Source organism: Achromobacter sp. UBA5777, assembly GCF_002418565.1.
In the GTDB taxonomy this organism is placed as follows: domain Bacteria; phylum Pseudomonadota; class Gammaproteobacteria; order Burkholderiales; family Burkholderiaceae_B; genus Achromobacter; species Achromobacter animicus.
The window spans coordinates 1-57,671 of the sequence record NZ_DIEJ01000313.1 but is presented as its reverse complement, the minus strand read 5'-3'; the positions used below and the strand labels follow the sequence as shown (position 1 = coordinate 57,671).

Here is a 57,671-nt window from a genome sequence, read left to right as displayed (position 1 = left end):
AGGCGCGCACGTGAGGCGCGAGCGGCGCGAATTCCGGGCGCACGGTCCAGTCGATGCGAAAGCCCGTGGAGAAGATCAGGAAGTCCAGCACGAACACGCCCTTGGGCGTGGTGACGTGAATCTCGTCATCGATCAGCGCCAGGTCCAGCACGCCACAGCCCAGGTTGAAGAAGGCATTCGGGTGGCGCGACACGCGCAGCGTGCTGCCCCGCGGGGGCGGCACCTGCGCGGCGTTGATGTAGTGGCGGATCTTCCACTTCCATTCGTCGGGCAGGGTCAGGTGGCCGTGGGTCAGGCCGGGATTGCCCGCGCCCTTGCCCTTGTTGATGCGGGGGATGTCGTTGCGGCGGATCAGCAGGTCAACACTGGCCGCGCCGGCTTCCAGCGCGGTCGCCGCGCTGTCCATGGCGGATGCGCCCGCGCCCACGACGCCGACGCGCTTGCCGGCCAGCGTGTTGTAGTCCATTACGTCGGACGAATGCGCCCAGCGGTCGCGCGGCAGTTTCTTTGCAAAGTCAGGCACATAGGCGCCGCCCAGGCCGTCGCGGCCAGTGGCCAGCACGACGCGGCGGGCCAGGACGGTGCTGCGTCCGGCGGGGGATTGGATGTCCAGTTCCACCAGCTTGTCGGCGCGCGGCTGCACGGACAGGATGCGGTGTTCGTTGCGCACGTCCAGGTTCAGCACGCGGCGGTACCAGCGCAGGTAGTCCATCCATTGCAGGCGCGGGATCTTGTCCAGCGCTTCCCACGCGTCCAAACCGAATTGCGCTTCGAACCAGGCGCGGAAGGTCAGCGCGGGCAGGCCCAGCGCGGGACCGGTCAGTTGCTTGGGCGAGCGCAGCGTCTCCATGCGGGCCGTCGTGGCCCACGGGCCTTCGAAGCCGTCGGGCGCCTGGTCAAAGATCGGCGCGTCGATGCCCAGATGCTTCAACGACGCGGCCGCCGCAAGACCGCCCATGCCGCCGCCGATGATGGCCACGTCCAGCACCTGCTGGCCATCGACCAGCCGGGGCGTCACCCAGTTCTTGGCCGGCAGTTCCAGCCAGGACAGGTCTTGCCGAAGGCGCGCCTCCAGGGCGGGCAGGCCTTGCGGCGGGGTGGCAATGGGCAGATTCATGATGCGGGTGTTTCCATAACAGGGGCGTCATCGCCGTAGATCGACTGCAACAGCGCCGAATGCTCGCAGGCGTCATGCAGCACGAAGCCCGGCAGCAGGGCTGCGGCGGCTTCGGCCAGCGCGTCCGCCATGGCCTGGCAGGCCGGCGTCAGCGTTTGCGACTGCGGGGTGATGACCCCAAAAAAGAAGGGGATGTCCAGGTCGATGGGCCGGATCGCCACGCCCGCCACCGGCGAGCCGTAGGCGGTCACGGGTTCCAGCACCGACACGCCAAGCCCGGCGCGGACGGCGGCCAGGGCGTTGACGGACGAATTGGTTTCGATGGTGCCGAGCGCCTGTACGTTGTGCGAGAGGGCCGCGTCCAGGCGGCGGCGCAGGCGATAGGGATTGGACATGGTGATGAGACGGCGGCCGGCAAGGGCCGACACCGGCACCACGGCATGCTGCGCCACAGGATCGCCTTCGGGCAGGGCGACGACGCAAGGGGCCTGGGCAATCCAGTGCACGGTCAGGCCGCGGTGTTCCAGCGGCAGGCTGGTCACGCCCAGTTGCGCGGCGCCCGACAGCACGGCGTGCACCACGCGTTCCGGCGAGGCGCTGCGCAACTGCACGCGTGCGGCGCCAAGGCGGTCTTCGATGCGTTTGAGGGCAGCGGGCACCAGACCGGCGGCGAGGGCGGACGTGGCGGTCACCAGGAGCGGCTGCGCCTGGCCGCGCGCGATCTCATCGGCACGGCCGCGGATCTGCTGCAGGCTGGTCAGCGCACGTTCAACGTCGTCATATAGCAGGAACCCCTGCTCGGTCGGCGTCACGCGGGGGCCGCTGCGTGCGAACAGGGGATAGCCGATTTCGGCCTCCAGTTCCTGCAACAACCGGCTGATAGCCGGCTGCGAGCGTCCCAGCAGCCGTCCGGCCGCGGTGACGCTGCCGGTGGACATGACGGCCGCGAAGGCCTCGAGTTGACGGAGTTCCATTGGTCTTGATTTATGCCAAGGACGAATTCTGGCCGCTCGAGTATGCACCCTACAAATACTAAAAAGGCATAAGTAAATTCCCTAAATGCGAATGACCTCGCATTTTTAATTACCGCGAGTTATTTCAAGGACTTAGGGTAAATCCGGGGGCGAGCCCCGTCAGGCGCGGCAGAGAAGGCGCACCCGCCGAAGGACGATTCAGCGGCTGCGCAGGCGCGATTCCGCGAAGGAAAAGGGGTAGGCCGGAGAAGCGCTAGGACCCGTCGGGTCCGGCTTGTGCACGGTGAATCGGTGCATGGGAGGCCAGGAGCGCGCGCCCTTTTTCCGTCAGCACCAAAACGGCTTCGCCCTTCACGGTGCTTTGTTCCTGCGACATGTCGATCAGGCCATTCGCCGTGGCGTCTTCCCAGGCCGACAGCCTGGGGCAGTGAGTACGCCACGCTTCCATGGTCTCTGCGTAGGTGCGAGGGCGCGCCGCAATCCACAGCAGGAATTGCACGAGGTTGCCCTCTTGCGACGCGCCGGTTTCCAGTACTGCTTGCGGATGGTCAGACATGGGACATCTCCGTTCTGGGCCAGGATGCGCCTTGACGATACTCCCGCGCCCGTCTGCGCTCCAGCGCTATCTGGGAGCCATCCCCTTGCGCAACCGGTTGGAGGGCTCCAGAAGCGCGTCCTTCATGTCGTCGCGCTCCAGCACGCAGGGTTCGCGGTGCAGGTCGCGTATGAAATCGTCGTAGAGCTCGCCGGTGATGCCGGCCGGGCGCTTGAAGTCACCAGATAGCTGATAAGCACGCAGCAGGATCGAACGCAGCCGCTTGACCTCCCAAAGCAGGGTGATCACATCGGGGTTCCAGGGCTGACGCTCGCGGATAAAGCGCAGGTCGGCGTGGGAGAGTGGGTTTTTGAACGGCATGGCGGAAAATACTGTTTATTTATCCAGTATAGTCCGCCCGGATGAAAGGCAGGCGTCGGTGTTTTCAGCAATGGCGCCCTGCGTATGGTTGCCCGGTAACGCCGCAATACCGAATGTGAGAATTGTTGAGCCTTTGGATGACCGTCGTCCGTACCATTCCGTGAAAGCAAAATGAAAGGGATTGGAGCGATGCTGTGCGGCCAATGCGCGGCCATCACCGTGGATGAGGCGGGGGCGCCGGGGCATGAAAATCTGATCAGCCTGGGCTATGTCCGGTCATTGCCATTGGCGCAACGCGGCGTCACGCACGAGGCATTCACTTGCGGCGAATGCGGCGCCAATTGGGATTACCTGCACGACCGGCGCAACCCGGCATCGGGTTGGGCGCGCTGTGATCGCACCATGCCCGCCCCGCAACGGTCCATCGATCCGCCGGCCGTGGACGCGGCGTGAAAAATGGCCTGCCGGTCGACCCGGCAGGCCGCGCTAGCCTCAGTAGCCAGCCGTCTCGCGTTACACCACGCGCGTATGCACCTGGCCTTCGCGGAACCACGAATCCAGGTTCGCGCGCATCAGGTCCGCCATCGCGCGGCGCGTTTCGTGGGTGCCGCTGGCAATGTGCGGCAGCATCACCACGTTGTCCATGGCGTTCAGTTCCGGGGGCGTGGCGGGTTCGTGTTCGAACACGTCCAGGCCGGCGCCGGCAATCCGTTTGTTCTGCAGCGCCGTCACTAGCGCGGCTTCGTCGACCACCGTGCCGCGCGCAATATTGATCAGCCAGCCGTCCGGACCCAGGGCGTCCAGCACCTGTGCGTTCACCATGTGCCGCGTCGCGCCGCCGCCCGGCACGGCCAGCACCAGAAAGTCGCACTGCGCAGCCAGCTCGACGATGTCCGGGCAATAGCGGTAGCCCTCGGGCGCGTCGGGGCGGGGCTTGCGGTTGGTGTACAGGATCTCCATGTCAAAGGCCTGCGCGCGGCGGGCGATCTGCAGGCCGATGTTGCCCAGGCCGACGATGCCGCAGCGTTTGCCGGTCATGCGCGAACCCAAGCCGAACCCTTCAGTGGGCCAGCGGCCGGCGCGCACGAAGCGGTCGGCTTCCGCGATGCGGCGCGAGACGGCCAGCATCAGGGCCAGCGCGGTATCGGCCACGCAGGCGTCCAACACGCCCGGCGTGTTGGTGACCACGACGTTGCGCGCCTTGGCCGCCGCGATGTCGATGGTGTCGTACCCCACGCCAAAACTGAAGATGCCTTCCAACGCAGGCAGGGCGTCGATCAATTCCTTTGTCGCGCCGAAGCGGCCGCTGGTGGCGATGCCGCGGATGGCGGCGCCATGTTCGCGCAGCAGCGCCGCCGGATCCTGCGCCTCCCAGAGGCGATGGACGCGGTAGCGCGATTCCAGGTCGGCCACCAGTTCAGGCAGCAGGGGACCGACCATCAGCAGATCGGCGGCGGAGGCGGGAAGGGATGCAGTCATGGATACGGCTTATGTAGGTAAGAAGGAAAGGCCCGCCGAGGCGGGCCGGGACCGGAATCAGTTGGTCTGGATGTTGCGGGACTTGATTATCTGCCCATAGCGTTCGCGCTCGCTAGCGGCCAGATCCTGCAGCTCCTTGGGTGTCGATCCGTGGGCTACGGCGCCCTGCGATTCGAGCTTGGCCTTGACCGCGGGATCGGCCGCCACGGCGCGGATCGCCTCGGACAGCTTGTCGATCACGGCCTGCGGCGTGCCGGCCGGCGCCAGCACCGCCGTCCACGAGCCGCTCTGCGCGTTCTTGACGCCGGCTTCGTCGATGGTGGGCACGTCCGGCATGGCGGGTGAGCGTGTCGCGCCCGTCACGGCCAACGCGCGTAGCTTGCCGGCCGTGACGTATGGCATGGTCTCCAGGACGGACGCGAACAACATGTCGACGCGCCCGGCCATCAGATCGGTCATCGCCGGGCCGCCGCCCTTGTAGGGCACGTGCACCAGATCCACGCCGGTGGCTTCCTGGAAGATCTCGCCGGACAGGTGGGGCGCGCCGCCCGTGCCCGAGCTGGCAAAGGTGTGCTTGCCGGGCTGGGATTTGGTCAACGTCACCAGTTCCGCGACGTTCTTGGCCGGCAGGCTGGCGGGCACCACCAGCACGAACGGCAGGTCCGAAAACAGCGACACGGGCGCAAACGCCTTGACCGGATCCGAATGCAGCTTGTAGATCCAGGGGTTGATCGCCAGCATGCCCGAGTTTGCGAACAGCAGCGTGTAGCCATCGGGCTGCGAACGGGCCACGAGGTCGGCGGCGATCTGGCCGCCGGCGCCCGGGCGGTTGTCCACCACCACCGACGACGAGAATTTTTCACCCAGGGCCGCTGCCAGCAGGCGCGCCGAGATGTCGGTGCCGCCGCCGGGCGAGAAGGGGACGATCAGATTGATCGGGCGTTCCGGATAACCTGCGGCGCTGGCCGCGTGCGGCAACGCGGCGGTGGCAGCCAGGGCCAGCGCCGCGGCGAGGAGCCGGACGCGAATCCGGGCGGGGTTCTTTGTCTCCATGGATTTTCTCTTTTATGGCGTTGATGACGGCTAGGCCGCAAAAAAAATGGTGCTGCGGGTAAGGCTCCTGATGCTTCGCGGGCCGGCATCCAAGCCCTGCGGCCGAGTATAGGGATGCCTGTCCATGGATAGCCGTTCGAGCTATAAATAGCATCAATCAATTCAAGGATTGAATCGATGGAATTTCGTCAGCTCGAGTGCTTCATTGCGGTTGCCGAAGAATTGCACTTCGGCCGCGCCGCTGAACGCCTGTGCATGACGCAACCGCCGCTGTCGCGCCAGATTCAGTTGCTGGAACAGGACCTGGGCGTGACCCTGTTTGAACGCAACAGCCGGCAGGTGGTGCTCAGCGCCGCCGGCCGGCGCTTTCTACGCGACGCGCGCCATTTGCTTGAGTTTTCGGCGCAGGCCGCGGCGACCGCGCGCCGCACGTCCGGCGGCGAAGCCGGCCACATCAGGCTGGGCTTCACGGCCGTGGCCTCGTATCGCCTGATGCCGTCGCTTATCGTGCAGGCGCGCAAGCTGCTGCCGGGCGTGGAGATCCAGTTGCGAGAAACCGTGACGACCGAGCTGAGTCGCCTGCTCCTGGCCCACGAACTGGACGCCATCCTGGCGCGCAGCGTGCCGCAACAGGCAGGCATCGAGTCGCGCCTGCTTGAGCGTGAACCGCTGGTGCTGGCGCTGCCCGCCGACTCGCCCTTGTGCGAGCACGCCATCGTGCCGCTGCGGTTGCTGCAGGGGCAGCCATTCGTGCTGTATTCGCCCCGCGAAGGCAAATATTTCTACGACCGTATCGTGGGCGCATTCGGCTTGGCGGATGTTCAGCCGCAGTACGTGCAGCGCGCCGGGCAGACGCACACGTTGCTTGCGCTGGTGCGGGCCGGGCTGGGTGCGGGCCTGGTGCCGGATTCCGCGCGCGAGCTGCGGTTTGACGGCGTGGTGTTCCGGCCGATCGGCCAGCGCGATCTGTATGCAGACATGTACCTGGCCTGGCACACGCAGCACGACAACCCGGCGTTGGACGCTTTTCTACAGCGCGTGGCCAAGCGGAACAGCCCGGAAACTGCCGGAAGCCGAGGACAGGTGTGAGCCAGCCTTCTATCTAGCGGCGCTTGGGGCGGTTCGGCGCGGACAACGGCGCGCCGACGTGGCTGGCCAACCAGTGTTCGATCTTGTCGTCCCGGCGGGCGGCCCAGTCCTTGCCGATTTCCAGAATGAGCAGGTTGCGCGTGTCGGCATAATCCTGGCCCGGCGCCTTCTGGAACATCTCGCGCCAGATTTCGGAGGCGACCAGTTCCGTCGTCACCAGCACGCCGATTCCCTTCGCGTCGATCCACAAAGGCGCGGCGCGCTCATCCACGTGCGTCTTGATGTTTTCCAGGATTTTTTGCGCGAGCGCGGCATTGTCTTTGGATGCTGCGATCAGGACCAGATACTGCCGATGGTCGCTGGACGGCTCGTCGGAATCGCCAAACGGATTTTCCATGATGCTTTCCTTTCGGGTGAATGTTGCCCGACAGACTGTAATTCATCGGGCAAGCGGGGCGGCGTGATGGGCCTGGAAATCCGTCCTTATCACCCCGTCCGGGCCGGCGCGGCCGCTTTGGTCCTCCAGCTGCTGCGCCTGGGTCGAGCACGCGCTAAGCACCAGTCTGCACTCGGAACCCGTCTGGTCGCGGCATAACCCCAGACTGTAATCGCCGGTCCGCTGCCGGTCCCACGCCTTGTCGCCGATCGCGACGGTGTGCTGCGCGCCGTTCGCGGCCACCGCCACGCATTGATTCCTGAAGCTGGCAAACACCGCGCAGGTGGCTCGCGGCTCATCTTCCCGGCAAGCAGTGAGCGCGCTGCGGCGGGCCGCGGCGTCGGTGCCATACAGGATCGAGGCGTAGTACCGATAGGTTGAAGAGACGATCAATGCGCCGTACAGGTCGGGCGGAACCGGCTGGGCGAGGGCCGCCGCGGACCAGGTAAGAGACACGAGCAATCCCGATGCAAGGCGTGGCGCCATGGAAATCCCCTGGGGTTCACGAGGACGGTAGCGGAGCCGATTCCGCCTTGCCAGCGTCAATAAGACCGGCACCCTGAGACCAGCACCCATGACAAGGCAGATCTATCAAGTTGAAACATCCATGGACCATCCAAGTGGATGGTTTATGATTCGATCCATGCCGCCTCGCACCTTTCAACTCGCCTCCACCCCCAAGCCGGCCGACGAGAAGATCACGATCAACCTGGGATACGTCGACCTGGGCCAGATCGATCTGCTTGTCCAGGAAGGGTTCTATGCCAACCGTACGGACCTCATCCGCACGGCCATTCGCAATCAACTCGCCACCCACGGCGACGCCGTGCGCCAGGCGGTCAGCCGCAAGACGCTGGTGCTCGGCATCCAGCACTACACCGCCCAGGATCTGCTTGCGGTCCAGACTGCGGGCGAAATGCTTCAGATCCGGGTGTTGGGTCTGGCAACCATCGCCTCCGATGTCACGCCCGAGCTCGCGCTTGCCACCATCGAATCCCTGACGGTACTGGGGGCGCTGCACGCCAGCCCCGCCGTCAAAGCCGCCCTGCGTCAGCGCATCCGCTGACCCTCGCGGCGCAAACAAAGGTCACGCCATGCACCCTGATTTTCAGCACCTCATGCACCGGGCTACCCAGCTCACCCAGGCCGGCGATCTGACGGCAGCAACCGCCGCCATCCAGGCCGCCCTGCGAAACGGCCTGGCTGCCGCGCCTGCCCGGCAGGACGATGCCGACGTCATCGACGTCGAGGCTTGGGAAGTTCCGGATTCCGCCCAAGCCTCCAGCGCGGCGCCGCACGTTTCCGGCGACGCTGCCCAGTCCGCCCCAAAACCTGCCGCCGCGGGCGATACGTTCACCGCGGGGGTATTCCGCAATTCGTCCGGCCAGCGCGCCTACAAGCTGTATGTGCCGCCCAATCCGGATGGCACGCCGCGTCCGCTGGTGGTCATGCTGCATGGCTGCACGCAGGACGGCGACGATTTCGCGGCGGGCACCGCCATGAATGCAGCTGCGCGCGAGCAGGGTTTTCATGTGCTGTATCCCGTGCAATCGCGCGACGCCAATCCGCAGAAGTGCTGGAACTGGTTCAAGCACAACCATCAACAGCCAGGCCGGGGCGAGCCGTCCATCCTTGCGGGCATGACGCGCGAGGTGATCGCCGCCCACAACATTGATCCCACGCGCGTGTATGTCGCGGGACTGTCGGCGGGCGGGGCGATGGCAGCGATTCTGGCGGGCGCTTATCCCGAACTGTATGCGGCGGCAGGCGTGCATTCGGGGCTGGCTGCTGGCGCGGCGACGGACCTGCCGTCGGCGCTGTCCGCCATGAAAGGCGTGGGCCTGAAACCCGCCGCACCGGCCGGCAACGGCGTGCCGGTCATCGTGTTCCATGGCGATCGCGACGCCACCGTCAATCCCGCCAATGCCGGCACCGTGATCGCGGCCAGCGTCGGGCCCAACGCGCGTGTCGAAACCGTCCGCGTGGCGGGCGCGGGCAGCAAGCGCGACAGCACCCGGCATGTATACCGCGATGCAGCGGGCAATATCGTCGCCGAACGCTGGGATGTCCACGGCGCCGGACATGCCTGGGCAGGCGGCTCGGAGCAAGGGTCCTACACGGATCGGACCGGTCCGGATGCGACGGCCGAGATGCTGCGATTCTTCTTCGCGCGCACGTCGCGCCCTCAGTGATTCGCTAACGTTCCAGCGTAGTCAATGGCGGCTTGGATCGCGGCCAATGTAGTATCGGCCGTGATTCCCCTTGCATGTGACCTCCTTGCATGCGACCACCCCTCAACGCGCCGCTAGCCGGCGAATGGAGCACTGTGAAAATCGTCAGAATCATCGAAAACATGCGTCAAGGCGACCAGGAACAGACCCGCGCGCATGAATCCCCGACCGAGGGCGACCTGCTCGCCGCCCTGGACAGGCTGGATGGCGCGGTCTTCAGTTCGACCGCCTTCGTGATTGACGACGACACGGTCATGTCGATCGGCGGTGGCGGCGACGGCGCGTATGTTGTGTTCATCTCATCCGGCGGCGACACGCGGATCCACACGCTGATCGACCCCGCCAAATCCGAAGATCACGACCAGGACCTGGTGGCGGGTGGTCAATCAGGCAGTTATCCGCAGTACCAGTGCGTGGACCGTTCCAAGGCGGCGTCCGCGCTGTTGTACTTTCACGCGCACGGCGCCGCGTCGCCGGATTTGAATTGGGCTAGCGAATAGTCACCGGCTTGCCGTAGAACACCCGCGCGCACAGCAGACCGGCGACTGCGGCGGGCAGGGCGCCCATGAACAGCGGAAATCCCAGCGCTGCCAACGACCTGTCGCGGCTGCCGAACGTCAGCAAAAAGATAAAGGCGTACGCCGCGCCAATGAGCCCCATGCGCAGGACGGCCAGCCAGGACGGCGCGACCGGCTTGAGCGCGCCCGCCGTCATCCCGCAAAAGAGCGCCGGCAAGCCGCCAAACAGATACGCCCACGGCAGCCCATAGAGACCGAACAGGAGCAGTTCGGGATCCTTGGCGCCGATGGACATGGTCACGGCGATAAGCAACATTGCGACGGCCGGTCCCATGAATGCAAAGATCGCAGCGCCCGACAGCATGTCGCGCGACATGGCGCGGCCGGAGTCCTCGGGTCTGCGCTGCATGCGGCGGTAGACGGCGGCGACCAGCGTAGACGAGAGAAGCAGGGCGCCAAAGAAATAGATCATCAGGTCAGTTCCGGTTGTCAGGGTGTAGAGGTTTGCGGATGGCCGGCTTGCTGCTTGCCTACGCGTGTTCAGCAGGCGTGCGCGTGGCCGCTCGCATCGTGCGGATATCGCGCCGCAACTGCGTCAAGGCATTTTTTTCTTGCCCAGCAACGTCAGCGTCAGGCTGCGGCCAGTGCGCATGAAAGGATAGAGCGCCTTGGACAGGCACGCGTTGCTGAAGATGGTGGCATTGATGCGGTTGAACACATCGCTGCCGGTGCTGAGCAAAGCCAGCCGGTGGATGGCGTCCGCGCCCCAGTAGTCGCGGCCGTCCAGGTGCAACAGCATGCCCTGGTTCAGGTCATAGCCTTGCGCGCGATGGTGCGCGGCCAGGTCGGGATGGTCGCGCATGTTCAGCATGGCGATGGGCCCAGCGGCCTTGCGCAGCCGCATCATCCGCACGTAATTCGAGCAGAAGGGGCAATCGCCGTCATAGAGAAGGTAGTTTTCGTCGGACTGCATCGTCGGGATCCGTCGGGGTTTGCAGAAACATACCGCAAAAATCCGTTCGGGCGGTCCGCGGGGCGCCTTCAGCCGCCCCGATGTCCGTGATAGCGCGGCGCCGCCACGGCGCGCGTGTTCTCCTTGTGCTGGGAACCGACCAGCGCCTTGCGCCGGGCTTCCTCGTGCTGGTGATCGGACTTCGCGCGTTCTTTTTCCGCATGCGGAGGCGTATGCGTGTCGGGGGCGGCGGCCGGGACCGCGTGATGGGGATCGGGGCGGGAAGATGTGGGCGTCATGATGCGTACCTGCAAAGGCAACGCGGCATATGCCGCGTTTTCACGTTACGCCCGCGCCGCGCGATTCTCCAGGCTTCAATTGCAACAGCGTGCCCGCGGCTCAGGCGCGCGGCCGGCGGGCCGGCGATTCGCGGTCCTGCGACCGCCATCCCGCGCGCAATTCGGCAATCCGGCGCAACGCATGCTGCGACATCTTCCACCACCCGAATGGCCGCGGGTCCGCCAGCATGCTCATGGCGCGGGCGTAGTCCAAAGTCAGGCCCGGGGTCCAGGCCATCGTGAGGGCGCGCTTGCGGATTTGCGCGGCCACCCAGAGTTCGGGCGTCAGCAACAGCCGGATCAGCACCCGCCAGCCGGCCTCGCCGCCATGAAGGCGTCCTACGACGCCGTCCAGCGCGGCGTCCAGCGCCCGCGACACGGTGCTTGAGCAGTTGCGGTGGGTGAGGTTGTAGGTGGCGTTCTTGCGGTACTCCTGCCAGAACGCCGCCAGCTTGTCCGCATCGTAGTTCCGGATCCGCACGCGTACGTTCGACGGGCACCAGGCGTTTGACTCCGTCGCGTAATCGGGTTGGTAGACCCCCGGAATGTCGTTGTCGGCCGTGGCGCGAAGCAGCGCGCCGAAATCGTCGGGCGACCGGTCGATTTCCTCCTTCGGATACAGGCTGATGTAGATGCCTTCGGGCGACTCCAGCGCCGCGTGGCCGGTGGAGATGACGCCGTTGACGTCGACCGCCGCGATATAGCGGTCCACCAGCGGATAGCTGCGGGTCTGCGCCTTGGCCGAGCCCGATGGCGTCCAGACGTGGACGGTCAGCGCATGCTCGGAATCGGCAGGCGGGCCGTCCCAGATTTGCGGCTTTGCCTGCTCCGGCGCGGCAGGCGCAAAGCCCATCGACTGCGTGGCGGCGAAGGCGGGGTTCGAGGCCAGATGCCGGACGCGACGCGCCAGCCACAGCAGCTTCGCGCCCGCAATGCCGAGGAACAGCCCAAGGCAATACGGCACGGTGCCCACGTAATTCGTGGGATAGGGCTGGAAGAAAAAGATCGCCAGCAAAATTTCCGCCACGCCACCGGCGAACGCGTAGCGCCAGCGCTCGTAGCGCACGACGTACCCGGCGATGCACTGCAGCAACCCATCCACCAGGAACAGCGCGCCGAAGATCATCGACAGGACAAAGTGTCCGTGATGATGCCCCGCCAGAATCAGCCCGCCTGCCACGAGAACGAACAACCCTTTCGCATAGCGCAGCACGCGCTGGCCCCCGACACCGCTGGAAGCGATCAGCAGCGTGCCCAGACCTTCGATGATGAAGAGGACAGCAAAGGCGTTGAGCGGAAAGTAGAGGGCGTCGTCCAGGGCATCGATGAACACGACGATACCGGCCACGAGGAACACCGCGCCCGCGATGGCCAGCGCGCGCCAACGCTGGCGCAGGTAGGGGACTCCCAATAGAAGCAAGACCAGCTGCGCCATGGTGGCAAACCCCGCAAAGTCGATAACGTGTACACGAACATAAGAGCAGCCGGGTGGGCGCGTCAACGCGTGGGATGAATCGGCAGGCGGCCCGGAGCCCGATTCGCCGCCCGCAAATTGGGGCCTGATCAAGTGTCATAAATATCCACCCGGACCTATGGTTAACACCTAGTCAAAACATGCCGACGGCGTATAATCTCGCTTTGCGCCCGGAGTTACCCATGCGTCTCGTTCAAAAAGCGCTCACCTTCGACGATGTGTTGTTGGTGCCTGCGTATTCCGAGGTGTTGCCGCGCGACACCTCCCTGGCCACGCGCCTGACTCGCAATATCAGCCTGAACATCCCCCTCGTGTCCGCCGCCATGGACACCGTCACCGAATCGCGTCTGGCCATCGCCATGGCGCAAGAAGGCGGCATCGGGATCATCCACAAGAATCTCTCCGCCGACGCCCAAGCGCGTGAAGTGGCTCGCGTCAAGCGCCACGAGTTCGGCATCGTGATCGATCCGGTCACCGTCACCCCCCAGATGAAAGTGCGCGACGCCATTGCGTTGCAGCGCCAGCATGGCATCTCGGGCCTGCCGGTCGTCGAAGGCCGCAAGCTGGTCGGCATCGTCACCAACCGCGATCTGCGCTTCGAAGAAAACCTGGATCAGCCCCTGCGCAACATCATGACGCCGCAGGAACGCCTGGTCACCATGAAGGAAGGCGCCACGCTCGACGAAGCGCAGGCCCTGATGCACAAGCACCGTCTGGAACGCGTGCTGATCGTGAACGACGGCTTTGAACTGCGTGGTCTTGCCACCGTCAAGGACATCGTCAAGAACACCGAACACCCGATGGCCAGCAAGGACGCCCAAGGCCAGCTGCGCGTTGGCGCGGCGGTGGGCGTGGGCGGCAATACCGAAGAACGCGTGGAAAAGCTGGTCGCCGCTGGCGTCGACGTGCTCATCGTCGATACCGCGCACGGCCACTCCAAGGGCGTGCTCGAAGGCGTGCGCTGGGTCAAGCAGAACTACCCCAAGGTTGAAGTCATCGGCGGCAACATCGCCACCGCAGCCGCCGCGCGCGCGCTGGTCGAGCACGGCGCCGACGGCGTCAAGGTCGGCATCGGCCCGGGCTCCATCTGCACCACGCGTATCGTGGCCGGCGTCGGCGTGCCGCAAATCCACGCCATCTCCGAAGTCGCCAAGGCGCTGGAAGGCACGGGCGTTCCGCTCATCGCCGACGGCGGCATCCGCTACTCGGGCGACGTCGCCAAGGCGCTGGCCGCTGGCGCGTTCGCATGCATGATGGGCGGCATGTTCGCCGGCACCGAAGAAGCCCCCGGCGAAGTCGTGCTGTTCCAGGGCCGGTCGTACAAGTCGTACCGCGGCATGGGCAGCCTGGGCGCCATGACGGAAGGCTCGGCCGACCGCTACTTCCAGGACCCGGCCAACAACGCCGACAAGCTGGTCCCCGAAGGCATCGAAGGCCGCGTCCCCTACAAGGGCAGCGTGCTCGCCATCATTTACCAACTGGTCGGCGGCATCCGCGCCTCCATGGGCTACTGCGGCGCCGCCACCATCGACGACATGCGCACCAAGACCGAGTTCGTGGAGATCACCTCCGCGGGCGTGCGCGAGTCCCACGTGCACGACGTGCAGATCACCAAGGAAGCGCCCAACTACCGCGCCGACTGATCCGCACAGTCAACTACAATGTCATGCATCACGCACCGGCAGATCCGCAAAGAACAGCGGGTCTGCCGGTGCGGTTTTATTTCCAACGGGTAGAGTCTCCATGCACCAGCGCATTCTTATCCTCGACTACGGTTCGCAAGTCACCCAGCTGATCGCCCGCCGCGTCCGCGAAGCCGGCGTCTATTCCGAAGTCCACCCTGGCGACGTCGACGACGCCTTCGTGCGCGAACAGCAGGCGCAGGGTCTGAAGGGCATCATCCTGTCCGGCAGCCACGCTTCGGCCTACGAAGAGGGCTCCATGCGCGTGCCGCACGCCGTGTTCGAGCTGGGCGTTCCCGTGCTGGGCATCTGCTACGGCATGCAGTCCATGGCGCAGCAACTGGGCGGCGTGGTCAGCTTCTCCGACCACCGCGAATTCGGCTACGCCGAAGTCCGCGCTCACGGCCACACCAAGCTGCTGGAAGGGCTGGAAGACTTCAGCACGCCCGAAGGCCACGGCATGCTCAAGGTCTGGATGAGCCACGGCGACAAGGTCACCGAACTGCCCCCCGGCTTCAAGCTGATGGCCTCCACGCCGTCCTGCCCCATCGCCGGCATGGCCGACGAAGACCGCCGCTTCTACGCCGTCCAGTTCCACCCCGAAGTCACGCACACCGTCCAGGGCAAGGCCATGCTGGCCCGCTTCGTGAACGAAATCTGCGAATGCACGGGCGACTGGAACATGCCCGACTACGTCTCCGAAGCCGTCGCCCGCATCCGCGAGCAGGTCGGCACCGACGAAGTCATCCTGGGCCTGTCCGGCGGCGTGGACTCCTCGGTTGCCGCCGCACTGATCCACAAGGCCATCGGCGACCAGCTCACCTGCGTCTTCGTCGACCACGGCCTCTTGCGTCTGGACGAAGGCAAACAGGTCATGCAGACCTTCGCCGAAAACATGGGCGTGAAGATCATTCACGTCGACGCCACCGCGCAATTCATGGGCAAACTGGCCGGCGTCGCCGACCCCGAAGCCAAGCGCAAGATCATCGGCCGCGAATTCGTGGAAGTCTTCCAGGAACAGGCCGGCAAGCAAAAGAGCGCCAAGTGGCTGGCTCAGGGCACGATCTACCCCGACGTCATCGAATCCGCCGGCGCCAAGACGGGCAAGGCCACGTCGATCAAGTCGCACCACAACGTGGGCGGCCTGCCGGACACGCTGAATCTGCAACTGCTGGAACCCCTGCGCGAACTCTTCAAGGACGAAGTCCGCGAACTGGGCGTTGCACTGGGTCTGCCGCCGCAGATGGTGTATCGCCATCCGTTCCCGGGTCCGGGTCTGGGTGTGCGGATTCTGGGTGAAGTGAAGCATGAATATGCTGAACTGCTGCGCCGTGCCGATGCGATCTTCATTGAAGAGCTGCGTAATACCAAGGACGAGGCCAGTGGCCTGACCTGGTATGAGCTGACGTCGCAGGCGTTTGCCGTGTTCCTGCCGGTGAAGTCGGTGGGGGTGATGGGCGACGGGCGTACGTATGAGTATGTCGTGGCGCTGCGCGCGGTGCAGACGTTTGACTTCATGACGGCTGATTGGGCGCCGCTGCCGCATCCGTTGTTGGCTCGCGTGTCTTCGCGGATTATCAATGAGGTGCGCGGGATCAATCGGGTCGTGTACGACGTGTCGAGCAAGCCGCCGGCGACGATTGAGTGGGAGTGATCCTGCGGTAGGCGTAGCTTGGCCACTAACGGCTAGATTGCTGAAAAGCCCGCGTGACCGCGGGCTTTTTTTCGTGTGCTGGATTTGGCACTGGCAAGAAATTTCAAGCGAACATGCATGATGAAAAAAACAAATAAAGAAAAATTTCGGCGCGCAAAAATTGCGCTCTTGAAGCGAGATCGCCACCAGTCCCTCGCGCAGATTCTTTCAACTGACAGAGACGCGTTTTCCGGAATTCGACTGCTTTTCGCGTCGGATTCTACCGGCGCTCCCATACAAAAGGCGCTTGAGCAAGCGGCGTGTGTAAATTCGCTTTTTTGCGGGAAAGGAATGCTCGCCTTCTCCGAAGAAATTCACGCGCAAATGAGCTTGGGGCGTGCAGATCTTCAATTTGGGGTAAGGGCGATTCTGGACACAAACTTGTTTTCAGACCTACCAAAGTTTTTCACGGGTGATGAAATAAGTACTAGACGGTCCGTCGAGATGGCGCTGCGATTCGTGCAAACCACTCTGGGCGGCCATATTGACTGGACGTTTGCTTCTCTTGAGAACTTGCGGGAGGTGACCAAGGCGAATAATCCGTGGCCGTTCGTGAAAGTGGCCGCTGCACATCACTTTGCTAAGCGGGGGCTTAGCTCGGTTGATGAAGCGGGTTTACTGAAGTACATCCCTGCCGCAGAGGACCAATGGCTCGCGTGGTTGGCGAGCGGTGATTGCTGGAGACAGATCACGAGGCGTGACGTTTGTTACGCCGTTACGCTATTTTCGATTCTGGAGTGCTGGAAGGGCCGTGCTGTGAACGACGCAATGTCGAACCTTGTCGAATTCTGCCTTGACTCGTTTGACACGCTTCCACTCAAAGAAATTTATTTTGGGTGGAAGGCGATCATGGGCATTCATGAACCCGTTGGTCGGCTGGCAGTCTTTGGAGAGCGGGCGATTAGCCATCCGACGAAAGACTCGCTGAAACGTATATCCGCGTTGGCATGGGATTTGTTCATCTTCCGCTGGTGCGAGACACTCATGACTGAGTTAAAGGGATCGAAGTTCTATATCCCAGCCGTAACCACTTTGGATAGTGCTTTACTTGAAACAATTAAAGCCTGTCCGTTGAGGGCGGTGCTCATAGACGACGTTAGTGAGGTCGTTGAGGCAATTTTCGACGACGAGTTAGATTTTCAACAATGCCTGAGCCATTCGATATCCGAAGCGACCCAAATCAGAATTAACGATCCTGAACGTAATCCCTCAGTAGATCAGATTTCAAGGTACGGATTGGCGCAGACTATCTATTCTCTTGAGGCAGAAGTGGCGGATAGGGTCAAAGCCGCCCAGAAATCGGGGAAAACGTTCTGACTGTTTTTCTTAATCGATGATTTGAGGTATCAGCCGGGCAACTGGAACTTCTTGTGTCCTCCTATACGAAGTGGCTATTGCATCTCGTCAACGACAACATTTGTGTGATTCTGAACGGCATGATAGGAGCGTGCCAGGCACACGGCCGTTCGCTTTTTAATGATGCCAGACCATTGATATACTGCGCGATCTCATTTAGGTGACAACCAACAGGAGATATCGGATGCGCTTAAAGGCCCTTGCACTTGGTTTGATGACTGTTAGTGGTACGTCGGTGGCTGCACGGGACAGCACGCAAACCTTACAGCAGGCCTTGAAGCAAGTACCGCAGGTGGTGTTGAGCGCCCCTGAAGCGATACAGATATCTTTCCTTGACGTGCAAGGCTGGCGGGGCCTTGAGAAAGCCGGACCCACCGCCGACGCCATGCGTCGGTTGTCCATTGCCCAGGCAATCACTCCGCTTCAATCCATTGGTCACGGTCTGGACAAGTGGTCCGATAGCGCGCATATCCCGTTCGACGAGTTGTCCTATTTCGCCGGATTTGGCCAGTCGCCCAGCAATGTCACCTACTGGGGGCTGAAGGACAAACAAGCCGCGGCGAAGTTTGTGGATCGACTGAAGCAGGCTGAGTTCAAACCGGTGGAAAGCGATGTGGCTGGCCTGTTGGCAAACGGCGAGCCCAACAAGCCCGACCTGACCAAAGCCACCGGGCAACAGCCATGGCGGGGTACGATGGGCATGCCTACGTTTGTCTTGCCGCTTGATACGGCGTTGGTGCAGGCGGCAGGGCCGACGGGAATGAAGACGCTGTCCCAGACTGCGCCGTCCGTTGCGGACAGCGAGATCGTGGCGGCTGCGGTGGCCGGGTTGAAGGAAGCCGTGCCTTCGGAAGGCGGCAGGATCGTGCAAGCGGCCGTCATTTCGCCGGTGTTTGGTCTGCAAGGGGTCGATCCGGCCAAGGTGTTGTCGGGATCGCCCGGCGATCTGGATAGCTCGAAGCAGAAGCTTCAGGCGGCCGCGGCGTCCAGCGGGCGCGGCATTCCGCCTTACTTTGGGGGCATCATTGCCGATGTGCAGGTCAAGGATGCGCCGGCGGTTGTGATTGCTTTGTCGTACGCAGATTGCGCCGCCGCTCAGCAGGCGGTCGATGGTGTTGGCGCTGCGTGGAAGCAGGGCATGGCAGCGGCGGTGCAGGCCGATGTGAAGGGACGTACCGTCCAGGCTGGCAAGCTGTGCGCGGCGGTCGTCAGCTTGACTGCGCCGAAGGCGGAGAATGTGGGCAATCCGATTCTTAGCCAGATCAGGAACCGCTATATGCAGCGTGACGCTTCGGTTCTCCAGATCGGTTCTTCGCAGCAGTAACTGACCGGCTTCCGAATCTGCGACTTGATGTGCAGGTTTGGCAGCCGCTGCACCGAACATAGTGGGCAGGCGGCACGCCGTGTTGCCTGCACTCGCACTGCGCTTTTAGCAGCGATGCCAGCGGCCAGCTTAGCTCCCGAAGACGCGGGGCGCAATGAATGGCATGCGCCGGTTCCGCTGTTAATGGGCGGAGCAAAGACCCTCGATGACTCGACGTGCGTGAGTGATGAACGCCTCGGTTTCGTTCGCATGCCGCTGCGCCAAATCGTCCGGCGCTTGCCCAAGATAAATCGCCCGCGCGTGGTTGAGGATCGGCCGAAATTGCGGTTCGATCCGCGCCAGCAGCCACGCCGCCGCGTCCGCCTTTGAAGCGATTTCTCCCGTCACAGCCGTGTACCAGATGCGCGCCAGCGCCAGGATGATATTTCGCTCGTCGTCCGCCCAATCCTCTGGTTGGTTCCACTGCGCAACGGTGTCGAGCAATGCGCGCATCAGATCTTGGCGCGGAACGGCGTCATAAAGCTGGTCGGCGGGCGGGCCGAAGACCGGAATGCTGTGGCCCAACACCTTTGTCAGCACGATGGCGAGGTCGTGGTCTTGCATGGGCGGCTCCACGATGCCCGCCAGTAAGTCTTTGCGCAGCCATTCGCCAAACTGAAGCTCTCGGCGGGCCGGGTGGCGCCAAGGCACGACTTGCTGAAGCGTCATCACGGTGACTTCAAGTGCGCGCAAACTGGGCGACTGGCCCGGTGGCGCGGAGACCGTCAGCAGTTCGGTCGCCAACGCACGGAGCGTGGCCGCGTCGGGCGGCTCGGTCACGGTGACGAGCAGGTCGATATCGCTGTGTGGTTGCAGCCCGCCGTCGACGGCGGAGCCGAACAGATGGATGGCGGCAAGGCGGGTTCCGAGATGGCGGTCGATGACGCGTCTGGCGTCATCGATCTGAGTCGCGATGGCGATGGGCGGGGCTTGGGTCATGCAAGGATAATAGCCAAGCGTCGGGGCCATAGGCCAGCCGGATGGTTCCGGCGTGCGATCCGCATCCATAACAGTTTTCATCTAAGTTTCATGACCAACTATCCCCAACTCTTCAGTCTTCAAGGAAAAATCGCCGTCGTGCTGGGCGCGGCTTCCGGCATCGGTCAGGCGTCGGCGCACGCGCTGGGCGCGATGGGCGCCTATGTGATGTGCGCGGACCGCGACGAGGAGGGCGCGCAAACGACGGCGCAGCAGATCATCGACGGCGGCGGTGCGGCCAACTGGATGCAGGCCGATGCCGCCAGTGGCGAGTCCATCGCGCAGTTGGCCGCCAGCGTTTTGGATGAGCAAAAAAGGATCGACATCGCGGTGGCAACGCCGGCGCTGAACATCCGCAAGCTCATCGTGGACTACACGGAAGAAGAGTTCGAGCAGGTGGTGAACCTGAACCTGCGCGGCGCGTTTCACTTCATGCGGCACTTCGGCCGGCCAATGATGAAGCAGGGCGCGGGCAGCATGATCCTGTGCTCGTCGATGCGCGCCGTGACGATCGAGCCCGGTCTGGGCATCTATGCGGCGACAAAGGCGGGCATCGAGCAGATGGTCAAGGCGTTCGCGGCTGAGGTCGGCAGCTACGGCGTACGCGTCAACGCGGTGATGCCGAGCATCATCGAGACCCGTCTGACCGAGCCGCTAAAGGAACGTCCCGAGATCTACAACACCTACGCCGGCCACACTGTGCTGAACCGCTGGGGACAGCCGTCCGAGGTGGGCGCTGCGGTGGCGTTTCTAGCGTCGGATGCCGCGAGCTATATCTCGGGCAGCAGCCTGGCGGTGGATGCGGGCTGGACCGCCATAGACGGGCCGCCGACGGGTTTGACGCAGACGCGGCCGTCTGAGTAGGCTGCCGTGCGCGGATCGGTCAAGACAACCCGGCCGGGCTTGCAAGCACAGGGCATCGCTGGCTCGCTTGCGTAGCGTTGCCGCGGGTTCGATGATCCCCAGCGCACGGTGCACTATCAGTTCGGCAAGCCGGAGGCCCAGGCTTCATGGCGTCATTCAGATCGTCATTTTGCCTCGAGTACGCGTCATTCGGTGCGCGGCGGCATGTTCCTTTGATTGCTGTCTCGTGCTGATGTTCGCGCATTGCGAAGCGAAGGCCTTGCAGTGATCGACGTGCGCAGCAAGCCTGAGCGGCCCGGTGAGGGCACGATCGATTCGCGACGTCCGTAAACAACGGAGCCGTTCCCCACAAGCTGATGATTCTGAACTGCAGATCGTGCGTCCTCTTGTTCCAAGGGAACGATGTGCCGCGGTGACCAAGAAGAGGTCACCGCCGAGAGAACTGCCTGCGCCTTTTTTTTTGCAATGAGGCGATTGGGGGAAGGGGCATTGCCCGTATGTAAACGTGGACGAGTTCGCGTTATACGGGACCGGAGCAGGCGCTCAACCTGCGCAGTTGCGCGGGCGGACTCGCCTTAGGACTTCTCCACAAACCAGAGCCTGATTTTGCCTCCAAAGGGCTTGAAGTTGATGTCGCTGATCGATTTCCACGACAGCTCGGCGGTATAGGGGCCTGGATCGTCCGGCACGCCATCGGTACAGGTGTTCCGCGTCTTGTCCTTGACCTTGACCGCGCTGTTCAGGATTAACAGCCTCTGACCGGAATTCGGTGGCCCGTCCGCACCTAGGACGGTGAAGATATGCCCACTGCCGTACGGATTCGCGTCGATCCGTGTTGCAGAGGCGAGCACCACGTCCTTGACTACTGCACCTAGTAGGAAATTAGCCGGCACGAGCGCCGCGGACGTAATGCCGGAACGTCTGCCCGCTTCGCTGCCCACATCCGGAATCGTCACGTCCTTGAATGTGAGCTTGTAAATACCTTTGGTGTAGGCATCGAATCCCTGCTTGATGTGATCATGCGAGACATCATTGGTGCCCGAAACCTTCTTGATTTCCTCGCGGATGCCTAGCTCGACGCTCCTGAGTTCAGCAGCCGTATTGACCTTGAACAATGGATCCCTTTTGAAGGCGAGGGCCACGCCCAATGCGTAGGACTGGCATGTATTGCCAGTCGCCTGACCGGTTGGCGACAGCACGAAACCGGGGTCGGCATATGCGGAAGCGCAGATCATATTTATTGCCAGCGCCGCCCAACGAAGTCTTGAGGCATTCATCAAGTTTTCTCCTTGAGATTCGAGGAAAGTTGGCACGTTTTCCTTCGACTTCAAATTGTGTTAACTGGGGTATGGTGTTGGTATCGTGCAAGGCCTTCGGTTGACCCAATTTCCCGGAGTGCAGGGCAGGTTTAGGGGCAGGCGCACAGCGAAGCGCGGCCCGCCTTCGACATGCAGTCCCTCGGGCAGCCCCGGGCCTGCGGCGGCAACCTGTGCATCTACGGGTTCCCGGCCATAGGTGGCGGGTAGGTAGGCTTCGCGTTCCTCGACGTATACGAAATGCGTAGCATCCGGATGCGGGTTGTCGGTTAGAAGAGAAGTGATGTCTATGGCCAGCTTCCATTGCCGACACGGCCCTGCGTAGAGGCTGGCGTCGTTGTCGGGCGGAATCGTGACTTCCTCCATGGGGCGAGCCGGCATAATGCGTCTGCAAAGCAGGCCGGCATCGTTCTTGTACTCGCTCATAGCGTATGCCCAGAACCGTGTAGCGACCAACTCATTCGCTGGACAAGTGAGAGCCTGCGCCGATGCCAGCCCGTGTACGGTGACGTGGGCGGTAAGCTGATCCTCTACCATCTCAGTGGTGAGCCAAGCGCTGCGTACGGGAAGCAGTTGAATCCACTGCGTCACCGGATAGGAAACCTGCAGTTTCCGGGGCGCGTTGGGCTGAAAACGCACTAAGCCTAGTCGCACGAATGGCTGTGCCTCGAACGGATGTTCGATGGACATGTCGACGTACCACTGCTCAGTTTCGATGTCGAAACGCGGTTCGTAAGCCACCAGAGAAACGTCGAGCGTGGGCGACTCGATATCTGGATTGGCCGTGCCGGTGGCCGGCTCGACCCGGATTGGCATTGTGACGAGGGACTCCAGCCGTGCAGCGAAACTGCCCAAGGGAGCCTGCTGAATCAGGTCCTTGAAGGCAGAGGGGGGTAGGAAGCCGGGGAGCGTTGAATCCGTCGGAGCGTCGGGGTCTACAAGCTTGGTCGGATCGCTACCCCAGCGCGTCACGAAGCGTCCGCCGGGGCCGAGGTCTTCGTCGGTGAAGTCGGGCAGCGAAGGCTGCCCCCCGGTTTGTGACGAAAGTTCGGTAATCCCGTCGAGAGAGTGCGGTGGCCAAATCACCACGCCCAGCATCTCACCCTCGCCAGAGGAGAACCATCCCCGGTCGAGCGGGATCCGGACCAATACTCTACGTTGAATGTAGGAGGTCCGATTTTCCCACACGAAGGCCGGAATGGGTGTTTGCGCGATAGGCTCCGACGGGCGAATGCCCGCCGGCAGCCAGACGTCGATCGGCGTCCCTAGGGATATTGGATCCTTCGGCCTTGGTAGCTCCTGGCCCGGGCGCAGCCATCCGCCAGGCCGGGCTTCGGCGCTGGCAGTGCGCATCAGCTCTTCGTGCCGCGTGCGGGCGAACACATGAAGCATCAGACGGCGCGCCTTGCGGTCCGGAAAGATGTAGCGTTCCACGACACGTCCCCATACATTGGGACCCGGAACTCCGGTTAGTCCTTCCAGCGCGATGAGCCATCGGCCCTCAGCGTAGGGCAACGGTACGTCGGGAGACGGCAGGACAAGGTCTTCAATGCGCAGCAGCAGAATATCGGGCCGAGGGAAATCGACACGTCCATCTCCGGCTACGTCAAAACCAAAAACTTCTCGCGTGGAAAGCGGCTCGGACTGTCGCTGCCCTGGCCAATCGCCGTTGCGCCGGTCGCGCGTGCTGCGTCCGCGTCGCGGGTCGTCGAAGGTCGCGCTAGTTGGGCAAGCGGCATTCGCCCGGATCTCGATGGCTCCAGTGGTTGGGAGATCGACAAGCAAGTCCCCTGCTAGGATGTACTCGGGTTCGCTGACGCTCACGTCGCGTTTATGCCCGGCAAATGCGTCCGTGGATGTCGCACCGGCAAGATTAGTGACGGAATTGTCCATCGGCGCGATGTTCGGTTGCGGTCGGAAAATGAACGGCCGGCGCTGGTCTTCCTTGGAGCCGAAGATGGGCATCTGCCAAGGCTGCTCGGTCGCATGGGTCGTCCGGATTGTCTGCACTGCGGCAATTTCATCGATTGGACGCCGGCTCAGGGTTTCATAAAGGGCTTCGGCGATAGCCATGCGAGCGGCCCGCCCGGGAGCAGGTAGGCCGCCAACCCCATCGTTGCCCTGCGTCGCCTGCGGGTTGGTCGCGGTTGGCAAAGAGTTCGCGTGAGCTAGCACCGCCGTCATGTCCTGGATAGTGGCTTGATCTGGGGACAGGAGGCCCCGCAATGCCTCGAGAAAGGCCGGAGGCTCAATTCTCGTTTCTCGGGGTTGGCCCTTACGCGCCTGTTGTAGGGCCAGGGTTCCAATGCTTTCGACCGTCGCGAAGAGGTCTGCCAGGTTCTTCTTGCTTGGCATGCACCAGACGTCGACTTCGAAATCCTCGCCCGGAGCGAGCGCTACTACCAGCTCAATGCAGTTCGTCACCGGCCATTTACCGGAGGGGGAGGACGCCAGCGTAATTACCTCGTCCAGAGTGGGTAAACGAAGCTGGGGACGAGGGGTTTTGTTGCGTACGATGCGCAGCGTCAGTGGTCGGCAATGCGGATAAGCCATCCCGGGTCCACGCATCGGTTTGGTGACCGAGTTGCCATCTAGATAGTGTTGGGTCCCGGCGAACCTTACCGCCACCACCCAATAATCTGCTGCTGGGTCGGGGTAGAAGCGCCGGGGTCCCAAACGTGGTGTCCGCTTTTTATTTTCGCGATAGACCGCATCCCCGCGTTGGTCGCTGGACTGCGAAGCGGGCATGCGAATGGTTCGCGGCTTGTTGAATGCCTGGCCATTCACGCCTTCGACGGACTGTGACGAGACAAAAGGAAAGCCGCCGTTCGCAGCGTCGAAATCGACGCCCCGCAGACCGTCGGGGGGCTCCCGATCTTGGGTGTTGTCATCGAATACGCCATGCATCGCCGCGAAATGCATCTCGACTGAGGGAGGTACGAAGATGCGCTGAGTCTCGGACGGATGGTCACGGTCAGGCGCGATTTTGCCAAGGCCACTGCGCACAACGGCATGCCCGGCGTGCTGGTATCCCATTAGTGGGGGCGGGGTGGTTGGCTGTGCAATATTCTCATGCAATAGCAGATAGGGGGCGGAGATCCGTTCGTGGCGGGTGAATCTGCGGATACCGGAACGGTTCTCTTGGGGCGACGGCAACGTGAGCAGACATTCCGCGGGACAGTCGGTCTCTGCGTCGTACAGTCGCCGAGCGTCAACAAGAGGAAGTGAAATGCCGCCAGCATAGACGGCGCGTACACCCACGCGGTAGGGCCAGCCAAAGCGCAGGGGAGGCGGCACACGGTCTGAATCCAGTCGGGCTTCGGGTAGAGAGATAGTCTCGCCGGCACCGACGATCGCGTTGGTTTTTTTCTGCGTGGCATCGCCGGCGCACTGGGCCGCCATGGGCTCCCCCGTCCACACTGCTACGATCTCTTCGACATATGCGATTCTCTCCCCTGGCGGAGCCGAACTCCCTTTATCAGGCTTGACGATCCGAATCGGCAAGCTGAGATAGACGTCGTCCAGGGTCCGTTGCCAGGATTCCGTCTTGCCGGACGCGCCACTCCCCATCAATAAGTGCACCTTCTCCCGCACGAGCCTGGCGCTAATGCCGAAGGTGCCGTGCTCGATGTTGCGGGCCATCAGGCTGCGCCAAGTGACTGCAGCGCTGGTTCCGTTCCCGCGTTTCGGCTTGAGCGGGACCCCCACGTCAATCCGGTAGCCGATCAACAAGTCGTTCGAGTCAAGCACGACATGTTCTTGCTTGTCGATCTGGGTGGCGTGATGGACCCGTGCAGCGAACTGCAGTGTGGCTTGCTCCAGCCGGCCCCGGTCCAGCAGCACCAGCCCGGCGGTCGAGTGCGTCTTTCGGGCACAATCGCTTGACCTCCGGGTTATAGGCGGCGGCGCGACATCTGAATCACCGGTCGCTGCCGATCTTGACTGCTTGGTGCCCATCACAATCCGGTCGATGGCGCCATTCGTGGCGCGTGGCACATCCAGACTGGTCAGCATGAAGCGGCTGACATTCTGATCATCGGCGACATTGAGATCCTGGCCGAGTACCAGCACGCCTTCGTACTGCGAAGCGGCGGGGTGGAGCTTTTTTGTATCGCCGAACATCTGCAACTCGAGCCGGCTGCCCGGAAGGAAGTGCATGGCGCCCGCGGGTCGATAGCGCGCTAATGTCCAGATGTCTGGAATTTTCGGATCGGCGCGAGGGAACCCTAGCAGTAGGTGCGCCACCATGCATGGGTCGGAAGTGGCCCCATGCAGGCGCAACGCTTCTTCGAGTTTCTCTGGGTCGATCTCCAGGTCCACGGTTAATCCGAACAGGCGGGACAATGCCGGCGATCCCTGGATGGCAAAGTAACACTGGGCGATGCTGTCTTGCTTCAAACGTGCACACTCAGCCTGTTTGCTTCGGATTTCGGTAGTGGCGTTTTCGGGCACGTTCGCATCTGTGTACGACTGCACAGCACTCGGAATTTTCCCGGTAAGGTCTGCCCGGTCGCTATCGAGAGATGCTGGGGCGACGAGCCACCGCGCTTGCGGCATGCCCTCGGTGTCGGCCAAGCATCGGTACTGATCGTCAACGGCAGTTTGCGCTGCCTTGTATCGCGCTCTTGCATCATTCACGAGCTTTTGCTGGGAATCCAGTACCGGCGGCGCGGCGATGCGGGCGAGGCAACGTGCTTCCTCTGCCGCGCAGGAAAGAAACTCGCCACGCGCCCATCGCACGGTGGCGCTTGTTTCCAACGCTCGTTCGCTTTCGAGCAGTAGGGCGAGATCGCTCTGGCGCGAAGGGAGGATCGCTTCGACTGTCGCAGCATCCGGCGAGGGCGGCGATGTGGGTGAAGGCTTCTGCGTCAGGCCGCTGCCCGCCTGCAACCCCTTGCCGCCGTTGGACGCAGTGAGCAATGCAGCGAGTTCGTCCCAGGGATCCGGAATGACATTTCCACAATTGTCCCTGAAGCTATCTGCCCAGAGCTGGTTTAGTGCGGCGATGTCGCGCTGGTGAGCGTTTCTCCATGCGGCGGCACCACCGCTCCAACAGGCCTCAACGTCCACTGCGGCCGCGATGGCGGCCTGGAAGGAGTCCGCGCATTCGCCGCCGCTGATGCGCACCTGGGCGACTTTCAGCAGGATCACCCACTTTTCATCGAGCCAAGATTGAATCAGCTTACCTGGCAAGTTTGGCAAGTCGTCTTTCCCCATGGTGGGTGACAGCATCAGGGTCACCCGCAGACGGCGGCCCGGCGGCGTAGCCCGTATTACGCCAGATGCGACAAGTTTCGGAATCCCTTTGAAATCCATGTCAAAAGTCCTCCAGGCGCGAGCCCATTGAAAGGTCGAAATAGCGGGAGTAAGCCGCCCAATCCAGAGTTTGGCAGCGGGTGTCTATCCTTCGTTGAGCTCGCGCTGGCGCAGGAGGCTCTAGGATTGGCTTCGCCCTTGCCAGCGACAGCGGATGCGCCGGGCTATCACTGACAGTTTCGATCGGCATGCCAGAGGTGTCGAGCGAGGCCAGTCGGATCGACTCCATACCCAAAGGCGTGGATTGAGATTTTGCCTTCTCATCTTCCTCTGCGCTGCTGCCGTCGAACTTCAGCTTCACGTCGACGGTCACCTGGTAGTCATAGTCGACGATGCCCATGGAGAAGGAGAAGGCGTAAGTGGCTGAGCCGACCATCTTCCCGTCCTGTTGCGTGGCGTTTACGTATAGGGATGCGCCAAAGTTAAATATCCAGATAGAAGCCGAGCCGCCAACGTAAAAGGTGGCGTAGATTTCGGTGGATGTGCGCGTGCTGCGGATATAGGCGCCGACCATCAGCCGCCCATGGCCCTGCAGTGGTCCGTAGGAGAAGGCTCCTGCGCCGCCGTACTCGAAGGAGGCTTCGAAGCTGACGATGCCCTGGGTGTCGGCCTCTAGCAAGAAGAAGCCGCTACCGCCGTAAGGCGCGATGGCGATGGTGAATGGCGAGTCGCGGCGTGACAGCGAGGCGATAAAGGTGGCCTTCTGGTTGTCGAAGGGCAAACGTGCGGCGGCATTCAGCGACACATTGAAGATTGCCAGATTGCCGATGGTGACCATGCCTAGATTCAACTTATATCCGGTTTCCAGTCCGATGCCGGTGTTCATTGGTTTGAGGTAGAAGCCGCTACCCGCTGGCGAGCCGAAGAGCGGTGTCAACTGCGCTAGATAGTTCAGCTTAGCGCCGAGGGTGAAGCCGCCGTATTGGAGGTCGCAGGTAGTTGCGCCACCGGTGGACGTGAAGCGAATGCCTTTGAAGTGAATGGTGATCGCGTCGAAGTCGCTGAACAGTTGGATGTCGAAGGCACCCAACTCACCCACGGACTCGAACGTCGGTGGGGCCAGCGCGCGTAGGTCGATACGTGATCGGGTGCGCACGGTAAGCGCGCAGCCCTCCTTGGGCTGGAAGACTTTTGGCGGGATCTCCGACGCGCCGGCTTGGATGGTCGTCCGGAAGTCATAGGACAGCGTAGCTGCAGAGGGAATCAGAAGTTTGATCCGTTCTTCGATCTCCTCGCGAATCGCGGAGAAATTGAACAAGCCAACCAGCTTTGCCCGAACTTCTTCCAGAGCGATCCGCTGCATCTGGTTGAGGATGCGCAGGGGAGTGGATTGGCCATTGGACCAGCCCTGGCTAAGGTAAGCCAGGAAACGCATCGCCTGTGCGCGGTGCTGAGCAGGAATAGGCGCACCGCCGTAATTGAGAAGAGCCTGCAGCGATACCAAGTCCCAATGCAGTTGGTCGCGGTCGGGCTGGCTGGCGTCTGTATTTTCTTTGGTCAAAGCGATGTTGGGCGAGAAGACCACCGTGCTGTCGACCTTGACCAGGAGTGCGGGCAGAACCAGTGTCGCAGGGGTTTCCGCCGCTTTTGTGAAGGCGGAGGCGCGCTTTTTTGCCAGTGCCGAATAGTTGGCCTCGTAGAGCGGAAGCACCGGAGCGAAGGCCGCCATCAGGGCCGCCACAGCCTGCTCGCCGGGTTCGGCCAGACTCGCACGCAGGGCGGCCACCTGGTCCGCCAGCAAGCGCTGCATTGCCGTCACCGCCTGTGCGCCTGTCGCCGTCATGGCGCCTTCGGGAACGGGCAATTCCGGAATGAGATTATGCGGCTTTGCGAGCCATTCCGAAGGGTGATGTCTTGCGAGCTGGACGACGTCTCTGATCTTTTGGTCGTAGGTCTGGGCAAGCCGGATCCAGGGCGCGAGTAGTTCCTTCCATACTGCGTCCTGCGTCGCCTGCTGCTCCAAGGCGGTCAGCAGCGTCGAGTTGATGCCCTGGAACCAACGCAAGGTCCGCTCGCACAACGCGAGAATGGGCGATTCGAGGTGCTCGCGGACCTTCGCGGAAATGTCGACGGAGGCAAAGTCGTCAACAATCGTGCGCAAGCTGGCATCGGCGGCCACGCCGACCCGTTCGAGGGAGTGGAAAGCCGCATCGATCTTTTGCAGCGACTCCTGTATGTGGGTTTCGATGAAATCGTCTAGACCCCGGATGGCGAGAGCCATGCCCACGGCGGCGCGATGCAGCTGTATCTGTGCCTCGAGCGCGTCGTGGCCCAACCTAGCAAGCGGCTGGCGCGCCGTGTCGGGCAATGCTGGGTCCGCTACGTGCTTTTCCACCGTCCGCGCGATCTGGAGCATTGCATTGACCAGACTGTGATTCTCGCCGGGCGCTTTCCAGTCTGTTGGAATCTGGAATTTTCCGTCTTTCGGCGGCAGAGTTGGCTGCGGCTCGGCAGCAGCTGTATCTGCGATGCCGTCGATTACGCCTTTCGCTCCGTCCTGCACTGGATGCATGAGCTTGCGGATAAATGTCCTCGCCTGATCTGGCGGTGGAAGTTTAGGCAGACGCGGACCTAGCCATAGCAGCAGGAATTCGTGCAGCGTCTGTGGCACTCGAACAACCAAACCTGCCGTGTCGGCGCGTAGCCGAAACAGAGCATCGCCAACTGCCAGCAGCCGGGCTAGATATGCAACAGTCTTGCCATAACTGGCGCGTGCTAGTGCTGCGGTATTTCGGAGTTCATCTCGGGCGGCGGCTATCTGTTCCTGCGCCTGCTTTAGGTAGGAGACACCGCTGATGATGTTCGTTTCAGCCGATCCAGGCTTACCTAGGGATAGTTCTTCCAGCCGCGTGCGTGCCTTGCCGAGGGCCTGGTCGACTGTAGCCAGGCCTTTGTCGACGATGTCCAGGGCCTGTTGCTGGGCGGGCTTGCGTAGCTCGCCCTTGGTGGTTGTCGGCGCGATGGCTGCGATGATGTCGCTGCGCAGGATGCCGGCCAACGAGCCGGCGGTAGCCTGCAAGTCCTGCATGCTTTGCTCTATGGCCGCAAAGGCTTCCTTGTCTTTGTCCAGGCCGTCCTCTAATTCCTGGAGCTTTGTCTGCGCCGCGCCAAGCGGCGCAACGATGGCGGCTACCAGGGGGGCCTGCAAGTCGACCGATACCAGGTCGCCGTGGATTCGCTGGACACGCTCGATTATCTTTGTATCGAATGCGGCGCTGAAGCTGCCCAACTGGGTGGTCAGATCGGCTAGCTTCTCCTGCACAGCCAATTGCAGGTATTCCAGCGGATTGGTCGCCACTCTTGAGCAGGCATCCATAAGCCGCCGTCCGCATTCGTAGATGCTCGACAGCGACGCGAAGAGTTCGGTATTGTTGGCGCCGGCGGTCGTGGCAAGCGCATCCAGCAAATCATTGAGCGCGGAGTCAACGTCGGGAAACACATCGTGCATGCCGGTGACGACGCCGGGCAGCGAGAGCTTTAGCCGATCTCCGGCTTTTCGCCAATCGTCAACCAGAGCTCTGACGACTTTGTGGAGAGGCTGCACGACTGCGCTATGCAGTCCTTCAATGCCGATATCGTTGCCGCCCAGCCCATACTCCAACGCTTCCTGCAGATGGGGAAGTTCCCGCGTCGCATCCGTAATGTCAAGGCATTTGAGCAGGCTGCCGACGGTGACCAGCCCAAGGATTTTAGTTTGCATTGGGCCGGAGTCGCTAAAGAACGTCTTGAAGGCCTGCTTGGCAAACGCTGGATCAGGCGCGGGCATTTTGGCCTGGCCTCTCAGCCCCTGGATGGGCGGGGACGCCTTAGGTGAAAGCGGGAAGCGGCCCGTCTCCCCGCCGGTCAATGTGTCGATGCTCCCGGCCGGTAAGGGCGTGTTGCCAGTCAGGGGGCCACGCTGGCGCGACAACCCGATCACGTGCCCTGAGGGGCGCAGCACACCGCCGCTGCGGTCTCCAGAGCCGCCCATGTCCATGGTTACCGTATTGACGATGTCCAGGTAGATCTGCAGTGAATCCTCTTCTAGGGTTAGCTTCCTTACTTCGAAGCCATTCTGCACATACCAACCCTCGAACTGAGCAAGCGCAATCTGTGGTGCCCCGCCGGTCAGCCGTTCCACCTGATCGATTCGGATACGGCTGGTTTCGATCGCGGGAAAAAAGGGTGGTTGGTCGGCGCCTTCCAGCAACGGATCGTCGAACTGGCTGACCGGACCTTCCCATTGGTTCTGCGGAAGGCCGCCGACGCCGCCTGTCGCTTTGAGTGTCCAGCACAAGGTCTTGTGCGAAGTGGTTCCGGGCCGGATTTCGTCGCAATAGCGCAGTGTTTCGCCCCGCAGGTCGAGTGTGCGCGGGTGTTTGCGCAGGTCGGGCTGCTCTAGCGTAAATGCAGAATTCGGTTTCCGGTCGAGGTCCGGCGAGGCCAGCTTGTTGTAGTAGGTCGCCAGCCAACTCATCATGTCCGCCCGGTTAGCGGCGACGTTGTCGACAAAAATCAGTTTCGCTCGAGTCGGCGCGCCCTGGATCTGCACGTCGAATATCACGTCGGCGCCTTCGAGGCGAGCGATGCGCGGCCAGAACATCAGGCCAGCCTCTTCCGGACGTAGGCGGCCGGCCGGCGATGGCAAGTAATCGGAGCCGTTCGAGTCGTCGGCGGTTTTCTTTGTGTCCTCCGTCGGATCGACGAGGTCCGGGGTGGTCTCGGTCTGGATGCCCACTACGCCCGCTGGGAACATGCGCCCGCCATTCGGCTGGCCGTAGGCGGGGAAGGACTTATGCCGATTGGCCACGCGGATAAACATGCGCTGGCGCAAGTAGGCGCGAACGGGCCCTCCGCCCTTTGGACTCAGAAAGACCCGCTCGGTTTGCTTGACTAGCGATGCCCGATGGCCGAACGGGAATAGAAAGCCCTTGTAAACCACCTCGGCGAATACGTCGCGGCCGAGTACCGTCCAGTGTTGCCAGCGTTCCACCGACAACGAGTCGAACAGCGGGCCATACACAATGTGCCGCGCCGCTGCAGGTGGGACGAAGTCACTGTCGTGGCGGAGGGTGCCACCCAGGGCAGTCAGCGCGAGCTCCTGTACCTTGAGCGCTCTTGGCCGGTAGACCGCTGTCCCTCCCTGAGCATCGAGTAATCGCCACTCCGGCGGCAGTTCGGCCTGGCTGGAGAAGCGTACCGCCTGCAGTTGACCTGTCTTCTCGCGCCGCCCGCGTACAGGCAGTCCCCAGGCTGAACTGAGCAGCACAATCTCGTGACGATCGTAGGCGTCCATCGTGGAGCGGAATATTGCGTGCTCCGCATATTGGTTTCGAGCTTGTTTGCGTTCGCACAGATAGCGGACCAGGGGATGCAGGTCCTGAGCGGAGCCGGGAGCGACCTCAATCTCCATGGCTCCCGGCTTCTGCACGACCGGAAGATTGCAGATGTCCGTTTCCAACAGCGCGGGCGCACCGGGTGGCCGGGTCACTTCGAAGAGATCGACGATGCTGCTGGTGTTGGGATCGCTTTCCTCGAAGCCGATGGTCCACGGAGCGCGCGGCCCGCGTGGAGGCGCGCCGCCTGTCGGTGCGTGCAGCGCCTTGGGTTTGTCCGAGCTCGGCGCCGCCGCGGCTTTCTGTGCCGTGTACATGGTGCGATCCAGGGCAAATCGGACGAACTCTGGACGCAGGTCGGGCGAGGCGACCGCGCGGACCAGCGGATTGTTCGTCCTGACGTCCAAGGAGGCGGTCCAGAGTGGTACAACCGCATTGCACGCGACAACGGGCCAAGGCACCTTTGCGCGGCGCGTGTTCCACTGTGCCTTCTGCGAGGGCGACAGTATCAGGCGTGCCGGCAGTTCGATGGAAGTCTGCAGATTGGTCGGGATCACCGTGAGCGAAGACTCCACGTCGGATAGCCGCTCTTGCAGGGTGCGCAGGGGTTTGCTACCCCAGTCCCGCATCCGCCCGGGACGCTGGTAGCCGTCGGAAGTTTGGCCGCTGCGTATACCCAGCGATCTAAGCATCGCGACGTCGGCGCTGGTGGAATCGTCCTCGATGCCAGCGGAATCCCCAGCGTTGCGACGGACCAACGCACCGCCATCGTCGAACACGGGCGCCTGTCTGGCGCGTGGAGTTACCGCGAGGTCATAGTGCGCCCAGTCGGTAAGGGCGTCAAAGCTGAAGGGCAATCGGGTGCCCGCTGGGGGGGCAACAGAATGGGCATCGCCCTCTTCCACATCTACGCCGGGGCGGCTGCCGCAATCCACATGGAAAGCCAGGCGAGAACTGCCCGAGAGACGAGCTCGCATGATCGTCGGCGGTGGCTCCGCTGATCGTAACCGTTCTACATAGGCGGCCTTCGCCGCCTCGAAGCGTGAGTTGACCTCCTTTGCGTCTTTGAAATCCAACTTGTATCGGTTGGTGGGACTGAAAAATTCCAGGTCGTCAGCCCGCAGTTGCAAGGGATTTTTTTGGCGGAGCATCCATTCCGAGTAGAAGTCCCGGAAGTAGGCGTAGTCCTGCATAATTGCGCCCGCCATCTGCTCGACCAAGCGAGCCCTGTCCCGGTCGGAGAGCGGGCCGCCGGGATGGTTGAGCGGATCGTCCAGGAGGCCTGCTTCCTGCAGTTTCCTGAGAAGCTTTTGCCATGTGCTGTCTAACTGCGGTTGCGCGCCCTTGAGCAGGTCAATCAGATGGGCAGCCCGATGGAGTGTGGCGTCGAGCGAAGATGCGATGGCGGATCTACTCATTGCGACCTGAACCCGACGTGCAAGCGCTGCGATCTCTGGCCGCAGGCCTACCGCGCCGATGTATATTTTCTCCTCCAGTGGCCAACGTTCCGCTTTCGACACGTCCTGCAATGCCAGAACGGCCTCGAATTCCAGCTTGAACTGCTTCGAGAATGCCTCAAAGGGTTGGTCTTCTTGTCCGCGTGGATCTGTTTGCGCCTGAGTCTTGATTTTCATGTCGGCGTAAGTACTGCGAATGCGGCTTTTGAGCTCGGATAGGGTCTCGGTGTTCCGTGCTTCCCTGACTTCCGCATCGTCGTCGAGTGCTTCGAGCTCGCGCAGCAGTTGGGGTAGGGCCGTGCTGAATTGTCGTGGATTGCCCTGGAGCGGGACATCCACTGCAAAGCACGATGCCTTCAGTGCAACGTCCGGCAGTGGAGCTGGCCCGGGACGGAAGATCGCTTCCTCGAACACATGTTGAGGTGAGAATTCGACCACCAGTACTGGCCGTGAGTCCAAAATGATTGGATGCGTGGCATCGTCCGGATCGTCCGGGACGACCTGCTCACCTAGCGCGCTCGCCGAGCCCACTCGGCCGGGCTCAATGCGCTGCCGTACGCGGCAACTGGCCCGGGTGTCAGTGATCCACGCCTTGCTGCCGCCGATATCAAGGTGGAGTCCGGAGAACAGGAAGGCTAGCCGCGCCAGGTCCCTCGTGCGTGCAAGCTCAATGCGTGCGCGCGTCAGATCGATATGGGCCGTCGGCAGGTCGCCGATCGTTTCGGGCGCGCCGAGCCAGAGGTAACTGCTGGACGCTAGCAGATCTGCGCGGGCTTGGGCAGCGTCGTTGTGGTAAACGGCACGCAAACTGGTCGCAGCGAATCTGAAATCGCTGAATTCGCAGTCAACGGGAGCCAGATCGCAACGGCGCAACAGCAGGGGAACGTCAAGCGACGAAAGGGGGGCCGCGTAGCCAGCGCTGGCCAGGGTCATCAACGTGCGGTGGGTGCGGTCGTTAACCGCGACCGCGCCGGTTTCCGACGCCTCCTGTGTCCGGCCGTGGACGAACAGGCCACCGATACAAGTGGTCAACCACCATGGCTCCGCCCTCAGCCGAGCGGCGAAACGCAGGCCGGGATTTCCGGCCTTGGAACGTTTCAGCACCCCTTCCTCGACCAGCAGAGGACCGAACGCCGGTTTGCCGGGCGCGACGGTCACCCATACTTCCCAGGCGGCTTGGATACTGGAGGCGCCCTCGGGATGTCGGCCGTCCTTGAATGCCCAGTCATGCCGTTCATAGCGCCACTGCGGCGCGGTGAAGCCCGGCTTTTGCGGGACGCCGGTCTGGGCCTGCAGGCTGGCAGGAGCGTCGACCGAAAGGTCTGTTGTTGGCTTTGCCAGCTCAGCTTCGCGCCTGATGATAGAGCGTGCGCTCAGCTTGGCACAGGGAGCTTTTCCCTTGCCCAAATCTACCGCACCCTCTGAGGCCTGCGCCCATGCAAGAAACACCGGGTCCGTCGGTGTGGGTTTCGGTAGCTTGCGACCTGAGACGTCAACCTTGGCCTTTCCCGCATTTCCGGATGGGATGCCATCGCTGGCCTCGTTGACCGGCGGCGATTCTGCGTTGGCTTCCTGATTCAACTCGCACCAGGCCATGCCGAGTCCCCTTGGCGCCGCGAGAGCCCCTTCGGCTAGAAGAATTTGACGCGCAGTATCACTGGACGTTGGCACCAGACGCCAGACTCCATTGGGCTCTAGCACCAAAACGAATTTCCCACCAGTCAACTGCAGGTGGTCGCCGAAAATTTTACGGAGGCTGTCGCGTAAGTCGCCGGCGTCCACCTCGATCTGGAAGCCGGCCAGATCTTCCGGGGAGCCCTCAGGGTACGCCGTGAAATCGAGCTTCGACTGATCTTTTTCCAGGTCGGTCGTGCTGGAAATGTTGCGGAAGTCGAGCTGTTTGCTCCGTTGCCGGCGGCCCCACAGGAATGTCTCCAACTGGACTTTCCAAGTCTTCTCCGGCAGCAGGTGAGTGAAAGTGAACTGATGCGTAGCTTCATCCATTTCTCCGAACCGGGCCTTCACTACGTCGAGTCGGTAGGTGAATGGGCTGGACGACAGCCAACGCAACTGGAATTGCGCTTTGGGCCCAAAGGCCTTGCCAACCAAGCGCCAGGAACGTGCCTTGTCCTTCAGGGTAGAGGCGACGCAGCGCGGCTGGTCGTCGGTCAACGGAGAGGGATCGACTTCCAACTCCGGATACCAAGTAATGATGAGTTCCTGCCGGAGCTTGTCCTCGTCGAACCGGAGGCTGGGCGCGCAAGGGCGGGACTTCTTGATTGCCGCGTCGGCGGTTGGCGCACGCATCAGCAATGGAAGGGCGGAAATACCGGCGACTGCGCCGATGAACGATCTTCGACTGACCTGGAATTGAGATCTGCGATTCCCGACTGGTGCGTAGAACGTGCCGAGTGAGTGCAATTCGTCCATGCCCCCCCCTTGATCGTGAGTGACTATCGATGGGAATCGTTCGGACAGTTTTTTCTAGATGACGGTGGTGTTTTGCAACTCTGAGTGGGAGCTATCTCTTCTTTTTTGCTTTGCAACATCAACAACTGGCCTTTCGTGAGTCACGCCCTCGTCCTAACCGCGGACCGGGCCTGATGGCCCTAGTCCTTGGCGAGTCCGAATTCCATGATATCCATGGGCTTTGGGCTTCACCTCTGCTCGAATTGATGATGCGAAGTTGAAGGTTTTGTGCTAAAAGCGCTGCCGCGCCGGCCCGCGATTAAGACTTGCGAGATTGACGAGCAGGACTGCCGGCATTTCCGGCGCAAAGCACGACAAGTCGGCGATGCGCCGATCGCCAAGCCGGTCATCTAAGAGATCATGCCGCGTGCCCTGAAGGCCATGCCGATGTAAAAGGCAGGCCCGTGGTGGTACGTCTCGCCGCGAGTTGTTAGCGCCATTCTGGAATGGGCCTGAACGGGCCGAACCCACGCTTGCGGCGATGGCTCCGTGGGGTCCATCGCCGATCCTGCCTTACCCCTGCCTACCCATGATGCTCAGCGCCACGGCCTCGGCAATCTTGATCCCGTCCACCCCCGCCGACAAAATCCCGCCCGCATAACCCGCACCTTCGCCAGCCGGAAACAAGCCCTGCGTGTTGATGCTCTCCAGCGTCTCGTTATCCCGCTTGATGCGAATCGGCGAAGACGTCCGCGTCTCCACGCCGGTCAGCACGGCATCGGGCATGTTGAAGCCCTTGATGGTCTTGTCGAACGCCGGCAATGCTTCGCGAATCGCAGTGATCGCGAAGTCGGGCAGGGCGGTAGCCAGGTCGGTCAGGTGGACGCCCGGCGTGTACGACGGCTGCACCGCGCCGAATTCAGTCGACGCCTTGCCTTGAAGAAAATCGCCAACCAACTGCCCCGGCGCGCTGTAATCACGGCCGCCCAATTCGAAAGCCTGCGATTCCCACTTACGCTGGAAGTCGACGCCCGCCAGGACGTGCTCGGGGTAGTCAACTTCCGGCGAAATCCCCACGACGATGCCCGCATTCGCATTGCGTTCGTTGCGCGAATACTGGCTCATCCCGTTGGTGACGACGCGGTTGGGTTCAGACGTAGCCGCGACGACCGTGCCGCCCGGGCACATACAGAAGCTGTAGACCGAGCGGCCGTTGCTGGCGTGGTGCACCAGCTTGTAATCCGCGGCGCCCAGGATCGGATTGCCAGCGTTGGGGCCGAAGCGCGCCCGGTCGATGAGGGATTGCGGGTGTTCGATCCGGAAGCCGATGGAAAAGGGCTTGGCTTCCATGAAGACGCCCTGGTCGCGCAGCATCTGGAAGGTGTCACGCGCGCTGTGGCCGATGGCGAGGACGACGTGGTCGGCTTCGATGTGTTCGCCGTTTGAAAGCGTGACGCCGGTGACCTTGCCGTTTTCGCGGTGCAGCGTTTCAACCCGGCTGGAAAAGCGGACTTCGCCGCCCAGCTTGGTGATGGTGTCGCGCATGACTTCGACCATGCCGACCAGGCGGAACGTGCCGATGTGAGGCTTGCTGACGTAAAGGATTTCTTCGGGCGCGCCGGCCAGGACGAATTCTTTCAAGACCTTTTCGCCGTAGTGCTTGGGGTCTTTGATCTGGCTGTAGAGCTTGCCGTCGGAGAACGTGCCGGCGCCGCCTTCGCCGAACTGGACGTTGGAGTCCGGGTTCAGGATGCGCTTGCGCCACAGACCCCAGGTGTCCTTGGTGCGTTCGCGCACGGCCTTGCCGCGTTCCAAGATGATGGGCTTGAAGCCCATTTGCGCCAGCACGAGCCCGGCAAACAGGCCACAGGGGCCGGTGCCGATGACGATGGGGCGCTTGCTCAGCGTGGCGGGCGCCTGGGCGACGAATTTGTATTCGGTGTCCGGAGACGGCTTGACGTTGCGGTCGTCGTGAAAGCGTTTGAGGATCGCGGCTTCGTTGGCGACGTCGACATCCAGCGCGTAGATGAGCAGGATGTTGTGCTTTTTGCGCGCGTCGTAGCTGCGCAGGAAGATGGTGAAGCCGTTCAGGTCGCTGGCCGGAATGCCCAGTTTCTTGAGGATTGCCGCGGGCAGTTCCTCGGGCGTGTGGTTCAACGGCAGCTTGATTTCAGACAGACGCAACATGCTAGGGGGTCCAGACAGAGGGGCGATCACAACGTCGCCAAACGCGGATTGTACTGGACGGGACACGGCTTTCGCCGGCGGTTTGAGCGGGCGGGACGCTCGGTAGAGACGCCCGTTGAGGGTCGCCGGTCAGGGTCGCCGGTCAGGATCGCCCGGGCGAGCGGCGGGGGACGCTAGGCCAAAGGCGTCCCACCCAAAAGCACGCCCGTCGAGCGTCCCGCATCGCCCTCGCGCCACCATAACGTGCCCGCCTCCGGCGCGTCGATGTCCACGCGCTGCCCCATCATGGGCGTCGCCAGGCTCACCGCATGTTCTTGCGCCAGCGCGACGATCCGCTCGAACGGCTGCTCCCACGGATGCAGCGCCAGGTCGAACGTGCCGTTGTGGATTGGCAGCAGCCAGCGGCCGCGCAGATCCAGGTGCGCCTGAAGGGTTTCTTCGGGCTGCATGTGGACGAAGGCCCAGCGCTCGTCGTACGCGCCGGTTTCCATCAGGGTTAGGTCGAAGGGGCCGTAAGCGTCGCCGATGGCCTTGAAGCCGTCGAAGTAGCCGGTGTCGCCGCTGAAAAAGACGCGCAGGTCGGCGTCCTGGATGACCCACGACGCCCACAGGCTGCGGTCGCTGTCGGTGAGGCCGCGACCGGAGAAGTGCTGGGCAGGCGTGGCGGTCAGGCGCAGGCCGTCGACGTCGGTGGATTGCCACCAGTCCAGTTGTTCGACGCGGGCGGGGTCGATGCCCCAGGCCACCAGTTGGTCGCCAACGCCCAGCGGCGCGATGAAGCGGGCGGTCTTGTCCGCAAGCTTTGCGATGGCGGCGCGGTCCAGATGGTCGTAATGGTTGTGGGACAGGATGACGCCGGCAATCGGGGGAAGGTCTTCGATGCTGATGGGTGGCGCGTGAAAGCGGGCGGGGCCGGCCCATTGGACGGGCGAAGCGCGCTCCGAGAAGACCGGGTCGGTCAGCCAGAAGCGGCCGCGCAATTTCATGAGGATGGTGGAATGTCCAAGCCGGTAAAGGCTGCGGTCCGGGGCGGCTTCCAGGGCTGCGCGGTCCAGCGCGCGCACCGGGATGGTGATGTCGGGAACCGTGCCGCGGGGCTTGGCAAAGAGGACGGTCCAGGCGAGCTTGACGCCTTTCCAGAAGCCCATGGCCGGGCGCGGCCGAGGATTGCTGAAGCGTCCGTCGCGCTGTTGGGGGGATTGCGGATAAAGGGGCAAGGCGCGGCGGTTGCAGGCGGTGAGAACGGTCACGGCGGGTTTTCCCATGAGATTCAGAAGATGGCGCGATGGCGGCAAACCGCTCGCGCCAAAAAAATTACACTGCACAGTGTAGTTTCCAGAATCGGAAAAGTACACCGTCCGGTGTAGAATTTCGCCCATGTCGACGAAAGCTCCCGAATCCGCCAAGGAACGCCCGCCCAAACGCCTGACCGACCGCAAGCGCGAGGACATCGTGCGCGCGGCGGTGGAGGAATTTCGCACAGCGGGGTTCGAGGCCACCAGCATGGACCGCATCGCCCAGGCCGCTGGCGTGTCCAAGCGTACGGTCTACAACCATTTCCCCAGCAAGGAAGCGCTGTTCGCGCTGATGCTGGAGCAGTTGTGGGCCAGCAGTGCAGCCAGCGTGGACATGGCTTACCGCCCCGATCTTCCGCTGGCGCAGCAATTGCGGCAGTTGTTGATGCAGAAGCTGGAGTTGCTGGGCGACGCCAGCTTTATTGATCTGGCGCGGGTCGCCATGGCGGAGATCATCCATTCACCGGATCGCGCGCAGGACATTGTTTGCCGGATGGACGAGAAGGGCAGTGGGGTGACGGCGTGGATTCAGGCGGCGATTGCGGACGGGCGCCTGAAAGCAGTTGACCCGGGGTTTGCGGGCCACCAATTGGAAGGGCTGGTGAAGAGCTTTGCGTTCTGGCCGCAGGTCACGCTAGGGCAGCCACCGCTGAAAAAGGCGGAGCGCGAGCGCGTGGCGGATTCAGCGGTTGGGATGTTTTTGGGGTATTACGGCCGAGGCGCGTAGCCCGCCGCGCGTCCGCGCCTAACTCTCAGAAGAACTCGTCCAGCAGGCAGTAAAACGCAAGACGGCGGTCGTCCGGTTCGACGCCATAGCCGCGAAAGAACGGTTCGATCCACTCGCGTCCCAGGTTGCGTTCGATGCTGCGCGCAGCCAGCGCAAGATCCTGGTGGCGGTCGCTTACACCGAGGCGGCCGCAGTCGATGTAGCCGGTGAACACGCCGCCATCGGCCATGAAGTTGGGCAGGCACGCATCGCCATGCGCCACGACGAGATCGTGCGTGGTGGGCCGCGTCGCCAGCAGTTCCGCAAACGCGTCTTCTGCGGTGCGTCCAATTCTCTCGTCATCGAAATCCGATTCGTCCACCAGGCCGGCACCCAGCGCCCGTCTGGCCTCGGCGATACGCGGTTCAAGTGTGTGATCGAAAGGGCATTGGTCGATGGGAATCCGGTGCAGACGATGCAGCGCATCGGCCATGATGGCGATCACCTGCGCAGGTGGCAGACCCGCGCTGGCCAGATCCTGGCCAGCTACTGCACTCATCAGCAGCCAATGCCGCGTGGGTGTGGCGACCGCGTCGATCACGGTGGGGCACGGCAGGCCGTGCGCGGCCATCCATCGCAGGCGCTCGATTTCGTCTGGCAGTTCGGGCTGCGTGCCCGTGTGCTCGGATTTGAGATAGCGATCAGGCTGATTCGCGCTGCGAATGCGATAGACGTCCGCGCGCGATTCACCGATGGATTGCTGCTCGAGGCGCGCTCCGGCAAGGCGCGGTTGCCACTGCAACGGAAGGCTGTCGTGAATGCTGTATTGAGCGTGCATGGGGTTCATTTCATGGATTGCGCGCGGTACACCACGCGTCTGCGGGCCGCATGAATCAAGGGTTTTCGTTCACCTTGCTGTCAGAAAGCGCGGCATTTCTATGGTTCTTACGTTGTCCTTAATGCAAAAGACTTTCCCACGTCAAGAAATTCCATCTGATACGGTCGAATGAGCAGATCAGAAGCGCATAATGCCGACACCTGCTCTTACGTCCCTTTTCAAAGAGCAGTGTTGATTTTGAGCAAGAAAAGAGCGTGTTGTCACTAGCTCGGGCAGTTCGTGTTTCCAGGTTTCATGTTCGGTAGCGCGCTAGGACAACTTGGAGTATTCACGGAGATGTCCATGACTGATGACGCACAGCCGCGCCGGCGGTTTCTGCAAACGATGGCCATTGTGCCAGCGTCGACGCTGGCGATCGGCGGCCTGACCGTCGGCTGTACCAACGCCGCCGACGGCAATGCCGCAAAAGCGGCCAAGCCCTACGAGCCCACCTATTTCACCAAGGCCGAATGGGCCTTCATCGTTGCCGCGGTGGATCATCTGATTCCCGCCGACGAGTACGGCCCTGGCGCCATTGTGGCCGGTGTGCCCGAGTTCATCGACCGTCAAATGGAAACGCCTTTCGGCCACGGCAAGCTGTGGTACATGGATGGGCCATTCCACACCGACCAGGTGCCGGAACTGGGTTATCAGCTCGACCAGAATCCCCGCCAGGTCTATCGCAATGGCATCGAGGCCTGTGATGCCTGGTGCGTGAAGACGCACGGCAAGGCGTACGCCGAACTGGACAAGGCCTTGCAGGAACAGATCCTGAAGGATCTGCAGTCGGGCAAGATCGCCTTCGAATCCGTGCCGTCCAAGACGTTCTTCAGTTTCCTCTTGGCCAACACCAAGGAAGGTTTCTTTGCCGATCCGATCTACGGCGGCAACAAGAACATGGTGGGCTGGAAGATGGTGGGCTTTCCCGGCGCGCGCGCCGATTTCATGGACTGGGTCGACCAGCCCAACGTGAAGTATCCCTATGGCCCCGTGTCGATTTCTGGGGAGAAGGGTTAAATCATGGCGATCAAGAAAGACAAAGTTGATGCGGTACTGGTCGGATTCGGCTGGACCGGCGCGATCCTGGGTCAGGAACTGACCGAAGCGGGCTTGCAGGTGCTGGCGCTGGAGCGCGGCGGCATGCAGGACACGCCCAAGGACGCGGAATACCCCAAGGTGATTGACGAGCTGAAGTATTCGGTGCGCGGTTATCTGTTCCAGGACCTGTCCAAGGAAACCGTGACGATCCGCCACGGCGTGGATGACGTGGCCGTGCCGTACCGCCAGAACGGTTCGTTCCTGTTGGGCACGGGCGTGGGGGGCGCGGGCTTTCACTGGAACGGCATGCACTACCGCGTGCTGCCCGAAGAACTGGAACTGCGCACGCGCTATGAAACGCGCTATGGCAAGAAGTTCATTCCGGAAGGCATGACGATCCAGGACTTCGGCGTGACCTACGACGAACTGGAACCGTACTTCTCGAAGTTCGAATACGTGTGCGGCACGTCGGGCAAGGCCGGCAACCTGAACGGCAAGATCGTCGAAGGCGGCAACCCGCTGGAAGGCAAGCGCAGCAAGGAATTCCCGCTGCCGCCGCTGGCCACGACCTACGGCGCATCGCTGTTCGACAAGGCTGCGCGCGAAGTCGGCTTCAATCCGTATCCCACGCCGGCCGCCAACGCGTCCGGCCCCTACACCAACCCGTACGGCGTGCGCCTTGGCCCCTGCAATTTCTGTGGCTTCTGCGAGAACTACGGCTGCTACATGTATTCGAAGGCCTCGCCGCAGACCACGATTCTGCCGGTGCTGCTGAAGAAGCCGAATTTCGAGCTGCGCACGCGTTCGCAGGTCATCAAGGTCAATCTGGATTCGACCGGTAAGAAGGCCGTGGGCGTGACGTACATCGATGCGGACGGCAACGAGATCGATCAGCCCGCGGATCTGGTGATCCTGTCGGCGTATCAGATGCACAACGTGCGTCTGCTGCTGCTGTCAGGCATCGGCAAGCCGTATGACCCGAAGACCAACGAGGGTGTGGTCGGCAAGAACTACGCCTACCAGATGAACGGCGCGGTCAACGTTCTGCTGCCCAAGGGCACGCAACTGAACCCGTTCGTCGGCACCGGCGCGGGCGGCGTGGGCATGGACGACCTGAACGGCGACCAGTTCGACCACGGTCCGCTGGGCTTTGTGGGCGGCGCCAGCATTCGTCACGTGCGCTACGGCGGCCGTCCGATCAAGCAGACGCCGACGACGCCGGGCACCGCGACGTGGGGCACGGCCTGGAAGGCGGGCGTGCAGGACGCTTATCAGCGCTTCATGACGATCGGCATTTCCGGTTCGGTGATGTCGTACCGCGATGCCTACCTGTCGCTTGATCCGACCTACAAGGACGCCTACGGACAGCCGCTGCTGCGCATGACGTTCGACTGGCACGACAACGAGTTCGACATGCTGGGCTACATGGGCAAGCGCATGGAGACCGTGGCCAAGGCGATGAATCCTGAAAAGCACTTCGTGGCCGTGCGCAAGAAGGGCGCGCGCTACGACACGCGCGTCTACCAGAGCACGCACAACACGGGCGGCGCCATCATGGGCTCCAACCCCAAGGAAAGCGTGGTCAACAAGTACCTGCAGAGCTGGGACGTGCCGAACGTGTTCGTGATGGGCGCCTGCGTGTTCCCGCAGAACATGGGCTACAACCCGACCGGCCTGGTCGGCGCGCTGGCCTACTGGTCTGCCCAGGCGATCCGCGAGCAGTACCTGAAGAACCCCGGCCCGCTGGTCCAGGCTTAAGGAGACGGAACAATGATCAAGCACACCATTGTTGCGGCCTTCTCGGCTCTCGTTGCCAGCGCCGCGTTCGCGGCCGACGGCACGCCGGCGTCCAGCGACGCGCAGATGATCAAGCAGGGCGAGTACCTGTCGCGCGCCGGCGACTGTATCGCCTGCCATACGGCCTCGGGCGGCAAGCCCTTTGCCGGCGGCCTGGGCATCGATTCGCCGCTGGGCATGATCTATTCGACGAACATCACGCCGGATAAGGAAACGGGCATCGGCAATTATTCGTACGAGGACTTCGACCGGGCCGTGCGCCACGGCGTGGCCAAGGACGGACATTCGCTGTACCCGGCCATGCCTTACACCGCCTACGCCAAGGTCACGCCGGAGGATGTGAAGGCCCTGTATGCCTACTTCATGCACGGCGTCGAGCCGGTGAAGCAGGAAAATAAGGACACCGACATCGTCTGGCCGATGTCGATGCGCTGGCCGCTGACGGTGTGGCGCTGGATGTTCGCGCCGGATGTCGCGACGGCGCCGGTCACGGTGAACACGGGCGGCGCGGACAAGCAGGCGCTGCTGCGCGGCCAGTACCTTGTTGAAGGCCTGGGCCATTGCAGCACCTGCCACACGCCGCGCGGCGTGGCGTTGCAGGAAAAGGCGCTGACCGACGCGGACGGCTCGGCCTTCCTGTCGGGCGGCGTGGTCGAAGGCTGGCTGGCCAAGAACCTGCGCGGCGACGCAACCGACGGCCTGGGCGCCTGGAGCAAGGAAGACATCACGGCTTTCCTCAAGTCCGGCCGCAACGGGCATTCGGCAGCGTTCGGCGGCATGGCGCAAGTGGTCGAGGAAAGCACGCAGCACCTGACCGACGACGACCTGAACGCCATCGCGGTCTACCTGAAGAGTCTGCCGCCGGTGAACAAGGACGCCACCAAGCCGCTGGCCTATGACGAGTCCGTGGCGAATGCGCTGCGCACCGGCAAGGACAAGAGCGACGGCGCCATGGCTTTCCTGAACAACTGCGCGGCTTGCCATCGCAGCACGGGCAAGGGCTATACCGAGACCTTCCCGCAGCTCGCGTTGAGCTCGACGGTCAACTCGGCCGATCCGGCCTCGTTGATCCACATCGTGCTCAAGGGCGCGCAGATGCCGGGCACGGCGTCGGCCCCGACCGCGTACGCGATGCCGGGCTTTGACTGGCGCATGACCGACAAGGAAGTCGCTGATGTGGTGAGTTTCGTGCGGTCGAGCTGGGGCAACAAGGGCGCGGCAGTCAGCGCGTCCGACGTGGCCAAGGTGCGTAAGGACATCGGCGCGGCGCCGCAGCCGGTGCGCGCGCAGTGATGTGACGATGTCGTGATCGACGGTCCCGCCGCTTTGCCGGCGGGATGGCAAACGGCGCCGGAGAGCCTGAGGCTTTTCGGCGCCGTTTTTCATGCGGGGGTTTCATGTGAGGCTTCGATGCGGGGCTTCCATGCGGGGCTCAAATGCAGGGCCTACATGCAGGGGGCTTTGCCCGCAGCTTTCATGCGCGTCTTTTTATGCGATGACGGATGCGAGGTTTGACAAGCCGCGGACATCGGTGCAAGCTGCGCAACATGTCCCTGACGCACGCACCTTTCGCCCTGATTATTGCCACCATCGGTTTGATGGTGGGTTAGCGCGTTTACCGGACATCGCTACACAAACCCGCCACGAGGCGGGTTTGTCGTTTCCGCCTCCTGGTTTTCTGCTGACAGGAGCTTTCCATGCCTTCCCCTGAAACCGTCCACACCGCTGCCGAACCCATGCTGCATTTCCTGTGCGGCAAGATCGGCGCGGGCAAATCCACGCTGGCTGCCCGATTGGCGGCGCAGCCCCGGACCCTGCTGCTCAGCGAAGACCGCTGGCTGGCGGCGCTGTATCCGGGCGAAATCGTGGACGTGGCGGACTATGGGCGCTGCGCCAGCCGCCTGCGCAATGCCATGGGCAGCCACGTCGTCGCGCTGGTGGCGGCCGGGATTTCTGTGGTGCTGGATTTTCCGGCCAACACGCGCCGCAGCCGCGAGTGGCTGCGCGACGTGGCCCATGAGGCGGGGTGCACCCACACGCTGCATTATCTGGACGTGCCCGACGCAGTCTGCAAGGCCCGGCTGCGCGCGCGCAATGCGTCCGGCGAACACCCCTTTACCACCAGCGACGACGAATACGACGCCATCACGGCGTATTTCGTGGAGCCCGAAGAAGAAGAGGGGCTGACCATCGTCAGGCACGCGTCGACAGAATCCGGGCCGGCCGGCCTGCTATGATTACTGGATAAATAAACAGTCCGCCCGGCCGCCGCCGATGTTGCCCCCGCACCGTTACTACTATCTGCATAATTTCCAGCGCGCGCTGGCGTGGGTCTCGGACCGCTACGCCGACCTGCTGGACGAAGACGATTGCCGCTTTCTGGCGGACTTCGCGGCGTTGCCGCAGGCGTCGCAGGCATTGATGGTGCGCATGCTGATGCGGCGCGGGCCGTGGTTTCGGGCCAGCCGGCTGGTGTACGAAGAGATCCCGGCCGTCGAAGAGGCGGCCGCGGCGCTGGAAGCGCTAGGGTGGCTGGACACGCGGGCGCCGATGTCGCTGGATGAACTGTTTGCACTATTGACCAAGCCGGAACTGTGCCGCGTGTTCGCATCGCAGGCGGCAGCCAGGCCGGGCCTGCGCAAGGCCGACATGCTGGAGACGCTGCGGGCGGACATGCCCGACGCCCGGCCGTTCTGCGGCTGGGCGCCCGATTCCTTGGAAGCCGTCTGGCGCGTGATGGCGGCGGACCGCTGCGAACGGCTGCGTCTCATGTTTTTCGGCAATCTGCATCAGGATTGGTCGGAGTTCGTGCTGGCAGACCTGGGCGTATTTCAATACGAGACCGTGCCGTTCGATGCGGCCTCGCGGGCGTTTCAGACGCGGGCGGACGTGGACTGTTATCTCGCGTTGCATGCGTGCCGGCGTGCGCTGGACGACGGCGCGGCCGTGGACGACCTGCTGCGGGCGGCAGAGGAGTGTGTCAGCGGCAACGCCTGGCTGGAAAAGCGTCGCGCCAAGGTGTTGCTGCGCATCGGGCAAGCCTGCGAGCGCGCGCAGAATTGGGAAGCCGCCCAGCGCGTCTACGCGGCCTGCGGCTATCCCGGCGCGCGGCATCGGCGCATCCGGGTGTATGAACGGATGCAGCGGTTTGAAGACGCGATGGCGCTGGCCATGACGGCGGCAAACGCGCCCGAGAGCGAAGAGGAAAGCCAACGCGTGGCGCGCATGATGCCGCGGCTGCGTCGCGGGGTGGGGCAGGGCGCGGCGGCGCGTGCGGCAGCGCCCATCCTGCCGCGCACGGAGCTGGCGCTGGTCCGCCCGGCGCATCCATCCTCGGTCGAATACGTGACGCGCGATCACCTGCATCACGACGACGCGCCGGTGCATTACGTCGAGAACGCGCTGATCAATTCATTGTTCGGTCTGCTGTGCTGGCCGGCCGTGTTTGCGCCGTTGCCGGGCGCGTTCTTTCATCCGTTCCAGCGGGGGCCCGCCGACCTGGAAGCGCCGGATTTCCACGCGCGGCGGCAGGCGCACTTCGCGGCCTGTCTGGCGCAGCTGGATACGCCCGGCTATCGCGACGTCATTCTGCAGCGGTACGCCGACAAGGCCGGCCTGCAGTCGCCATTCGTGTTCTGGGGCGCCTTGTCCGAAACTTTGCTGGCGCAGGCGCTGGACTGCTTGCCTGCAGCGCATCTGAAGCTCTTCTTTACGCGCCTGCTGCGCGACGTGAAGGGCAACCGCACCGGTCTGCCGGATCTGGTGCGGTTTTGGCCTGCAGAGCGCCGTTATGAACTGATCGAGGTGAAAGGCCCGGGCGACAAGCTGCAGGACAACCAGATCCGCTGGCTCCAGTACTGCGTGGCGCACGGCATGCCGGTGCGGGTGTGCCACGTGAGCTGGTTGCAGGAGGCCGCATGAGTTACGCGGTGGCGGTGCGGGCGTTGTGCGAGTTCACGGCGCGGGCCGGTGATCTGGACTTGCGCTTCACGCCCGCGCCCAGCGGCCTGGAAGGCATGGCGGGGCACGCGGCAGTGACAGGGCGGCGCGGGCCGGACTACGAAACCGAAGTGTCTTTGTCGGGCGTGTTTGGCGATCTGCTGGTGCGTGGCCGGGCTGACGGCTACGACCCGGCGGCCAATCAGCTTGAAGAGATCAAAACCTACCGCGGGCAGTTCGACAGCGTGCGCGAGAATCACCGCGTGGTGCATTGGGCGCAGGCGAAGGTGTACGGCCATCTGCTGTGCCAGGCGCGCGGCCTGGCGAACGTGCGGGTGGCGCTGGTGTACTACAACGTCGCGACCGAGGAAGAAACCGTGCTGGTGGAATCGCACGAGGCTGCGGATCTGGCTGCATTCTTTCAGTTGCAATGCGAGCGGTTTCTGGCCTGGGCCAAGACGGAACTGGCGCACCGCCAGGCGCGCGACGCGGCGCTTGAGACGCTGGCGTTTCCGCATGGCGAGTTTCGTGCGGGCCAGCGCGATCTGGCGGTGGCCGTCTACCGCACCGCGCGCGATGGCCGCTGCCTGATGGCACAGGCGCCCACGGGCATCGGCAAGACGCTGGGCACGATCTTTCCGCTGCTCAAGGCCAGTCCGGGTACGGGCCTGGACAAGGTGTTCTTTTTGGCGGCCAAAGGATCGGGCCGCGGGTTGGCGGTCGAGGCGCTGGAAACCATCAATGCGCAGGCCGCCAAGCCAGGCTTGCGGATTCTGGATCTGCAAGCGCGCGATAAAAGCTGCGTGCATCCGGATCTGGCCTGCCACGGCGATTCCTGCCCGCTGGCGCGCGGCTTCTACGACCGTCTGCCGCAGGCCCGCGCCGCGGCGGTTGAACACACGCGGCTGGACGCGCCTACCGTGCGCGCAATCGCGCTGGAACACGAGGTGTGTCCGTATTACCTTTCGCAGGAGCTGATCCGCTGGAGCGACGTGGTGGTGGGCGACTACAACTATTACTACGACGCCACGGCCATGCTGCACGCGCTGACGCAGGCGCATCAGTGGAAGGTGGCCGTGCTGGTCGACGAGGCCCACAACCTGGTCGACCGCGCGCGCCGCATGTACACGGGCGAGCTCGATCAGAACCGGCTGACCGCCGCGCGGTATGCGGCGCCCAAGGCGCTTAAAAAGCCGCTGGACGGGCTGCACCGGTCGTGGAATGCGCTGAACAAGAAGCAGACGGAACGCTATCAGGCGTACGACGCGGTGCCGGCCGGCGTGTTGACGGCAGCGCAGAAGGCAGTGGCGGCCATCACCGAGTTCATCGGCCAGACGCCGCTGGCGCAGGATGATCCCTTGCTGGGGTTCTATTTCGAGGCGCTGCATTTCATGCGGCTGGCGGAACAGTTCGGCTCGCATGCACTGTTTGACGTGACGCTGGGCGAGGCGGGCGTCAGCAGCGCCAAGACGCCGCCGTCGACACTGTGTGTGCGCAATGTGATTCCCGCGCCGTATCTGGCGGCGCGCTACGCGACGGCGCATGCGACGGTGCTGTTTTCCGGCACGCTCAGTCCGCAGCAGTTCTATCGGGACACGCTGGGCCTGCCCAAGGACACACCCTGGATCGACGTCGCGGCGCCGTTTCAGGCGGGGCAGCTGGCCGTGCGCGTGGTGGGCAACGTGTCCACGCGCTTTCGCGATCGCGAGCGTTCGCTGGCGCCCATCGCGGACCTGATTGCGCGCCAGTACGACGAACGGCCGGGCAATTACCTGGGCTTTCTGAGCAGCTTTGACTATCTGAAGCGCGTGACGGACCTGATGCGGGAGCGCCATCCGCAGGTGCCGATCTGGCTGCAGACGCCCGGCATGGACGAGCCGGGGCGTGCGGCCTTTCTGGCGCGGTTTACCGAAACGGGGCAGGGTGTGGGTTTCGCGGTGCTGGGCGGCGCGTTCTCGGAAGGTGTGGACCTGCCGGGCAAGCGGCTGATCGGCGCGTTCATCGCCACGCTGGGGCTGCCGCAGGTCAACCCCGTGAACGAAAACATGAAGCGCGCCATGGACATGCGCTATGGCGAAGAGAACGGCTACGACTACACGTACCTGTACCCGGGCATGCAGAAGGTGGTGCAGGCGGCTGGCCGCGTCATCCGGACCGAACACGATGAGGGCACCGTGCACCTCATCGATGACCGCTATCGGCGCGCCAAGGTGCGCGGGCTGTTGCCGGGGTGGTGGCGGGTGGACTGACCGCGCGGGCCGCTAGGCGGGGCGCGCTTCGGGATGTGGTTCGGGATGCGCCGGCGAGCGCAGTTCGGTCAAGGGCTGGTTGGGATCGCGCGACAACTGATAGCCGTACCAGAGGCTGCGCGCCATGCGCTTGGCCATTTCCTGCGCGGCATCGGCCAGGGCGCGATTCGGCAAGGCGTCGGTGGTCTCGCCAAAGAGGACCAGCCAGCGTTCGAAGAGCTCGGCCTTCAGGTTGGGCATGGCCGCGTGCTTGGGCATGGGCATGCCGGTGAACCGCCGCGTGCCCAGGATCACGGCTGACCAGAAGTCCGAGAGCGTGGCCAGGTGTTCATCCCAGTCGTGGACCATGCCGTTGAAGATGGGCCCGAGCGCTTCGTCGGCGCGCGCCTTGGCGTAGAAGGTGTGGACCAGGTCCTGGATTTCGGCTTCGGTGCAGATGTCGGTGGTGGCGGTATCGGTGGCGATGTCGTGCGTGGTCAAGATGGTCTCCGGGCGGGGGGCAGGAGGCGATCTTAGGGCGAGGGTGGAAGCGTGCGGGTTGATATGGCTCAAGCGGCGCGGCGTAATTTATTCGGACGCGTGCTCGGACGGGACAGAAATCCGTTTTCGGCAATAATGATATCCATTCTTATTAAGGCGGATGGATATGCAACAGATGAACGGGCGGCGCGATGGCCTGACTTCGACGGTATTGGCCGTTGCGTTGAAAGCGGCATTAACGGCTGCGCTAGCTGCGACAGCGCCGGGCGTGGCGGTTGCACAGTCAGCGCAAGGCGCGGTCATGCCGCAGGCCCATGCCGACAAGCCGCTCCCCATGCAAAAGGGTGAATTCGTGGCGGGCACATGGTCGGCGGATAGCGGCGTGACGCTGGATCTGCTGGACCCGCAAGGGCGCCATGTCCGCCGCCTGAGCGACCGCGAAAAGCCGGCCGGCGTGCTGATGCTGGTAGGGCCGGCCGATGGCGTCTATACCGTACGGGCGCAGGGGCAGGGTACGTATGAATGGTCCGTGACCGAACGCCTGCCGCTGGCCGAACAGCATGCGCCGGCGCCCACACTGGACAGCGCGCGCCTGGCCGCGCTGGCCCAGACGTTGTCGCAGGGCGGCACGACGGCCACGTTCTGGGAAGAGATGAAGCGGCAGGGCACGCCGCTGATCGAGCCGGCAAACGCCACGCACGACCGCGTGACCTTCCTGTGGCAGGGCGCGGAACGTAACGTGCGCCTGTTCGGCGGTCCGTCAACGGACCACGCGCAGCTGTCGCGGCTAGGCGATTCCGACGTCTGGTACGTGAGCTTCCTGGTGCCCAAGACGGCGCGCCTGTCGTACCGGCTGGCGCCGGATGTGCCGGAACTGCCGGGGACCGGCATGGCGCGGCGGCGCGCGATCCTCGCCACGGCGCAGGCCGACCCCAACAATCCCAAGGTCTATCCCGAACGCGGCATCGACGCGTTCCAGACCTATTCGGTGATGGAACTGGCGGACGCGCCGCCGCAGCCGTGGGTCGCGCCGCGCGCGGGCGTGCCCGCCGGCAGTGTCGAGGCGCTGGAACTGCGTAGCGACATCCTGGGCAATACGCGCACAATTCATCTGTACCGGCCGGCGGGCTGGAAGCCCGACGGCCCGGACAACCACGTGCTGGTGCTGTTTGACGCGGGGGCCTATCTGGGACGCGTGCCTACGCCCACCATCCTGGACAACATGATCGCGGCCGGCGTCATTCCCCCGACTGCGGCCCTGCTGATCGACAACCCCACCGCAGACTCGCGCGGCCGCGAGCTGCCGCCCAATCCGGATTTCGCCGATTTCCTGGCGCGCGAGCTGATGCCGTGGGCGCGCAAGCAGGGCATCGCGGCGCCGGCGGCGCGCACGGTGATCGGCGGGTCGAGCTATGGCGGCCTTGCCTCCTCGTACGCGGCGCTGCGCCATCCCGAGGTCTTCGGCAATGTGCTGAGCCAGTCCGGGTCTTACTGGTGGTCGCCGCCCGGCGAGGAAGACCAATGGCTGACGCGGCAGTTCGTGGCAGTGCGCACGCTGCCAGTGCGGTTCTTCCTGGGCGCGGGCCTGTTTGAATCGGGGCGCGGCGGCCAGCCCGGCATTCTGGAGACCAACCGCCATCTGCGCGACGTGCTGCGAGCCAAGGGTTATCTCGTGACCCATCGCGAGGTGGCGGGTGGCCACGATTATCTGAGCTGGCGCGGGACCTTGTCGGACGGGTTGCTGGAGTTGATCGGCAAGAACGGTCTGGCGCGGCAGTAGACGGGGCGCCGGGCGGCACGGCATGCTGCCGGTGTCCTGCCGGTGTCCTGCCGGTGTCCGCGGCGCGCGGAAGCCTTCGCTTCCTGCGCGCGGGGCCGCTGATTTGCGTAGTATTGTCGCGATGCGCGCGGCCGGCCGCCGCGCTGCGCCCAATGACAATACGCGCCCGGCGGATCCGCGGCGCGCGCCAAGGAGACGAACGCCCATGCCTAGCCCCGCCCCGCTCAATGACATCGTGGCCATGCCCGCGCACGCGCTGTCGGATGCCATCCGCAGCCGCCGGGTGTCCTGCCGTGAAGTGATGCAGGCGTACCTGGCGCATATCGACCGGGTCAATCCCAAGCTGAATGCCATCGTCGCGCGCCGCGACAGCGACGAGCTGCTGCGCGAGGCCGATGCGCGGGATGTGCAATTGGCCGCGGGGCAGTGGCAGGGATGGCTGCATGGCATTCCGCAGGCGCCCAAGGACCTGACCGCCGTGCGCGGCATGGTCACCTCGATGGGGTCGCTGGTCTATAAGGACGTGGTGACGGCGCACGATTCGATTCTGGTCGAGCGCATGCGCGCCGCCGGCGCAATCTTCATCGGCCGCAGCAATGTGCCGGAATTCGGCCTGGGCTCGCATACCTACAACAAGGTCTATGGCGCCACGGGCAATCCGTATGACGCCACCAAGACAGCCGGCGGCAGCAGCGGCGGCGCGGCGGCGGCGCTGGCGGCGCGCATGCTGCCCGTAGCCGATGGCAGCGACTTCGGGGGCTCGCTCCGCAATCCCGCGGCGTTCTGCAATGTGTACGGCATGCGCCCGTCGGCCGGTCGTGTGCCGTCTGGTCCGTCGCCCGAAATCTTCCTCAAGCAGCTTTCCTACGAAGGCCCCATGGGGCGCACGCCGCGGGACGTAGCGTTGCTGCTGTCGGTGATCGCCGGTCATGACAAGCGCGCGCCGCTCTCGCTGACGGACGATCCGGCGCAGTACGCGCAGCCGCTGGACGCGGACTTGTCCGGCAAGCGCGTGGGTTGGCTGGGCGACTGGAACGGCTACCTGGCGATGGAACCCGGCATCCTGACGCTTTGCGAAGCAGCCTTGAAGGACCTGGCGACCGCCGGCTGCCAGGTCGATGCGTACCAGGTGCCTTTTGCGGGCGACCGGCTGTGGCGTATCTGGCTAGCGCACCGCCACCTGATGGTGGGCGGGCAGTTCCATGCCCTGGTCAACAATCCCGAGACGCGCAAGCTGGTCAAGCCCGCGCTGATCTGGGAGGTCGAAGGACTGGAAGGCTTGACCGCCCGCCAGATCTATCAGGCAACCGAGGAACGCAGCGCGTGGTATCAGACCGTGCTGCGCATGTTTGACGACGTCGACTTCCTGGCGGTGCCGTCGGCGCAGGTGTTTCCGTTCGACGTGAGCCTGGATTGGCCCAAGGAGATCGCAGGCCGCCAGATGGATACTTATCACCGCTGGATGGAGACTGTGACGCCGTGGACGCTGGCCGGTTGCCCGGTCATCAGTGTGCCGGTGGGCTTTAGCGCCGCAGGGCTGCCGATGGGAATGCAGTTGATCGGCCCGCCGCGCGGCGACCTTGCTGTGCTGCAACTGGCCCATGCGTACGAAAAGGCGCGCGATTGGGTGCAGGATCGGCCGCCGGTTGCGCTGTGGGAGCCTGCGGGCTGACCGCGCGCCGAGTTTTGGGCAACTGGCCCGTGACCGGCCGGCCTATGAAACGCCGCCGATCTATCGACGGCGTACCCCTGCTAACAAGGTCCGCTTGATTTTATGTAATAGAACTTTGCATTTTCCCGACAAGCTCGCCATGTTTTGCGTTTTCCTGCGTTTTTCATGGCTGTGATGCGGCACCTTTGTAATAATTGTCGAAATTTCCCACATTCCCGTAAGAATGCGCTGGCTGCCGGCGGGGAAATCACCCAGGGGCGTCCCGGCAGGGCGTCGACGAGTCGATACAGTACAAAGGTCTCCCGGTATGAAGAATGTGACGCTCCGCCAAAGAATCATGGCCAGTTTTCTGGCCATTCTTGCCATCATGACGTTGATGGTGGTGGTGGACTACCGGCGGCTTCTCCATGTCGAAGCGGAAGCCCAGATGATCAACGCCGACGCCGTGCCGGGTATCTACTACAGCACGTCGATCCGGGCAGCATGGTTCGCCGGTTTCGTGGTCGTGCAGGACGCCTTCAACGCGCCGACCGATGCCGAGCGCCGGGCCGCGCTGGAAGCGCTGCCGCGCAACGACCAGCAGCTTGACGAGCACATCGACTTCTACCGGCGCACCATCGCCCGGCAGGACGACCAACAGATGTTTGACGACTTCCAGAAGGAATTGCTGGAGTACAAGCGCATCCGCGCCGATATCCTGACGCCGGCCATGCTGGCGGATTCGGCGCGGGCGCAGGCGCGGATCCTGACCGAGTTGCGGCCGTCGTTCTACCGGGGGCGCGACATCCTGGCCAAGATGGTGATCGAAAACAAGAAGCAGGCGGATGATGCCGCGGTGAGCATTCAGCAATCCGTGGAATCGGCCGAGACCGGAATGCTGGTGTCCCTGCTGATGGCGATTGCTGCGTCCATCGTGTGCGGCTACCTGCTGATGCGCGCCATTGCCAACCCCATGCACGACATCGTGAAGACGCTGGAAGCGACGGGCTCGGGCGACCTGACCCGGCGGTTGAAGCTGGCGCGCAACGACGAATTCAACGCCATCGAGACCGGCTTCAACGGCATGGTCGACGAGTTGACCGGCCTGGTCGGCCGGACGCAGCGCTCGGCCGTGCAGGTGGCCACGTCGGTAACGGAAATTGCCGCGACGTCAAAGCAGCAGCAGGCCACCGCGTCGGAAGTCGCCGCCACCACCACCGAAATCGGCGCGACGTCGCGCGAGATCTCGGCGACCTCCCGCGAACTGGTGCGCACCATGACCGAAGTATCCAGCGCGGCTGAGCAGACCGCGACGCTGGCCGGCAGCGGGCAGGTGGGCTTGGCGCGCATGGAAGACACGATGCGCAACGTGGTGGGCGCGGCGGGCTCGGTCAATGCCAAGCTGGCGGTGCTGAATGAAAAGGCTGGCAATATCACGCAGGTCGTGACGACCATCACGAAGGTGGCGGACCAGACCAACCTCTTGTCGCTGAATGCGGCGATCGAGGCCGAGAAGGCGGGCGAGTACGGCCGCGGCTTCGTGGTGGTGGCCACCGAGATCCGCCGCCTTGCCGACCAGACCGCGGTGGCGACCTACGACATCGAACAGATGGTGCGCGAGATCCAGTCGTCGGTGTCAGCCGGCGTGATGGGGATGGACAAGTTTTCCGAGGAAGTGCGCCGCGGCATGGCCGACATGCAGCAGGTGGGCGACCAGCTCTCGCAGATCATCCAGCAGGTGCAGACGCTGGCGCCGCGGGTGCAGATGGTCAACGAAGGCATGCAGGCGCAGGCCACTGGGGCCGAGCAGATCAACCAGGCCCTGCAGCAGCTCAGCGACGCGGCCCAGCAGACGGTGGAGTCGCTGCGGCAGTCCAGCCTTGCGATCGAAGAGCTGACACTGGTGGCCAACGACCTGCGCAGCGGCGTGTCGCGCTTCAAGGTGTGATCGCGTCCATGACTGCTCCTGCCGTCCGCGCCCGCGCCGCCGCGAGCCACGCCGGCTCCGCGCGCCGGCTGTACCTGCTTTTCAGAATTGGCGCGGATCGGTATGCGCTGGACGCCGGGGATATTGCCGAAGTGCTGGGGCTGCGCGTCTTCAAGCAGGTGCCGGGCGCACCGCATTGGGTGGCCGGCATGATGGAACGCCGCGGCGTTGCCGTGCCGGTCCTCGACATGAGCGCGCTGGCCGGCGCGGGCACGTCCGCCGCCGTCACCAGCACGCGCGTGGCGCTGGTGCGCTACCGGCCGGATCACACTGACGCCGAGCGGCTGCTTGGGCTGATATTGGAACAGGCCACCGAAACCGTCCACTACGACCCGTCGGGGTTTCAGCCGCATGCGCTGGACAATGCCGAGGCGCGCTATCTCGGTCCGGTTTTGAGCGACGCACAAGGCATGGTGCAGGCCGTTTCGGTCAATGATCTGCTGCCCGCCTACGTGCGGGCGCTGCTGTTTCCGTCTGACGGCAACGCGTCGGCAGCCGAGGCGCAGCCATGAGCCTGGTCGAGGAATTCAGCGGGCTGCTCAAGCGCCGCATGGGACTGGACAGCGGCTCCATCGGCCAGGCGGCCGTCGAGCGCGCGGTGCGGCACCGCATGCACGCGGCTGGGGTGGACGATGAGCAGGACTATCTGATGCGCGTGCAGGCCTGGCCTGACGAGATGCAGCAGTTGATCGAAGCCGTGATCGTGCCCGAGACCTGGTTCTTCCGGTATCCGGAATCGCAGGATGCGATGGCGGCGCTGGCACGCGAGCGGTTGTTCGCGCCTGGCTGTGAAGGGCGCACGTTGCGGGTGCTGAGCGTGCCGTGTTCCAGCGGCGAAGAGCCGTATTCGATTGCCATGGCGCTGCTGGACGCGGGCGTTCCGCCGCACCGGTTCCATGTGGATGCCTTGGACATCAGCGTGCGCATGGTGGAATTCGCCCAGCGCGCCGTGTACGGCCGCAATTCGTTTCGCGGAGGCGATCTGGCTTTCCGCGATCGCCATTTTTCCGAGGTGCCCGACGGCCATCAACTGGCTGCGCGCGTGCGCGGGCAGGTCCGATTTCAGCCGGGCAACCTGTTTGATCCGAACCTGTTGGCGGGCGCTGCGCCGTATGACTTCGTGTTCTGCCGTAACCTGTTGATCTATTTCGACTTGGCGACGCAGGAAAGGGCGGTGCAGGTGCTGCGCCGGTTTGCGCGCGATGACGGCGTGCTGTTCGTGGGACCGGCCGAGACCAGTCTTTTGACCGGCCGCCGCCTGCCTGCCGTGCCGCTCGCGCGTTCGTTTGCATTTCGCGCCAAGCCTGCGCCCGCGCCGGCAGAGACGCCGGCTGCTGCGCGCGCGCCGCTGTCCGGCCA

42 protein-coding genes (1 of these 42 running past the window's edge) are annotated in these 57,671 nt (G+C 63.4%); 22 read left to right on the top strand and 20 right to left on the bottom strand.

Going from position 1 to position 57,671, the window contains the following annotated elements; translation table 11 throughout:
• The 4 genes from B3446_RS27095 to B3446_RS27080 all read right to left on the bottom strand — a co-directional run.
• A protein-coding gene (locus B3446_RS27095; protein WP_291387130.1) for a flavin-containing monooxygenase crosses the window boundary here: on the bottom strand, positions 1–1,117 show its 5' portion. 371 nt of this gene lie to the left of the window's left edge; 1,117 of the gene's 1,488 nt are visible here — the first part of the coding sequence; the start codon lies at positions 1,115–1,117; the stop codon falls past the left edge of the window.
• A complete protein-coding gene (locus tag B3446_RS27090) occupies positions 1,114–2,091 on the bottom strand; it encodes a LysR family transcriptional regulator (protein ID WP_191575483.1) in 978 nt (325 codons plus the stop codon). The genes B3446_RS27095 and B3446_RS27090 overlap by 4 nt, the downstream gene beginning before the upstream one ends.
• A 253-nt stretch (positions 2,092–2,344) precedes the next feature.
• The gene (locus B3446_RS27085; RefSeq protein ID WP_191575482.1) at positions 2,345–2,647 is read right to left on the bottom strand and encodes a hypothetical protein; all 303 of its coding nucleotides are present in this window, start codon (positions 2,645–2,647) and stop codon (positions 2,345–2,347) included.
• Between the two features lie 66 nt (positions 2,648–2,713).
• The gene (locus B3446_RS27080) at positions 2,714–3,007 is read right to left on the bottom strand and encodes a hypothetical protein (protein WP_191575481.1); all 294 of its coding nucleotides are present in this window, start codon (positions 3,005–3,007) and stop codon (positions 2,714–2,716) included.
• A gap of 171 nt (positions 3,008–3,178) precedes the next feature.
• Here B3446_RS27080 and B3446_RS27075 point away from each other — a divergent pair, with 171 nt between their 5' ends.
• Positions 3,179–3,460: a hypothetical protein gene (locus tag B3446_RS27075; protein WP_291387127.1), complete on the top strand. Its 282-nt coding sequence runs from the start codon at positions 3,179–3,181 to the stop codon at positions 3,458–3,460.
• Between the two features lie 60 nt (positions 3,461–3,520).
• Here B3446_RS27075 and B3446_RS27070 read toward each other — a convergent pair whose 3' ends face one another.
• Positions 3,521–4,486, bottom strand: coding sequence for a 2-hydroxyacid dehydrogenase (locus tag B3446_RS27070; RefSeq protein WP_291387125.1), 966 nt, complete (start codon positions 4,484–4,486; stop codon positions 3,521–3,523).
• Positions 4,487–4,543: 57 nt separating this feature from the next.
• Positions 4,544–5,539 (bottom strand): Bug family tripartite tricarboxylate transporter substrate binding protein, encoded by a 996-nt coding sequence (locus tag B3446_RS27065; protein ID WP_291387123.1) that lies wholly within the window; start codon positions 5,537–5,539, stop codon positions 4,544–4,546.
• A 177-nt stretch (positions 5,540–5,716) separates the two neighbouring features.
• On the opposite strand from B3446_RS27065, the gene B3446_RS27060 reads away from it, so the two are divergent.
• Positions 5,717–6,628, top strand: coding sequence for a LysR family transcriptional regulator (locus tag B3446_RS27060; protein WP_291387121.1), 912 nt, complete (start codon positions 5,717–5,719; stop codon positions 6,626–6,628).
• A gap of 13 nt (positions 6,629–6,641) precedes the next feature.
• Here B3446_RS27060 and B3446_RS27055 read toward each other — a convergent pair whose 3' ends face one another.
• Entirely contained in the window at positions 6,642–7,025 is a 384-nt protein-coding gene (locus tag B3446_RS27055) for a hypothetical protein (RefSeq protein WP_191575477.1), read from the bottom strand.
• A gap of 42 nt (positions 7,026–7,067) precedes the next feature.
• A complete protein-coding gene (locus tag B3446_RS27050; RefSeq protein ID WP_291387118.1) occupies positions 7,068–7,550 on the bottom strand; it encodes a DUF4189 domain-containing protein in 483 nt (160 codons plus the stop codon).
• Between the two features lie 157 nt (positions 7,551–7,707).
• On the opposite strand from B3446_RS27050, the gene B3446_RS27045 reads away from it, so the two are divergent.
• From B3446_RS27045 to B3446_RS27035, 3 genes are all read left to right on the top strand, one after another.
• Complete coding sequence (locus B3446_RS27045; RefSeq protein ID WP_291387116.1) at positions 7,708–8,130, top strand: CopG family transcriptional regulator; 423 nt, start codon at positions 7,708–7,710, stop codon at positions 8,128–8,130.
• Positions 8,131–8,158: 28 nt separating this feature from the next.
• Positions 8,159–9,256, top strand: a complete 1,098-nt coding sequence (locus B3446_RS27040) for an alpha/beta hydrolase family esterase (protein ID WP_291387114.1) — start codon at positions 8,159–8,161, stop codon at positions 9,254–9,256.
• A 134-nt stretch (positions 9,257–9,390) separates the two neighbouring features.
• Complete coding sequence (locus B3446_RS27035; RefSeq protein ID WP_291387112.1) at positions 9,391–9,795, top strand: Imm1 family immunity protein; 405 nt, start codon at positions 9,391–9,393, stop codon at positions 9,793–9,795.
• On the opposite strand, the gene B3446_RS27030 is transcribed toward B3446_RS27035, so the two are convergent.
• The 4 genes from B3446_RS27030 to B3446_RS27015 all read right to left on the bottom strand — a co-directional run bounded on the left by B3446_RS27030 (position 9,785) and on the right by B3446_RS27015 (position 12,538).
• The gene (locus B3446_RS27030) at positions 9,785–10,285 is read right to left on the bottom strand and encodes a hypothetical protein (RefSeq protein WP_291387110.1); all 501 of its coding nucleotides are present in this window, start codon (positions 10,283–10,285) and stop codon (positions 9,785–9,787) included. The genes B3446_RS27035 and B3446_RS27030 overlap by 11 nt on opposite strands.
• Positions 10,286–10,408: 123 nt before the next feature.
• Positions 10,409–10,786 (bottom strand): DCC1-like thiol-disulfide oxidoreductase family protein, encoded by a 378-nt coding sequence (locus B3446_RS27025; RefSeq protein ID WP_191575472.1) that lies wholly within the window; start codon positions 10,784–10,786, stop codon positions 10,409–10,411.
• A gap of 68 nt (positions 10,787–10,854) precedes the next feature.
• Entirely contained in the window at positions 10,855–11,064 is a 210-nt protein-coding gene (locus B3446_RS27020) for a hypothetical protein (RefSeq protein WP_291387108.1), read from the bottom strand.
• Between the two features lie 100 nt (positions 11,065–11,164).
• Positions 11,165–12,538 (bottom strand): HdeD family acid-resistance protein, encoded by a 1,374-nt coding sequence (locus B3446_RS27015; protein WP_291387106.1) that lies wholly within the window; start codon positions 12,536–12,538, stop codon positions 11,165–11,167.
• A 221-nt stretch (positions 12,539–12,759) separates the two neighbouring features.
• Between B3446_RS27015 and guaB the strand changes: the two genes are divergently transcribed.
• The 4 genes from guaB to B3446_RS26995 all read left to right on the top strand — a co-directional run bounded on the left by guaB (position 12,760) and on the right by B3446_RS26995 (position 18,632).
• Positions 12,760–14,220, top strand: coding sequence for an IMP dehydrogenase (guaB, locus tag B3446_RS27010; protein ID WP_175121189.1), 1,461 nt, complete (start codon positions 12,760–12,762; stop codon positions 14,218–14,220).
• Between the two features lie 100 nt (positions 14,221–14,320).
• On the top strand, positions 14,321–15,913 hold the full coding sequence (gene guaA / locus B3446_RS27005) for a glutamine-hydrolyzing GMP synthase (protein ID WP_175121190.1): 1,593 nt from the start codon (positions 14,321–14,323) through the stop codon (positions 15,911–15,913).
• 117 nt (positions 15,914–16,030) lie between these two features.
• Positions 16,031–17,269 (top strand): hypothetical protein, encoded by a 1,239-nt coding sequence (locus tag B3446_RS27000; RefSeq protein WP_291387103.1) that lies wholly within the window; start codon positions 16,031–16,033, stop codon positions 17,267–17,269.
• Between the two features lie 223 nt (positions 17,270–17,492).
• Positions 17,493–18,632 carry a hypothetical protein gene (locus tag B3446_RS26995; RefSeq protein ID WP_291387101.1) on the top strand — a complete coding sequence of 380 codons (1,140 nt, stop codon included), beginning with the start codon at positions 17,493–17,495 and terminating at the stop codon, positions 18,630–18,632.
• A 180-nt stretch (positions 18,633–18,812) separates the two neighbouring features.
• Here B3446_RS26995 and B3446_RS26990 read toward each other — a convergent pair whose 3' ends face one another.
• Positions 18,813–19,610, bottom strand: a complete 798-nt coding sequence (locus tag B3446_RS26990) for an aminoglycoside adenylyltransferase family protein (RefSeq protein WP_291387218.1) — start codon at positions 19,608–19,610, stop codon at positions 18,813–18,815.
• A gap of 90 nt (positions 19,611–19,700) precedes the next feature.
• Between B3446_RS26990 and B3446_RS26985 the strand changes: the two genes are divergently transcribed.
• Positions 19,701–20,513 (top strand): SDR family NAD(P)-dependent oxidoreductase, encoded by an 813-nt coding sequence (locus tag B3446_RS26985; RefSeq protein WP_291387099.1) that lies wholly within the window; start codon positions 19,701–19,703, stop codon positions 20,511–20,513.
• 575 nt (positions 20,514–21,088) lie between these two features.
• On the opposite strand, the gene B3446_RS26980 is transcribed toward B3446_RS26985, so the two are convergent.
• The 5 genes from B3446_RS26980 to B3446_RS26960 all read right to left on the bottom strand — a co-directional run bounded on the left by B3446_RS26980 (position 21,089) and on the right by B3446_RS26960 (position 39,778).
• Entirely contained in the window at positions 21,089–21,790 is a 702-nt protein-coding gene (locus tag B3446_RS26980; protein WP_291387097.1) for a hypothetical protein, read from the bottom strand.
• Positions 21,791–21,850: 60 nt separating this feature from the next.
• Positions 21,851–27,145, bottom strand: coding sequence for a hypothetical protein (locus B3446_RS26975; RefSeq protein WP_291387095.1), 5,295 nt, complete (start codon positions 27,143–27,145; stop codon positions 21,851–21,853).
• A gap of 1 nt (position 27,146) precedes the next feature.
• Positions 27,147–36,347 (bottom strand): hypothetical protein, encoded by a 9,201-nt coding sequence (locus B3446_RS26970; RefSeq protein WP_291387094.1) that lies wholly within the window; start codon positions 36,345–36,347, stop codon positions 27,147–27,149.
• A 552-nt stretch (positions 36,348–36,899) separates the two neighbouring features.
• Positions 36,900–38,513 (bottom strand): NAD(P)/FAD-dependent oxidoreductase, encoded by a 1,614-nt coding sequence (locus tag B3446_RS26965; RefSeq protein ID WP_291387092.1) that lies wholly within the window; start codon positions 38,511–38,513, stop codon positions 36,900–36,902.
• A 173-nt stretch (positions 38,514–38,686) separates the two neighbouring features.
• On the bottom strand, positions 38,687–39,778 hold the full coding sequence (locus tag B3446_RS26960) for an MBL fold metallo-hydrolase (protein WP_409558255.1): 1,092 nt from the start codon (positions 39,776–39,778) through the stop codon (positions 38,687–38,689).
• A gap of 112 nt (positions 39,779–39,890) precedes the next feature.
• Between B3446_RS26960 and B3446_RS26955 the strand changes: the two genes are divergently transcribed.
• Positions 39,891–40,535 carry a TetR/AcrR family transcriptional regulator gene (locus B3446_RS26955; protein WP_291387088.1) on the top strand — a complete coding sequence of 215 codons (645 nt, stop codon included), beginning with the start codon at positions 39,891–39,893 and terminating at the stop codon, positions 40,533–40,535.
• Positions 40,536–40,560: 25 nt separating this feature from the next.
• Here the strand turns inward: B3446_RS26955 and B3446_RS26950 are convergent, their stop codons facing one another.
• Complete coding sequence (locus B3446_RS26950; RefSeq protein WP_291387087.1) at positions 40,561–41,352, bottom strand: APH(3')-II family aminoglycoside O-phosphotransferase; 792 nt, start codon at positions 41,350–41,352, stop codon at positions 40,561–40,563.
• Positions 41,353–41,694: 342 nt separating this feature from the next.
• Here B3446_RS26950 and B3446_RS26945 point away from each other — a divergent pair, with 342 nt between their 5' ends.
• From B3446_RS26945 to B3446_RS26920, 6 genes are all read left to right on the top strand, one after another.
• Positions 41,695–42,408: a gluconate 2-dehydrogenase subunit 3 family protein gene (locus tag B3446_RS26945; RefSeq protein ID WP_175121198.1), complete on the top strand. Its 714-nt coding sequence runs from the start codon at positions 41,695–41,697 to the stop codon at positions 42,406–42,408.
• 3 nt (positions 42,409–42,411) lie between these two features.
• The gene (locus B3446_RS26940; RefSeq protein ID WP_191575456.1) at positions 42,412–44,187 is read left to right on the top strand and encodes a GMC family oxidoreductase; all 1,776 of its coding nucleotides are present in this window, start codon (positions 42,412–42,414) and stop codon (positions 44,185–44,187) included.
• A 12-nt stretch (positions 44,188–44,199) separates the two neighbouring features.
• Positions 44,200–45,519, top strand: a complete 1,320-nt coding sequence (locus tag B3446_RS26935) for a cytochrome c (RefSeq protein ID WP_291387084.1) — start codon at positions 44,200–44,202, stop codon at positions 45,517–45,519.
• A 404-nt stretch (positions 45,520–45,923) separates the two neighbouring features.
• Positions 45,924–46,463 (top strand): AAA family ATPase, encoded by a 540-nt coding sequence (locus B3446_RS26930; RefSeq protein ID WP_291387082.1) that lies wholly within the window; start codon positions 45,924–45,926, stop codon positions 46,461–46,463.
• A 37-nt stretch (positions 46,464–46,500) separates the two neighbouring features.
• Positions 46,501–48,147 carry a VRR-NUC domain-containing protein gene (locus B3446_RS26925; protein ID WP_291387080.1) on the top strand — a complete coding sequence of 549 codons (1,647 nt, stop codon included), beginning with the start codon at positions 46,501–46,503 and terminating at the stop codon, positions 48,145–48,147.
• Positions 48,144–50,414: an ATP-dependent DNA helicase gene (locus B3446_RS26920; RefSeq protein ID WP_291387078.1), complete on the top strand. Its 2,271-nt coding sequence runs from the start codon at positions 48,144–48,146 to the stop codon at positions 50,412–50,414. Before B3446_RS26925 ends, B3446_RS26920 begins: the two co-directional genes overlap by 4 nt.
• 12 nt (positions 50,415–50,426) lie before the next feature.
• On the opposite strand, the gene B3446_RS26915 is transcribed toward B3446_RS26920, so the two are convergent.
• Positions 50,427–50,894, bottom strand: a complete 468-nt coding sequence (locus B3446_RS26915) for a group III truncated hemoglobin (protein WP_291387077.1) — start codon at positions 50,892–50,894, stop codon at positions 50,427–50,429.
• Positions 50,895–51,195: 301 nt separating this feature from the next.
• Between B3446_RS26915 and B3446_RS26910 the strand changes: the two genes are divergently transcribed.
• The 5 genes from B3446_RS26910 to B3446_RS26890 form a co-directional block, all read left to right on the top strand.
• The gene (locus tag B3446_RS26910; RefSeq protein WP_291387075.1) at positions 51,196–52,674 is read left to right on the top strand and encodes an enterochelin esterase domain-containing protein; all 1,479 of its coding nucleotides are present in this window, start codon (positions 51,196–51,198) and stop codon (positions 52,672–52,674) included.
• Positions 52,675–52,879: 205 nt separating this feature from the next.
• Complete coding sequence (locus B3446_RS26905; RefSeq protein WP_291387073.1) at positions 52,880–54,346, top strand: amidase; 1,467 nt, start codon at positions 52,880–52,882, stop codon at positions 54,344–54,346.
• Positions 54,347–54,653: 307 nt separating this feature from the next.
• Positions 54,654–56,273: a methyl-accepting chemotaxis protein gene (locus B3446_RS26900; RefSeq protein WP_291387071.1), complete on the top strand. Its 1,620-nt coding sequence runs from the start codon at positions 54,654–54,656 to the stop codon at positions 56,271–56,273.
• Between the two features lie 8 nt (positions 56,274–56,281).
• Positions 56,282–56,824 (top strand): chemotaxis protein CheW, encoded by a 543-nt coding sequence (locus B3446_RS26895; protein WP_291387069.1) that lies wholly within the window; start codon positions 56,282–56,284, stop codon positions 56,822–56,824.
• Positions 56,821–57,671: CheR family methyltransferase (locus B3446_RS26890; RefSeq protein ID WP_291387067.1), on the top strand; the 851-nt coding region annotated here is incomplete at its 3' end. The genes B3446_RS26895 and B3446_RS26890, both read left to right, overlap by 4 nt.

Coding starts and splice junctions, on each gene's coding strand:
- B3446_RS27090 (WP_191575483.1), bottom strand. CDS start 2,091: ATGGAACTCCGTCAACTCGAGGCCTTCGCGGCCGTCATGTCCACCGGC.
- B3446_RS27085 (WP_191575482.1), bottom strand. CDS start 2,647: ATGTCTGACCATCCGCAAGCAGTACTGGAAACCGGCGCGTCGCAAGAG.
- B3446_RS27080 (WP_191575481.1), bottom strand. CDS start 3,007: ATGCCGTTCAAAAACCCACTCTCCCACGCCGACCTGCGCTTTATCCGC.
- B3446_RS27075 (WP_291387127.1), top strand. CDS start 3,179: ATGAAAGGGATTGGAGCGATGCTGTGCGGCCAATGCGCGGCCATCACC.
- B3446_RS27070 (WP_291387125.1), bottom strand. CDS start 4,486: ATGACTGCATCCCTTCCCGCCTCCGCCGCCGATCTGCTGATGGTCGGT.
- B3446_RS27065 (WP_291387123.1), bottom strand. CDS start 5,539: ATGGAGACAAAGAACCCCGCCCGGATTCGCGTCCGGCTCCTCGCCGCG.
- B3446_RS27060 (WP_291387121.1), top strand. CDS start 5,717: ATGGAATTTCGTCAGCTCGAGTGCTTCATTGCGGTTGCCGAAGAATTG.
- B3446_RS27055 (WP_191575477.1), bottom strand. CDS start 7,025: ATGGAAAATCCGTTTGGCGATTCCGACGAGCCGTCCAGCGACCATCGG.
- B3446_RS27050 (WP_291387118.1), bottom strand. CDS start 7,550: ATGGCGCCACGCCTTGCATCGGGATTGCTCGTGTCTCTTACCTGGTCC.
- B3446_RS27045 (WP_291387116.1), top strand. CDS start 7,708: ATGCCGCCTCGCACCTTTCAACTCGCCTCCACCCCCAAGCCGGCCGAC.
- B3446_RS27040 (WP_291387114.1), top strand. CDS start 8,159: ATGCACCCTGATTTTCAGCACCTCATGCACCGGGCTACCCAGCTCACC.
- B3446_RS27030 (WP_291387110.1), bottom strand. CDS start 10,285: ATGATCTATTTCTTTGGCGCCCTGCTTCTCTCGTCTACGCTGGTCGCC.
- B3446_RS27025 (WP_191575472.1), bottom strand. CDS start 10,786: ATGCAGTCCGACGAAAACTACCTTCTCTATGACGGCGATTGCCCCTTC.
- B3446_RS27020 (WP_291387108.1), bottom strand. CDS start 11,064: ATGACGCCCACATCTTCCCGCCCCGATCCCCATCACGCGGTCCCGGCC.
- B3446_RS27015 (WP_291387106.1), bottom strand. CDS start 12,538: ATGGCGCAGCTGGTCTTGCTTCTATTGGGAGTCCCCTACCTGCGCCAG.
- guaB (WP_175121189.1), top strand. CDS start 12,760: ATGCGTCTCGTTCAAAAAGCGCTCACCTTCGACGATGTGTTGTTGGTG.
- guaA (WP_175121190.1), top strand. CDS start 14,321: ATGCACCAGCGCATTCTTATCCTCGACTACGGTTCGCAAGTCACCCAG.
- B3446_RS27000 (WP_291387103.1), top strand. CDS start 16,031: ATGATGAAAAAAACAAATAAAGAAAAATTTCGGCGCGCAAAAATTGCG.
- B3446_RS26995 (WP_291387101.1), top strand. CDS start 17,493: ATGCGCTTAAAGGCCCTTGCACTTGGTTTGATGACTGTTAGTGGTACG.
- B3446_RS26990 (WP_291387218.1), bottom strand. CDS start 19,610: ATGACCCAAGCCCCGCCCATCGCCATCGCGACTCAGATCGATGACGCC.
- B3446_RS26985 (WP_291387099.1), top strand. CDS start 19,701: ATGACCAACTATCCCCAACTCTTCAGTCTTCAAGGAAAAATCGCCGTC.
- B3446_RS26980 (WP_291387097.1), bottom strand. CDS start 21,790: ATGAATGCCTCAAGACTTCGTTGGGCGGCGCTGGCAATAAATATGATC.
- B3446_RS26975 (WP_291387095.1), bottom strand. CDS start 27,145: ATGGATTTCAAAGGGATTCCGAAACTTGTCGCATCTGGCGTAATACGG.
- B3446_RS26970 (WP_291387094.1), bottom strand. CDS start 36,347: ATGGACGAATTGCACTCACTCGGCACGTTCTACGCACCAGTCGGGAAT.
- B3446_RS26965 (WP_291387092.1), bottom strand. CDS start 38,513: ATGTTGCGTCTGTCTGAAATCAAGCTGCCGTTGAACCACACGCCCGAG.
- B3446_RS26960 (WP_409558255.1), bottom strand. CDS start 39,778: ATGGGAAAACCCGCCGTGACCGTTCTCACCGCCTGCAACCGCCGCGCC.
- B3446_RS26955 (WP_291387088.1), top strand. CDS start 39,891: ATGTCGACGAAAGCTCCCGAATCCGCCAAGGAACGCCCGCCCAAACGC.
- B3446_RS26950 (WP_291387087.1), bottom strand. CDS start 41,352: ATGCACGCTCAATACAGCATTCACGACAGCCTTCCGTTGCAGTGGCAA.
- B3446_RS26945 (WP_175121198.1), top strand. CDS start 41,695: ATGACTGATGACGCACAGCCGCGCCGGCGGTTTCTGCAAACGATGGCC.
- B3446_RS26940 (WP_191575456.1), top strand. CDS start 42,412: ATGGCGATCAAGAAAGACAAAGTTGATGCGGTACTGGTCGGATTCGGC.
- B3446_RS26935 (WP_291387084.1), top strand. CDS start 44,200: ATGATCAAGCACACCATTGTTGCGGCCTTCTCGGCTCTCGTTGCCAGC.
- B3446_RS26930 (WP_291387082.1), top strand. CDS start 45,924: ATGCCTTCCCCTGAAACCGTCCACACCGCTGCCGAACCCATGCTGCAT.
- B3446_RS26925 (WP_291387080.1), top strand. CDS start 46,501: ATGTTGCCCCCGCACCGTTACTACTATCTGCATAATTTCCAGCGCGCG.
- B3446_RS26920 (WP_291387078.1), top strand. CDS start 48,144: ATGAGTTACGCGGTGGCGGTGCGGGCGTTGTGCGAGTTCACGGCGCGG.
- B3446_RS26910 (WP_291387075.1), top strand. CDS start 51,196: ATGCCGCAGGCCCATGCCGACAAGCCGCTCCCCATGCAAAAGGGTGAA.
- B3446_RS26905 (WP_291387073.1), top strand. CDS start 52,880: ATGCCTAGCCCCGCCCCGCTCAATGACATCGTGGCCATGCCCGCGCAC.
- B3446_RS26900 (WP_291387071.1), top strand. CDS start 54,654: ATGAAGAATGTGACGCTCCGCCAAAGAATCATGGCCAGTTTTCTGGCC.
- B3446_RS26895 (WP_291387069.1), top strand. CDS start 56,282: ATGACTGCTCCTGCCGTCCGCGCCCGCGCCGCCGCGAGCCACGCCGGC.